This is a genomic window from Serratia sp. BNK-4 (assembly GCF_048685115.1).
Lineage (GTDB): Bacteria > Pseudomonadota > Gammaproteobacteria > Enterobacterales > Enterobacteriaceae > Serratia > Serratia bockelmannii.
In genome coordinates this window covers 1023646-1079606 of sequence record NZ_JBLQTM010000001.1, presented here as the reverse complement: position 1 = coordinate 1079606, position 55961 = coordinate 1023646, and the positions used below count along the sequence as shown (strand labels likewise).

Sequence of the window (55961 nt, the reverse complement as noted above, 5' to 3'; positions counted from 1 at the left end):
GCCACTCGGCGGCACTGAGCGGCGTTTGCCCCGCCTCGGCCACCACCGGTTGCGGCCGCGCCCGGAACAGGCCGCAGATGCACAACGTCAACAATGCGCCTTTGGCCACCCCGAGCACCGGGGCATGCAACAGCAGATAAGAGAGATAGGCGAAGTGGCTGCCGTAGGCGCTTTCCGCCGCGCCGCTCATCACCAGGTTGGGCACGTTGGCCGGCAAAATGCTGGCGGAGAGCTGGAAGGTGCCGAACCCCACCGCCAGCGCCAAACCGATGCGGCCGCGCGAGCCTTCCGCCAGACCTGCGCGATCGGCCAACGCCATGACGATCGGCATCAGCAGCGTAATCCGCCCCATGTTCGAGGGCATGACAAACGCCAACGCGTAGCTTATCGCCACCACGCCGCCCACCAGGCGCGGCCAGGAACCGGCCAGATGCGGCAAGAGGCGGTTGGCCAGGCGATCCGCCAAGCCGGTGCTGCGGATGGCGCTGCCCAACACGAAACCGCTGAGCACCAGCCAGAATGCGGAGGACGCGAAACCGGAAAAGGTCACCGCGGCGGGCGCCAGCTGCAATACCATCACCGCCGCAAAGAACAGCAGCGCGACCAAATACTCCGGCAAGCGGGCGCTGGCCCATAGCGCGATGACCACCAGCGTGACCAGCGCGGACAGCGCCATCGGATCCCCCAACATAGTTTCCTCCCTGATAAAACGTTGTGATTGTTATCAAACGGTTAACAGGGTGACACAAGGCGCAGGCGTTAACCTTGAAACCGCTCACATATCGTCGTTCTGCAGATTTTTCAGCATGCACACATTACAGCCGTGGTGGCCGGTATGGCCGCGCCGTTCCGTCAACAGCGTGAAACCCAGCGCGTAATACAGCCCAATCGCCTCTTTCAACTGTTCGGTGGTTTCCAGATAGCAATAGCGATACCCTGCCGCCCGCGCCGCCTTCAGCGCCTGCACCACCATATAGCGCGCCATGCCCAACCCACGCACACCGGGTTTGAAGAACAGTTTTTGCAGTTCGCAATAGCCGGGCTCTTCGCCGGCCAGCGGCGCCATGCCGACGCCCCCCACCACCTGCCCGTCCCGCTCCAGCACCCAGTAGCGGCCGCCGTTGTCGTGATACAGGCCGGTCAGTCGATCGAGATCCGGATCGTGCAGGCTGACCCCTTCCATCTTGTCCATGCCGTACTCGCGAAACACGTCGCGAATGATCGCCGCCATCGCCGCATCGTCGCGCGCGGCGATCGGCCGCACCCGCAGGTTGGCGTTGCGCTGTTTGCGCGCGCTGCGCAGCGCCGCGGTCATCTTTTTCATCGCCGCAGTGGTGCTCGCCAGCTCATCGTCATCCAACTGCGCCAGCGCCGCCTGCATAAAACCGTCGGCGTCGCTCTCGATGCCGGCCAGCGCCTTGCCGCCCTGTTTACTCAGCCGATGCAGGTTGTGCCGCTTGTCATCCGGATGATCCACCGTTTCTATCACGCCGGCGGCGACCAGGCTGCGCAGCGCCCGGCTGGCGCTGGCCTTGTCGATGCAAAGTCGGGCCGCCAGCTCGGTGACGCCCAGCGGCTGCTCGCTGACTTCGATCATCAGATGGATCTGCAGCGGCGAAAAGCGCGAGCCGTTGCTCTGCTTGTTCAACATGCCGAATTCTCTGACCAAACTGCGCGCCAATGCTCTGAAATCCCTGATGTTCACGGCGTTATGCTCCCTTGTACTTCCACCTTCACGCTGCGTTGGATGGATTATTGGTTGATAGTGTTACCTAATTTAGAACATAACGATAACGCATAAACAATTGCGAATGAATAACCAACGGGGCATCTGAATATGTCAAAACATTTCATTAACCAGAATTTAAAACCATTTAATTGATTATTTTAAAAACTTAAATACAAATTAATATTTAAAATTAAAATAAAAAACCAATAAAAATGAGAGTAAAAACATCAAAATTTGACATAACAAAAAACAAAGCAAATATCTATTTGAAAAATAGTTAATAAAAACTAAAACGTGAAAACTTGATAGCAGCAACTTAATCGCTATCCCGTCAATATCGGTTACATATTTACGCCTGCCTTCGCGCGCCCCCCTACGCCATTGTCCCTTTTGCCAAAAGTAGCCCATGCTTTAACTGCTCCTTTCCTTCTGGCTAACCGGGACGCTGGCTCATGACGAAAAAAACCACCCTGCTGCAATTCTTCCACTGGTACTACCCCGACGGCGGCAAACTGTGGCAGGAGGCCGCCGAGCGCGCCCCGCACCTTGCCGAACTGGGCATCACCGATCTGTGGCTACCCCCCGCCTGCAAGGGCGCTTCCGGCGGCTACTCCGTCGGCTACGACACCTACGATCTGTTCGATCTGGGCGAATTTGACCAGAAAGGCAGCGTGGCCACCAAATACGGCGACAAGGCGGCGCTGGAACATGCCGCCACTACGCTGCGCGAACACGGCGTGGGGGTGATCTACGACGTGGTGTTCAACCACAAGCTCGGCGCGGACGAAAAAGAACGGGTACACGTGTTCAAGGTGGACGCCAACAACCGCAACGACATCAACGACCAGGGCTTCGACGCGCTGGCCTACACCCGCTTCACCTTTCCCGGCCGCCAGGGCGTGCATTCCGAGTTTATCTGGGATTACACATGCTTCAGCGGCGTCGATTACGTTGAGCAGCCGGACGACAAAGGGGTGTTTAAAATCGCCAACGACTACGGCGACGACGGCTGGAACGATCAGGTCGACGACGAGAAAGGCAACTATGACTATCTGATGGGCGCCGACGTGGAGTTCCGCAATACCGCCGTGACGGAGGAGCTCAAATACTGGGCGCGCTGGCTGCTGGACACGCTGCCGTGCGACGGCTTCCGCCTCGACGCCGCCAAACACATCCCCGCCTGGTTTTTCAAAGAGTGGGCGGATCACGTGCGCGACAGCGCGCAGCGCGATCTGTTTATCGTTGCCGAATACTGGTCGCACGACCTCGGCGCGCTGCAACAATACATCGAGTTGGTGGACGGCAAGGTGATGCTGTTCGACGTGGCGCTGCACCTGAAGTTTCATCAGGCGTCAAAACAGGGCGACGGCTTCGACATGGCGCAGATCTTCACCGATACCCTGACCGCCGCCGATCCGGCCCACGCGGTGACGCTGGTCGCCAACCACGATACCCAGCCGCTGCAATCGCTGGAAGCGCCGGTGGAACCCTGGTTCAAACCGCTGGCCTACGCGCTGATCCTGCTGCGCGAACAGGGCGTGCCCTGCGTGTTTTACCCCGACCTGTATGGCGCCAGCTACCGCGACAAGGGGCGCGACGGCGGCGAGTACCAGATTGACATGCCGGCGATCCCGGAGTTGGAGAAGCTGATCGCCGCCCGCCAGCGCTTCGCCAACGGCCCGCAAACCGACTACTTCGACGACAGCCACTGCGTGGCCTTCAGCCGCGCCGGCACCGCCGAGGCCCCCGGCTGCGTGGTGGTACTGACCAACGGCAGCGAGAGCGGCAAGACGGTCGCGCTGGGCGCCGATTTGGCGCACATCGCCTGGCGCGATTTCCTCGGTAACCGCCAGGAGGAAATCACCACCGACGACCAGGGCAGCGCCCATTTCCCGGTCAACGCCGGCAGCGTCAGCGTCTGGGTGCCGACAGGCAGCCTGTGAACGCCCGCCGCCGTGCAATGATGCCGCGGCGGCAAAACTAATGTTTGCCTTTCGGGTCTAACTTACGCTATCAACTGCGCAAGCCATTCACACCGGAGCCTAAATAGGGTACAAGGCTGCATGAAAATTCCAAAACGACTCCAGCCGCTGGTAGATGACGGGTTAATCGACGATGTCATCCGCCGGTTGAAAAGCGGCAAAGAAGCCGACGTGTTTATCGTGCGCTGCGGCGATGAGATCCGCTGCGCCAAAGTGTACAAAGAGGCCGAGAAGCGCAACTTCAAGCAGGCCGTTCACTATCAGGAAGGGCGCAAGGTGCGCAACAGCCGCGACGCGCGCGCCATGAGCAAAGGCTCCAAATTCGGCCGCCAGCAGCAGGAAGAAGCCTGGCAAAACACCGAAGTGGACGCGCTGTATCTGCTGGCCAAGGCCGGGGTGCGGGTGCCGCAGCCGGATATCTGCCTGGACGGCGTGCTGCTGATGGAGCTAATTACCGACGAAGAAGGTCTGGTGGCGCCGCGCCTGAGCGATGTCATCCTGACGCCGGAACAGGCGCGGGCCGATCACGCCCTGATGATGAACTACGCGGTGCGCATGCTGTGCGCCGGGCTGGTGCACGGCGATCTGTCGGAATTCAATGTGCTGATGGATAAAGACGGGCCGGTGATCATCGATCTGCCGCAGGTGGTGGACGCCGCCGCCAACAACCACGCCAAAAGCATGTTCGAGCGCGATATCAACAATTTGGCGGAATATTATGGCCAATTCGCGCCGGAACTGCGCGACAGCCAATACGCCAAAGAGATTTGGGCGCTGTATCAGGAAGGCAATCTGACGCCGGACAGCGCCCTCAGCGGCCGGTTCAGCGAAATCCAGAAGCGCGCCGATGTCGGCTCGGTGCTGGAAGAGATCCAGGCCGCCAGCGAGGAACACCAGCGCCGCATCATGGCGCGCAACGCGGAAGAGTAACGCGCCGCGCTATTCGACGCGAAACACGTCCGGCCGCTGCGGCGTCGCGGCCTCGTGATAAATATCCCCCAGATAGCCGGCGATCTCCTCTTCGCGCAGATCGGCCGGCAGCACGATATCGTGGCTGGGGGCATACTTGCGCTCCGGCAGCGTCACGCGGAACAGCCGCCACTCATCCCCGATGCGCTTCACGCCCAGCAGACGGCCGAACACGTTAAAAATCATCATCCGCCATTCCCCCTCTCGTCGCTTTCAGGCTATAACACTGTGATGCCGCCGCAGTGAAAAGGAAAGCGTATGAGTGAAAAAACGCCGCAGTTCTGGCGCGATCCGCAGTTGCCGTTCGTCGAAGCCCGCGCCATCGCGGATGGCCGCCAGGCGTGTTACAGCCTGCACAGCCACGAATTCTTTTCCATCGGTGCCATCACCGGCGGCGTCAGCACCTATGTCAACGGCGAGCGGCGCATGCAGGTTAGCGCCGGCGATCTGGTTGTCATCAACCCGCAGCAGGCGCATGCCTGTAATCCGATCGCCGACCGCCGTTGGTCATACATCATGTTCTATCTCGATCTCGCCTGGATCGGCGCGCTGCAGCAGGAGCTGCTCGGGGGCGAAGGCGAGCGTTTTGTCCCCTTCAGCCGGCCGCTCAGCCGCGATCCGGTGCTGTTCCACGGCCTGAATCGGCTTTATGCGCTGCTGACGGATCCGCTGTGCAGCGCGCTGGAAAAACAGATCGCCATGGTGGAGTATTTCAGCGCCCTGCAGATCGGGCTGGGCAGCGGCCGCCAGCCGGAGACACCGCCGCATGCCCGACTGGAAGCGGCGGCGGCGTTTATCGACGCGCACTGCACCCGGCCGCTGACGCTGGACGATATTTGCCGCGCCGCCGCGCTCTCGCCCTCTTACCTGATCCGCGCCTTCCGCCAGCGTTACGGCATGACGCCGCACGCTTATCTGGTCAATCGCCGCGTGCAGCACGGCCATCGGCTATTGAAAAGCGGCCTGCCGATCGCCGCGGCCGCCAGCGAAAGCGGCTTTGCCGATCAGGCGCACTTTCAGCGCACCTTCAAACAGCTGCTGGCCGCCACGCCCGGCCAGTATCAAAAACCCTCCGCCAACAGATAGCAGGCGCTGGCCGCCAGCAACGCCGCCATCACGCGGTTGAAACGCTGTACGTTGCGTGCCTGCCTGAGCAGGCCGCGCAGCATCGCACCGACATAGGCCCAGCAGGCCACTGAGGCATAGCAAATCACGAAGTAGAGCCCGGCGAATTGCCACAGCAGCCGGATGTCGCCGTCGCCGACAAAAGCGCCGAGGCTGGCCACCGACGCCAACCATGCCTTGGGATTCAGCCATTGCATCAGCGCGCCGTACCAACAGGAAGGCGCCTGCGCCGCGCCGTTGCCCAGCCTGCCGTCGTCAAACGCCAGCCGGTAGGCCATAAACAGCAGGAAGGCCACGCCGGCCCACTGAATCAAGCGGGTCAGCGCCGGCCACAGGATCAGCAGTTGGTGCATGCCCAATCCCAGCAGTAACAGCAACAGGGTAAACCCCAGCGTGGCGCCGAATACGTGACGCTGGGTCGCGCCAAAGCCGAATTGCGCCCCGGCGCTCAATGCGACGATGTTGACCGGGCCGGGGGTGATGGAGGCCGCCAGCGCGAACGCGGCCATGGAAAGGTAGATATTCATGATGGGCACCTGAGAAAATATTCACAGGTGCCAGAGTGCCGGGCCGCGCCGACAACGTATTGAACAGAATTGCCCTGTTCAATTTAGCGCACGGCGACGGCCCGGCGGCGCGGCAGCCCAAAGGTGTTGACCGCCATGCCGGCCAGCACCAGCAATGCGCCGCCGAACTGCGCCGGCGACAGCGCTTCGTCCAGCAGCAGCCAGGCGGCAAACAGCCCGACCAACGGTACCAGCAGCGTCAACGGCGCGACGCGCCAGGTTTCGTAGCGCCCCAGCAGGCTGCCCCACACAGAATAACCGAACAGCGTGGCGGCGAACGCCAGATAGGCAATCGCCAGCCAGGTGCCGACCTGCACATGGCTCAGGCTGGCGAGCACCACCTGCGGGCCGTCGAACAGCCAGCTGCAGACCAGGAACGGCACGACCGGGATCGGCGCGCTCCACACCACCAGCGACAAAATGTTGCGCTGCGGGAAACCGGCCAGGATCTTCTTGTTGGTCAGGTTGCCCAGCGCCCAGGAAAACGCCGCCGCCAGGGTCAGCAGCAGGCCCGCCAGGGGGACCGCGCCGCTGCCCGGCTTATGCAGGCTGGCCTGCGCCAGCACCAGCATGCCGCCGCTGGCGATAGCAATGCCGACGAAATGGTTGACGCGCAGCTTTTCGCCCATCAGCACGACACCCAACAGCAGGGTGAAAAACACCTGCGCCTGCAGCACCAGTGAGGCCAGCCCCGCCGGCATGCCCACCTTGATGGCGACGAACAAAAACGCGAACTGCGCGAAGCTCATGGTCATGCCGTACAGCAACAGCCATTTCCACGGGATCGTCGGGCGCGGAATAAAGAAGATCGCCGGCAACGCCACCAGCAAAAAGCGCATCCCAGCCAGCAGAAACGGGGGCATGCCCTGTAAACCGAACTTGATGACGACGAAATTCACACCCCAGATCACCACCACCAACAGCGCCAACAGCCGATCGCGCAATGTCATCCTCGCCCCGCTTATCCCATTGAAAATTCGCTTTACCTTGCAGATTACAACCAAACCGGGGACATGGACACCGGCAAACGCCGGCGCTTATTCCGGCATCAGGCCGATAAAGGTGGTTTTCTTGCGCGGGCCGGTCATCAGCGCTTCCAGCTTCTCCACGCACTGCAGGTAATGCGGGGTCTGCTTATGCGCCGCCACCGCCTGCTCGTCGCGATAGGCTTCGTAGATGTAAAACCGCGTCGGAATATGCTCATCCTGCAGCACGTCGAAGCGCAGGTTGCCCGGCTCTTCGATCGCCCCCAGATGATTGGCGCGGAAAACGTCGATAAATTCGTCGATTTTGTCCTGTTTAACGTTGATCTCTACCAATGTGACGTGCATGACAGCTCCTTGTTTGAACGGCGCGCCGTAGCATGGCGCTTTCCAACCATAGGTTTATTCCCACCGATTGCCCTGCCGCAACGGCAATTTTGCCGCCTGGCTCACAAATCGCACCGGCGATGCCCACCCCACCCCCGGCGAGGGAAGACGGCGGCATCTATAGTTAACACTCCTCCCCCTGAGAGCATAGGCTATGGATAACTACTTGATGGCGCTGGATGCAGGAACAGGCAGCATTCGCGCCGTGATCTTCGATTTGGCGGGTAACCAGATCGCGCACGGCCAGGCGGAGTGGCAACACCTGGCGGTGCCGGGCGTACCCGGCTCAATGGAGTTTGACCTCAACCGCAACTGGCAGCTGGCCTGCCAGTGCATCCGCCAGGCAATGCAACGCGCTGGATTGAGCGCTCAGGCGATCCGCGCGGTGGCCTGCTGCTCGATGCGCGAAGGCATCGTTCTGTACGATCGCAACGGCGTGCCGATCTGGGCCTGTGCCAACGTCGATGCGCGCGCCAGCCATGAGGTCAGTGAACTGAAAGAGCTGCACAACCACGGCTTCGAACGCGAGGTGTATCAATACTCCGGCCAGACGCTGGCGCTGAGCGCCATGCCGCGCCTGCTATGGCTGGCGCACCACCGCCCGGACATCTATCGCCAGGCGGCGACGCTGACCATGATCAGCGACTGGCTGGCCAACATGCTGAGCGGCGAGCTGGCGGTCGATCCTTCCAACGCCGGCACCACCGGCATGCTGGATCTGAGCAGCCGTGACTGGCGGCCGGCGCTGCTCGATATGGCCGGGCTGCGCGCCGATATTCTGTCGCCGGTGAAAGAGACCGGCAGCGTGCTGGGGTGCGTCACCGAACAGGCGGCGCAGGAAAGCGGGCTGCTGCGCGGCACCCCGGTGGTGATGGGCGGTGGCGACGTGCAGCTCGGCAGCCTGGGGCTTGGCATCGTGCGCGCCGGGCAGACGGCAGTGCTCGGCGGCACCTTCTGGCAGCAAATCGTCAACCTGCCGGAGCCGGCCATCGATCCGGAGATGAACATCCGCATCAACCCCCACGTCATTCCCGGTATGGCGCAGGCAGAATCCATCAGCTTCTTTACCGGCCTGACCATGCGCTGGTTCCGCGACGCGTTCTGCGCCGAAGAGAAACTGCTGGCGGAGCGGCTGGGCGTCGATGCCTATAGCCTGCTGGAAGAGATGGCGGCCAGAGTGCCGCCGGGCGCCTACGGCGTGATGCCCATCTTTTCCGACGCCATGCATTTCAAAACCTGGTATCACGCGGCGCCGTCGTTCATCAACATGTCTATCGATCCGGAGCGCTGCAACAAACAGACGCTGTTCCGCGCGCTGGAGGAGAATGCCGCCATCGTCTCCGCCTGCAATCTGGAGCAGATCGCCGCCTTCTCCGGCGTGCAGGCGCGCTCGCTGGTGTTCGCCGGCGGCGGTGCCAAGGGCAAACTGTGGAGCCAGATCCTCAGCGACGTCACCGGGCTGACGGTGCGGGTGCCGGTGGTGAAAGAGGCCACCGCGCTGGGCTGCGCGATCGCCGCCGGCGTCGGCGCCGGGCTGTACGAGTCGCTGGCCGAGACCGGCGAGCGATTGGTGCGCTGGGAGCGCGAGCATCAGCCGGACATGACCCACCACGCGCTGTATCAGGAACAGAAAGAAACCTGGCGGCGGGTCTACGCCGATCAGTTGACGCTGGTGGACAACGGCCTGACCACCTCGCTGTGGAAAGCGCCGGGGCTATAAGCGCCACGCGGCATTCGGTCATAACCTTATGCCGTTTTATTCCTTTCTCTTAGGCGCGGCGCGAGCCGCGTTTTCACTCGCCGCCGCGATTGTTTCCCTTCAGAAACAGTGTAACCACCGCAGATGGATTTATCTGCGCCTTCGGCCTGCCGTAGATTGTGACTTTGATCACGCCGCGCCCCGAGCGCGGCCTGCGCATTCACCTGAGACGAGCGGCATTATGCTGAATAATAAAGATAACTCTGCATCATCCCCGTGGCCGGCGATCTTCTCGCTGACGGTCGCCTGTTTTGTCATGGTCACCACCGAGTTCTTGCCGATCGGCCTGCTGACCAACATCGCCCCTTCGCTCGGCGTCAGCACCGGCACCGCCGGGCTGATGGTGACCATGCCCGGCATCGTGGCAGCGGTGGCCGCTCCCGCATTGAGCCTGATTTCCGGCCGTCTGGATCGGCGTTTACTGATGCTGGGGTTGTCGCTGCTGCTGATGGTGTCCAACCTGGTGGCGGCTCTGGCCGTCAACTTCCCGATGATGCTGCTGGGCCGCGTGCTGCTGGGCATCTGCGTCGGCGGTTTCTGGTCGTTCGCCGCCAACTACGGCCGCCATCTGGTGCCGGAAGCCAGCCAGGGCCGCGCCACCGCGCTGATCCTCAGCGGCATCTCGGTCGGCGCGGTGTGCGGCGTGCCGGCCGGGGCGCTGATCGGCGATCTGTTCGGCTGGCGCGCCGCCTTCTTCGGCGGTGCGGCATTGGCGGTCGGCGTGCTGTTGGCGCAGCTGCGTTTGCTGACCTCGGTACCACCGTCCCGGCCGGTCACACCGCGCGATCTGGTACTGCCGCTGCGCCTGCCGATGGCGCGCATCGGCCTGATCGCCATCGTGCTGTTGTTCATCGGCCACTTCGCCGCCTACACCTACCTGCGGCCCCTGCTGCAGCAGGTGTTCGTCCTCAGCCCATCGGCTATCTCACTGCAGCTGTTGGCCTATGGCGCCATCGGCCTGCTGGGCACCTTCCTCGGCGAGCGTCTGGGGGAATACAGCCTGCGCGCCACCTTCATACTGATCGCCGCCATGCTGGCGGGCATTTTGATCGTTTCGCCGCTGCTCAGCGGCCTCGCCGGCGCCACGCTGATGGTGCTGGTATGGGGGCTGGCCTTTGGCGCCGTGCCGGTCTGCGCCACCAACTGGATGTTCGCCGCCGTGCCGCAGGCGCCGGAAGCCGGTCAGGCGCTATTGGTGTGCGTCATCCAGATCGCGCTGGCTTCCGGCGCCCTGCTGGGCGGCGAGGTGGTGGACTGGCAGGGCGTCAGCAGCGCCATGCTGTTCGGCGGCGCGCTGATCCTTTCCGCCACGCTGGTATTCGGCCTCAGCTTGCGCTCCGGCGCGATTGGCGCTAAACAGTGTTAATCATTATCTATCTGCAGAAACATGCCCCGGCCGTCGCCGGGGCATGGCGTTGAGAACCTATGGACCATCATTTGCTCGCTATCCGGGTATTTAACCGCGTGGTGGAAACCGGCGGCTTTACCCGCGCCGCCGAGTCGCTGGGCATGCCGAAAGCGACGGTCACCAAGCTGATCCAGAATCTGGAGGATCACCTGCAGACCAAGCTGTTCCAGCGCACCACCCGCAGCGTGTCGGTCACCCGCGAAGGTGAATGCTATTACCAGAATACGGTGAAATGGCTGGCGGATTTGGAGCAGATGGAAGGCTGCCTGACCGAATCGCAAAGCTCTCCGCAGGGCGTGCTGCGTATCGACACCGGCGGTGGCACCGCACGTCGCTTACTGCTGCCGGCACTGCCCGACTTTCTGGCACGCTATCCGCAGATACAGATCGATCTGAGCGTCGGCGACCGCGTGATCGATCTGATCAGCGACAGCACCGACTGCGTGATCCGCAGCGGTCCGTTGGCCGACTCCAGCCTGATCGCCCGGCGCCTGTTCGATTTGGACTGGGTCAGCTGCGCCACCCCAGCCTACCTGGCGCTTCACGGTACGCCGCGCCACCCGTGCGATCTGGAACAGGGTTTTCCGATGGTGCACTATCGCCACCCGCTTAACGACCGCATCCACCCGCAGCGCTATGCCGAACACGGCAAAGAGATCGCCATTCAACAGCGCTCCCCGGTCAGCATCAATGAGGGCAACGCGCTGCTGGCGGCGAGCCTGGCCGGATTGGGCATCATCCAGATCTATCGGTTTATGGCGCAGCCGCACCTCGACAGCGGCGAGCTGGTCAGTCTGCTGCACGATTGGCAGCCGCCGCCGGAGCAAATGTACGTGGTCTACCCGTCCAATCGCCACCTCAGCGGCAAGCTGCGGGCGTTTATCGACTGGGCGGTGGAGACGTTTGACAGCGGCAAGATGAGCCGCACGTTGTAGCCGCACGCAGTGTGGTATTATTTGCCGCATAGTGATTCACGACGGACAACCACCATGGCCTATATCCCCAAAAACTATGCGAAGCTGGAAACCGGCTACCGCGAAAAAGCGCTGAAACTGTTCCCCTGGGTGTGCGGGCGCTGCTCACGCGAATTCGTCTATTCCAACCTGCGCGAACTGACGGTGCACCATATCGATCACGATCACAGCAACAACCCCGAAGACGGCAGCAACTGGGAAATGCTGTGCCTGTATTGTCACGACCACGAGCACTCGAAATACACCGAGGCCGATCAATACGGTTCAACGGTGGTGGCCGGTGAAGACGCTCAGAAAGATATCGGCGTCGCCACCCACAACCCGTTCGCCAACCTGAAGGCGATGATGAAGAAGTAACGCCATCGACAGCTTAATGAGCCACTAACTTATTAAGCTGTTAAATTAACAAAAACTCTCTTCCGTTCCGCCACTTCCCAGAGAATTCCTACTTACCCACCCGGCCGATTCACCGCAAAATAAGCTGCGCAGTTAACAACATACTGGCTTGGCAAGCCGCCGCAGTTGGTGCATATTGTTCGCGAGTTGTTCTTGTTAACCTGTTTGATTATCAACCTAATAAGCATATTAACTTAATAAGTTATCAGCTTAATAACTTGAGAGATGGCAGCATGATTGTCCTGATTGGCTCGCAAAAAGGCGGCGTCGGCAAGTCGACGAAAGCGGTGAACATCGCCGGGTATCTGATTCTTAAGCAAGGCAAGACGGCGATCATCGTCGATGCCGACGACCAGAAATCGATCATGACCTGGTACAACGACCGTCAGAACGTCGAGGGGCTGCCGCACATTCCGGTGGTGGCCGCGTCGGGTAAAATCAAGGAAACGCTGCTGGAGCTCGATCGCCATTACGACTACGTGATCGTCGACACCGCCGGCCGCGACAGCGCCGAACTGCGCTCCGGCCTGCTGGCCGCCGATCTGTTCCTCTCGCCGCTGCGCCCTTCGCAGATGGATCTCGACACCATTGGCTATCTGTCGGAGATGTTCTCCACCGCGCAGGAATACAACGAGAAGGTCAAAGGCTACATCGTATTGAACATGTGCCCGACCAATATCTTCATTAATGAAGCCAACGAAGCGGCGCAGGTGCTGAGCGAATACCCGGAGTTCACCCTGGTGAGCAACCGCCTGTGCGACCGCAAGATTTACCGTGACGCCTGGGGTGAAGCCATCACCGTGCACGAGGCGAACAACGAAAAGGCGCAGAGCGAAATTGAATGCCTGGTGAAAGAGGTGATCCTGTGAAAAAACGCACCCCCACCCACCGCATGTCGGAAGACGAATTCATCAACAGCGCCACCTCGCACACGCTGCCGGTCGCGGCGCCCGCGCCAGAAGCCAAACCGGCCGGCCGCAAGCGAACCTATAAGGCGATCTCCGTCAGCCTGACGGACAACCACATTGAGGCTATCGATGAAGTGATCGTGCAGGCGGCGCGCAACGGCATCGTGCGCATCACCCGTTCCGACATCATCAAACTGGCGATCGACGGATTGGCGGAGAAAAGCGAAGCGCAACTGCTGGAACTGCTGAAAAAGCTCTGACCGCACGGCCCGCCGGCTGGCCAAACCGGCGGCTGCCGTTACACCGACGAGAACTCGCGTGGGAACGGCATAGTACGATAGGTTTTGCCGGTGGCCTTATGCAGCGCGCTGGCTATCGCCGGGGCGACCACCGCAGTCGATACTTCCCCGCATCCCTGCGGTGCACGCGCGCTATCGAGCACCACGACCTCCACCTTGGGCATTTCGGCGATCGCGAGCAGCGGATAGCGATCGAAATTCCCTTCCACCACGCCGCCCCGTTCAAAATGCAGCTCGCTGTGCAGACAGGTGGTCAGCGCAAAGCCGATGCCGCCCTCTACGTTGGCACGCACCAGGTTCGGGTTTATCACCTTGCCACAGTCAATCGCACATACCGCGCGCAGCACCCGTAGTCGCCCCCCCTGGATGGCGATTTCAACCACCAAACCGACGTAGGTGGTGAAAGCGTTATTGCGGCCGACCCAAATATTGCACGCCATACCGCGATAAACGCCCAGCGGCGGCTCATGCTGCCAACCGGCCGCCGCCGCGGTGGCGTCCAGGACGCGCAACGCTTCCGGGCTGTCCTGCAACAGATGCCGCCGATACGAATATTCGTCCCGGTTGGCCTTATGGCTGAGTTCGCTGATAAAGCTTTCCAAAAAGAACAGGCTGGCGACGCTGCCGACACCGCGCAGATAGCTCAGGGAGATCGGCTGATCGACGATGCCGGCCTCCACCTTCAGGTGTGGGATGCGATACGGCGTGCTGTAAACGCACTCCACCATACTTTCATCCCATCCCCCGGCCTCGTTGACCGTTTCGCGCCGCATTTGCCAGAAGAGAGACTGCCCGGCATAGCGCGCCCACAGCGCCTGCGGATAGTCGTTTTCATCCAACAGCGCCCGATAATGGCTGATACAGGCCGGACGATAGTATTCATGCCGCATGTCGATCTCGCGCGGATAGATCACTTTGACCGGTTTCCCCACCGCCCGGGAGGCGGCGGTAGCATGCATCACGGCATCCGGCAGATATTTGCGCCCAAAGCTGCCCCCCAGATAGGTCGTATTCACCACCACATCCGTCGGCTTCAGCCCGAACATTTTCGCCAGAACGTTGCGTACCATGTCCTGGCCCTGGAAAGGGCCCCAGGTTTCGATACGGCCCTCTCCGTAATGGCTGGTGGCATTGCAAGGCTCCAGGGTGGCGTGCGCCACATAAGGTGCGCTGTAACGCGCCTCATGCAAGCGTGAACCTTGTTCAGCGCCACGAATCAACGCCGACGCCTCGCCGCGATCGACCGCCGGCACCAGTGTATCGCCATCCAACATCGCCAGATTCTCCGCCGCAATCGCGCTATCGGTCAGCGCTTTTCCTACGCCCGGCAGCCAGTCGACCTCCAGCAAATCCGCCGCCTTTTTGGCCTGCCAGTAGCTCGCCGCCACCACGATCACCGTATTGAGCGACATATCGTGATCCAATCCGACCATGTTGTTCATCGACCACTGCCGGGTCAGCACCAGATCCACCACGCCCGGCATGGCCCGAATCTGCCGTTCATTGCGCACGGCGACCAGCTTTCCGCTGAGATCGGGCACCATCCAGGGAACGCCGATCAGCATCTCCGGCAAGTCGATATCGATACCGTAAATCGCACTGCCGTCCACTTTCTCCGGCGTATCAACCCGCAACAGCGGCTTGCCAATGACACTCTCTCGCTCTTGCGCCTCACTCTTTAAACCAGGCTGCGGATCCAACGGCAGCTCGGCGGCATAGCGCACCAGATCGCCGTAGGCGACCTTGCGCTGCCCGCCTTTCTCAAGCACCCAGCCTTTCTCCGTGCGGCACTGCGCCGGTGAAAGCGCGAAATGTTTTGCGCCGGCCCGCAGAAAAAAATCTCTCGCCTGTGCACCGGCCAGCCGGGCACGCTGATAGAATTTGGTCATGGAGGTTGAGGCGGCGACAAACTGTGCGAAAGCCTCGCCCCCGGCAACCTGACGGTAAGCGTCACGGCCGGTGACGAATTTCACCGTCACCTGCGCCCAATCGGCATCCATCTCCGCCGCCACCACTTCGGCTAGGCCGGTGTAAATCCCCTGCCCGACCTCACATTGCGACACGCCGATAACGATGCGCCCATCGCGATCGATCCAGATCCAATCGTTCAATTCATGCTGACCGTCCGGTGGCGCCACGTCCTGTGAAACCACGGCCGCCAGGCTGCGCGTCGATATCGGCAGCAGCATGGCGGCCACTGCCAACGCGCTGCCTTTTATCAAGGCTCTGCGGGTGATCGCCATACTCAAGATCCTCCCTTGTCCGCGGCGCGGTGCACCGCCGCACGGATCCGGTGGTAGGTGGCGCAGCGGCACAGATTGGTCAGGCCCGCATCTATCTGCCGATCGTCCGGCCTCGGGTGTTCCGCCAGCAGCGCGCTGACCGCCATGATCATGCCTGATTGGCAGTAGCCGCACTGCGGCACATCCTCCGCAATCCAGGCCTGCTGCACCGGATGACGGCGATCGAGGGACAGCCCTTCGATGGTGGTCACCTGCCGATCGCGCACCAATTGCAGCGGATAGCAACATGAACGCACTGCCTTACCGTCGACATGTACCGTACAGGCGCCACAGGCGCCAATACCGCAGCCGAACTTGGTGCCGGTTAACTTAAAATGTTCTCGGATCACCCACAGCAGCGGCGTATCCGGCTCGCCGTTAAATTCGACCGCCTGGCCGTTCAAATTGAACTTCATGCCATCCTCTCTTGGATCAATGCTTCACCCGACGTTTCACCCACGCCCCAATGACGATCAATACCAGCAATACGCCGCCCCAGAACACATAAGGCAATGACGTAATCAACAACGGTTTTTCACCGCCCGCCCGCTGCCGAGCCACTTGCTCCGGCGTTATCCTGACCGCCGGATTGCCGAATTGCTGCAATACGTAATTGCCCAACTCGGCCAGTTGCCGGTCATCCAGGCTATCGGCGAACCCCGGCATCCAGGTCTGCAGCGTCTCCCCCTGGCGCTGCACGCCATGCAGCATCACCATGATCAGGTTATTGGCCTGCTCGCTGCCTACGGTGGAGTTGTGCGTCAAAGAAGGGAAATGGCCGTCGTAAGCCCCCTCGCCGCCCAGGCGATGGCAGCTGGCGCAGGCAGCGGCATACAGCGCCTGCCCAGCAGGGTCGCCTTGGCCACCTCCCTGATAGTGATAGGCCGCTTTCGTTCCTTGTACGGTGACAAGCGGCGGCGTCTGTTTGAGCCAGTCGGCGATGGCGTCGAGATCGTCGTCACTCAGGAAACGCAGGCTATGCTCCACCGCCTCCGCCATGCCGCCGGCCGCCTGAGCTTTGTCATTGCGCCCGGTACGCAGATACTGCACCAATTCTTCCCGGCTCCAGCCGCCGATGCCGCTAACGGGATCCGAGGTGATATTCGGCGCGATCCAACCGCCTGCCTCTCCGCCCGCCAGGTAGCGATCGCCGCGTTCAGCCATCATCCCATTACGTGGGCTGTGACACGCCGAGCAATGCCCCAACACATCCACCAGATAGCGACCACGCGCCTTCTTCCCGTCTTCATCGATGGGCGTTTTTTTCAGAAACAGCCAGTTCCAGCCGTGGATCGCATAACGCCAGGAAAAAGGGAACGTCAGTTGGGTTTCAGGCACCGCGCGATCGACCGGTGCGACCCCGGCCATAAAATAGCGATACAACGCGTGCAGATCGTCATCGCTCAACCCCTGATAAGCGGTATAGGGCATGGCGGGATACAAGGGTTGACCGTCCCGCCGAATGCCCTGCGTTAAGGCGCGGCGAAACTGCGGTTCACTGTAGTCGCCAATGCCGGTTCCTTTGGCGGGCGTGATATTACTGGCGATGATGTCGCCCATCGGCGAAGCGATGGCATAACCGCCGACATAGGGGGCGTCCTGTTGGGCGCTGCCGCGGTGACAAGCCGCGCAATCTGCGGCGGTAGCCAGGTATTTTCCCCGTGCGATGACCTGTTGGTCATTCTGGCTGGCGAAGACCGAGCAGGAGAAGATCCCCAACGCGATAACGCACCGCTGTTGTGCTCTCCGCCAGCGGCCGTTCACGCTTCACCTTCCGGCTTCATCGCCCCCGCTCGCTCCTCCGCCAACAGCGCAAACTCGTCCGGCAACAGATTGTCCTGTTCGAGCATCGCTATCGCGTTATGTTTGATGCCAAACAATACGCGGTAAAAAGCCTCCAGATCGTCGGCCGAAATACCGCTAAGCAGCTTTTGCCGCGCCTGTTGGCTGGAATGATCCAACTGCGCCAGCATCTCCTGCCCGGCCTCGGTCATTCTCACGCCTTTGGCGCGCTTATCTTCGGACAGAGCATCGCGAGCGATAAGCCGATTTTTTTCCAGAAACAGCAGCGCGCGCGACATCGTCGAGACTTCGGCGTTCAAATGCTGCGAAACGTCTTTCAACGTGCAGCCCTCCCCCAAGTCGGCAATCGCACTCAGCGCCAGCCAATGCGGGCGCGTCAGATTGGTCATTTTCACCGACTGGTCCATCGCCGTGCGCCACAGGCGATTGGTCACATCCAGATGGATGCCCAGCGCAGCAGGGAGTTTACGTGGTTGTGGCATATCGGATTGCTCTCGATTATTTATTTGCTTGTGCAAACAAATAGTAGATCGAACATGAGAACAGGATCAAGCAGATGAGGGAAAATAAAGTAAAAACGAGTTAATACATTTGGTTAGTTCGTATCGCACGGCATACGCTCCCCCACGACGGGGAGCGATAAGAAAAATTCAGTTCCCCGCCACCTCGCACCGGTAGTCCTGAATTTCACCGGCCGAGCCCAGGTTGAGATCGGTCAACTTCAAACGGTTTGCCAACAGCAGCATTTCGCCCTGCGGGCTGACCGCCAGCGCCAGGCCGTAATTGCCGATGCTGTCGCCCTGCTCGACCACGTAGTTTTGCAACAAGCGGAAAGGATCTTCCTGGGTTAAATCGGTGCCCGCCAATTTTCTGGCCAGATAGTGATGGCCGACTAATTTCACCGCCAGCGGCCGCCACTGTTGATCTAATTGCTCCGCCTGTTCCCCCAGCGCGTTATAGACATCCTGGCGCAAGCAGGCAACGTGAATATGCAGCTGATTTTGAGAGCGGCCATATTTCGAATTGACCGCCAGAGAAACCCATGCGTCTTTTAACGGTTTACCCAGCTCGCCGGATATATGTTCCCTATTATTCCAGGCCTGGGAGAAATAAGGCGGCGTCCGATCCGCTTGCAATATCGGGCTCTCGATGCCGCTGACCTTTTCGGTCGGCATCACCAGATCGTGATAGGGGCCTTTGCTGTCCTTAAACAGCACATAATCCTCGGTTAAATCAACCTTTAAGCAGGGCGCCGGATCGTGGTTCTGCTGCTGATTGGGCACGCACTGTTGGCTGACGATTTGCCACAGCGCATTCGGATTGCCGCGCCCGAAGAACCACCACAGCACCGCCGCCAGCAGCAAAATGACAAGCAAAATAATTAATAGTCTGAAAAGTCTTTTCATCGCGACGCCCTGTTTATCTATTCCATACCGAAAGGAGCGCCAGCATAAACCAAGGCTCTGGCATCGACCAGAATATTATCCTTAATGTCACCTTTCATTGACGTCTTGTTAGCAATGGATAATTAAAAATAAGCCTCCACCTGAGTAATTTAAGGTAAATTAATACCGCAGGTTGAATATGAGTGTGATATAAGCAGCCGGGACTCTCTTTATATAAGGAACCGATAAGATGCCAACGATGGGCAAATCCCTCCATTACCTCGACGTAGGGTCGGGCTTTCCGTTGCTGCTGGGCCACAGCTATCTGTTCGATCTGAATATGTGGGCGCCGCAGTTTGAAGCGCTGGCTAAACGCTACCGCCTGATCGTGCCGGATCTCTGGGGCCACGGCGATTCACCGGCGCTGCCGCCCGGGCGAAATAGCCTGTCGGATATCGCCGCCGACCATTTGGCGCTGATGGATCGTTTGGATATCGAAGAATTCGGCATCGTCGGCCTGTCCGTCGGCGGCATGTGGGGCGCCGAACTGGCGGCGCTGGCGCCGGAGCGGGTGAAAGTGCTGGCGCTGCTGGACAGCTACCTGGGTGACGAAACCCCAGAAGCGCGGCAGCGCTATATGGGCATGCTGGCCGCCGTGGAGCAGGCCGGCGCCATCGCGTCGCCCCTGCTGGAACATGTCGCGTCGCTGTTTTATTCCGATGATGTCCCCGATGCCTTATTGCAATCGCTGTTGTGTCAGCTCCAGAACCTGCCTGCCGATCGCCTGCGCGAGAGCATCGTACCGCTGGGCCGGATGATCTTTGGCCGCCCCGACAAGCTGGCGCTGCTGGAACACATCTCCGCCGCCAGCATCGTCATTACCGGCGCACAGGATAAGCCGCGCCCACCGGCAGAGGGCCAGCGCATGGCGGATCTTCTCGGCTGCCAACATGTGCTGATCCCCAACGCCGGGCATATCAGCAACAAGGAAAACCCGGCGGCGGTCAACGAAACGCTGCTGGCATTTCTGGCTGAAAACACCACGCCGCTGTTCTGGTAAGATTCTCCGGGCCGCCAGGCCCGGCGAGTCATTCCGTACGCCGCATAAATCCGTGTCGGCTCAGTATGCCCTGCCCTTGTTCGCTCAAGATAAATGCGGCCAACCGCTGCGCACCGTCATCCAACAGGCATAAACCATAATCCGCCTCGATATCCAACGGTGGCGCCAGCGGCCGCACCGCCAACGCCGGGTAGGCCGCCAACGCCGGCGCATAGCTGCCGTAGCCGAGAAAAATATCTGCCTGCCCGCCGGCTATCAGATATTCCGCCGCCAGTCGGCCTGCCGGCACCGGGGCAGAATCTATCCCGCCGACTAACGGTAACGCCCGCCGTCGTAGCGCTTCCCCCTGCCCCGGCCAGTATTGCTCGCAGCGTTCAAAAAGCTGCAGCGCATAATCGCCGGAAGGATCCGCTCCCGGTGTCGAAGTGGCCAGCCGCCAGCGCGGATCGCACAATACCTCAGGAAGCGGACGCTCAATTAATGCCGGCACGTTGCGAACCGTCACGCAGAGCCGATTGCGCGCAAAAACCTGCACCGCCCCCGCCATCCCGAGATCCGCCAACCTTTGCGGGTGCGCCACGTTGGCCGAGGCGAACAGCTGTGGCCGCTCGCCGTTCTCTATCCGTTGGCGCAACAACCCCGCCGGGCCGAATTCCGCCGAAACCTTTTGCCCGGTGTCGCGCTGAAATGCCGACAGCAGCGGCGTAAACGCCAGCCGCAGGCTGCCGGCGGCAAACAGCAGGATATCACTCATCATGTCGCTCCAATTGGCTGCGATACAGCGGCACCAGCGTCGCGTAGCGGCGGCCCGCCACCGTCAGCGGCACCCGTTCGATCGCCAGGCCGAACAAGGGTGACAGGGAATGTGCCGTTAACACCTCGCGGCAGGCCCCTAGCCGGCTGCGCCCTTCCTTGCCCAGCAGCAAAGCCCGATCCGCCACCGCATGTGCATGGTTGGGCTGATGCGTGGAGAACACCACCGCCAACTGCTGTTCCCGCGCCAGGCGCGCCATCAGGCTCAATACCCGATCCTGGTAGTGCAGATCCAGCGCCGAAGTCGGTTCATCCAGAATCAACACCTCGCAGCGCATCGCCAATGCGCGGGCGATCATCACCAACTGGCGTTGGCCGCCGGATAGGCTGCCAAACTCACGCTGTGCCAGGTGCTGTAAATCCAACGACTGCAGCGCTTCTCTGGCCAGCCGATGATCCTTGGCTGACGGTGAACGGAACAGGCCAACATGGCGCGCCCGTCCCATCAACACGATATCCAGCACCCGATAGGCAAACGGCGGCGAAAAGTGCTGCGGGACAAAGCCCATCTCACCACTGCGCTCAATCTCGCCGGATTGCGGCGTCAGGCTGCCTAACAGCAGCTGCAGCAGCGTGCTTTTACCGCGCCCATTCGGGCCCAATACCGCCAGCACTTCACCGCGCCGCAGCTGAATATCCAGGTGTTGGAACAGCGGGGGCCCGCCAGGCCAGGCAAAACTCACGCCCTTGGCGGCCAATAACGTGTCAGTCATGCCAGCCTCTCACTTGCGCGCGGCGCAGCAGCAGTGCGAACAATGGCGCGCCAATCAGCGCAGTCAAAATGCCCAGCGGGATTTCGCTGCTGCTCAACGTGCGCGCCAAATCGTCGATCAACAGCATGTACAGGGCGCCCAGGCAAAGCGAAGCCGGCAACAGGCGCCGGTGATCCGGCCCCACCAGCCGTCTTGCGACGTGCGGGATCACCAAGCCGACCCACCCGATGCTGCCGCTGACCGCCACCTGAGCGGCCACGATGGCGGCACACAGCGTCAGTATCAGCCAGCGGGTACGCTCAACGTTGATGCCGAGCGCACCGGCATCTTCATCGCCTAACGACAGCAGATTGATGCGCCAGCGCAGCGCCAGCAGCAGACCGCCGGCCAACAGTAAAGGTAAAAACAGCATCAGCAGCTTTTGCCGATCGGCGGTGGCAAAGCTGCCGAGCAGCCAAAACACGATGCTCGGCAGCTTCTCTTCGGTATCCGCCAGATATTGCATCAGGCTAACGCAGGCGGAGAAAAAACCGCTGAGGATCACCCCCGCCAGTACCAACGAGAGAATATTGCGCCGTGCAATGGCGCTGGTGAGGGTGAAAATCAACAGCAGTGCCGCCATGCCGAAAACAAAAGCCGACAGCAGCAGCGCCGCCAACGGCAGGCTGAGCAGGATAGCCAGCGTACCGCCAAAGGCCGCGCCGGAAGACACGCCGATAATATGCGGATCGACCAGCGGATTGCGAAAGACGCCTTGCAAAGCCGCGCCACACAGGGCCAGCGCCGCGCCGGCGCCCATCGCCAACAGCACCCGCGGCAAGCGCACCCCCAGGATCACCTGGCGTTGGACAGCATCGATGCCGGCATAATGCTGCCCGGTGAATGGCTCCAGCAAAATCATCAGGCTGTGCGTAATCGGCACCTGAAAGCGGCCAACACCGAGCGAAAACAGCGCGCAGCACAGCGTCAGCAGCGCCAACCAACCCAGCTTCATTGCCCGCTCTGGCAACAGGTGGCGCGGTAATAGCGTTGATAGTAAGTATCGACCCGCTGCTGCAGATGGATATCGGCAAAACGCTGCGGGTAAAGTTTTTTCGCCATCCACAACTCACCCAACGCCATCGCCTCCGGCATCGGATATCCCCAGGCCTTGGCGTACTCCGGCATCAGGTAGACCCGCTTATTCTTCACCGCGTCAATCGGCTGCCACTGCGGTGACGTCAGGATCTGTTTCACCACGTCCGGGTAGCGTTCTTGCACGAAAATCACCGCCGGATCCCACTTCAGGACATCCTCGATAGAGACCTGTTTAAACCCCTGGATCTCTTTCGCCGCCACGTTGAGCGCACCCGCGTGCCGCATCATCAACCCGGTATATTTGCCGACACCGTAGGTGGTGAGATCGGGGTTGGCCATATACACCCGCACCCGCCGATCGTCCGGCAGCGTGCCCAGCCGTTCGGCGACCAGGGTACGCTGCTGAGTGACGTCCTTAATCAGCGCTTCGGCCTGAGGCTGACGCTCCATCACCTCGCCAATCAGCCGAATACCGTCCTGCAGCCCCAGCGTATAGGCCCGATCTTCATCGCTCAGTTGAGGGTTCATTTTGCCCGCCTGATCGGCCGCCTCGCGGCGCAGCGAGATAGCCACCACCGGAATGCCCACCCGTTCGATCTGTGCAATCATTTCCGGCGGCGCATAGTTGGCCACAAACACCACCTGTGGATGCAGGCCGAGCAGGCTTTCAATATTCACCGAAGTCAGATCGCCCGGCATCGGCAGGGTTGCCAGCGTCGGTGCCAGCCGCAGGTAGTTTGGCCCCAGCTGCTTTTTCCAACTGCTAAGCACGCCGACCACCTGCGGCATCGCATCAAGCTGCACCAATAGGTTCAGCGTCTGGTGTTGCAACACCACGGCACGGGTAATGTGATCGGGCAGCGTGACCTGACGGTTGAGCTGATCGGTGACCTGGCGATCCGCCAGGGCGGCGGTAGAGAACAACGCGAGCGCCAGCATCAGGCGCGGGAGAAAGTTAAACATGGCAGTGACCGGTTGATTATCGTTATATATCTAATAATATAGCGATGGGCATGGCGAAACAATCAGCGAGATCAAACCCTATGCCATGTATGCAGGAAGAAAAACGAGGAGATAACGATGGGAAAGAAGCGGATCCGCCGGAACGCCGGCAGATCCTGAGCACCAGAACGAGCGCGTGAAAAGCGCTTATTGGCCGATAGACGTCAGGCCCTGGCGGATCCCTTCGTCAGCCTGCTGGCACCACGCCTGCAGCCCCTGCGGCGCTTCCTTCTCCAACGCGACCACTTTGCCGTCGTCGTTCAGCACATTGCCTTCACGGCCCATCGCTTCACGCTTGTCGCCATCGCGGGTATCAACGCCGCCCGGAATAGCCGCCACGTAGGCCACCATTTTCTTGGCGTTGTCGATGCTCTCCGCTTTCAGGAAACCTTTATCGACGCAGTAGGACATCAGCCCGGCGGTATTACGCGTGATGTCATAGACGTTCTTCAACGCGGCAGGATCCATCCCTTCGGCATTGGCGGTGTTAAACAGGCCCAGAGTCGCGGCAATCATGCCGGTCAGAATGCTCTTTTTCATTGTTATCTCGTTTTAATAATGAAGTAGTTAATTTTTAATTATTCACAAAAAAATGTGAATACCGCTACGATATAACGGCGGCCTAGATTAACACAACACTAACGCGTTAATAACTGTGGTTAAGTTAGCGCCTAATAAAATAAAAACGCATGGTGGGGTTATTACTTCCTCCCGGCGTCAGTTTTTTACGTTCGACATTGACCGCGCTCAATTCAAATTTAAAATAGTCTCATCATGGAATTATTCGTAACGAAATCGTTGGCCCGCGGTCAATCACGTTCCGCACTTTGCCAACCCGCCCCGGCGTGGCATAGCCTGTTAAGACGCGCCATGCCATAGTGGAAGGGGATTCGCTTGAACCCTTCCGTCCGGCCGCCGCAATGCGACGATAAAACCCTTCTCGATATCACGATGAATTTATATCTTTATCCGGCGGTGCTTATTGCGTACCGCTTGGGCATCTTTGAGTTTATTGCTCAGCCCCCCGCAGCCTGGCCAATATATGCACTCAGGCCAATCTGGAAAGACGCCCAGCGGAAACGTTGGCCATGGCGCTATTGGCATTGAAATTGATCGCCAGAGACGGCGATACATACTCTCTCTAGCCGGAAGCGGAAACCTTTTTGTTAAAAAACAACCCGCATTACTTCGGTTATTTTTGGGATTTGATGATTGAAAACAGCGAGATTTTCTCGCTGAAAAACCTGGAAAACGCCATCAGAAAAAATACCTCGCCGATCTACGACGAGCAGGAGCTGTTCGAAGCGCATACGCTCGACGCCGACAGAATGCGGCGTTTTACCCACGCCATACCCAGCCTGAGCGTGGGATCGGCCAGCGTTTGGCCGCGCTGCCCCCCCTCGCTCGGCGCTGGATATCGCCGACCAACTGCTCGACGTCGGCGTCGGGCCTGCTCAATTACTGCCGTCGCTCGGCTACTACAGCATCGTGACGGCGCAAAAAACCCAGGCTTAGCGGTTCACCGAACGCGCCATGCGGCTGTAGGTGTGGCGCACGCCGCGAATCGCCACGCTGTAGGCGAAGATGTTTTCCGGCAGCGCCAGCCCCAGATAGCCGGTATCGCCGATATGGTGCAGGTCCGCGCCGGCCATTTTGCTCATCAGCGCAATCTGCCGCACGGTCTGCACGTCGGCCCCCTCTTGCGAGGTGCCGATCGCCGTCATCGCCAGCGCTCCCTGCCGCTGGGCATAGGCGATCAGCGCCGCCACTTTTTCCTGCGACATGCCGGGAATGGTGCCCGGCGCCGGCAACAGCACGATGTCGGCACCGTTTTCCACAAACAGCGCGATGTCCTGCTCGCCGATCAGCTGGCTGCCGCTTTCGCGCACAATGCCGGCGCCGTGCATCTTGCCGGTCACCAGCACCATCTCGTCGCCCACTTCATCACGAATCGCTTTCAGCGCGGCGGCGATCGCCTGATTGCTGACGCCGTTGTTCGGGTTGCCGGTCAGCACCAGCATGCGCGCACCGAGCTGATACAGCTTGCGGGCATTCTCGGCGGTGGCGGCGCGGCCCGCCGTCATCTGCCAGAAGTCGTTATGTTCGGTGGCGAAAGCCGGATCGACGGCCTCCAGGTTCACCCCGATCACCCGCCCGGTCAGGCGCTGCAGCGTGCGCAGCGCCTCCTGCGGCGACACGTCGACGGGCAGGCCCGCGATATGCGGACGATCGACGTCGAACAGGTTCAACAGCAGCAGGTCGGCGCCCTGGCTGGCCGCCAGTTCGGCGTTGGTGACGTTATTGAGCAGCGGCTGAGTGACCGCGATGGTTTCGCTGACCAAGATGCGCCCTTCGCTGGCGCGGATGGCATAGAGCAGATCGGCTTTGCCGATATCGGCCAGATCGCTGGCGCTGCAGTCCAGATAGCGTTTCATGAGGCAAGCTCCGGTGACGTTAGCGGAAAGGGATGGATGCCCCCTCTCCCACCGCAGTGAAAGAGGGGGAAAAGGTTACTTCAGCGTAAAGCTTTGCGCCTGCACGTTGTCGGAATCCAGGCCGACGAACACGTTGAATTTGCCCGGCTCCGCCCCCCATTTCAGGCTGGCGTTGTAGAACTTCAGATCGTCTTCGCTAATCGGCAGCTCAACCTGCTGCGACTGACCGGCCTTCAGCGTCACTTTCTTGAAGTTGCGCAGCTCTTTCACCGGGCGGCTGACCGAGGCGGTCACGTCCTGCAGATACAGCTGCACCACCGTGGCGCCGTCGTACTTGCCGGTATTCTTCAGCGTGACGCTGGCGGTTAACTTGCCGTTACGCGCCATCGTCGGGCTGGACAATTTCAGGTCCGACAGGCTGAAGGTGGTGTAGCTCAGGCCGTAGCCGAACGGATACAGCGGGCCGTTCGGCGAATCGAAGTAGCGTGAGGTGTACTTGCCCGGATTCTCCTTGCCGAACGGCCGGCCGGTGTTCAGGTGGTTGTAGTACATTGGGATCTGGCCGACCGAGCGCGGGAAGGTCATCGGCAGCTTGCCCGACGGGTTGTAATCGCCGAACAGCACGTCCGCCACCGCGTTGCCGCCCTCGGTGCCGCTGTACCAGGTTTCCAGCATCGCGTCCGCCTGCTCGCTCTCCCAGCTCAGCGCCAGCGGCCGGCCGTTCATCAGCACCAGCACCAGCGGCTTGCCGGTGGCTTTCAGCGCGGCGATCAGATCGCGTTGGCTCTGCGGGATCGTGATGTCGGCGCGGCTGGAGGCCTCGTGCGCCATGCCCTGCGATTCCCCCACCACCGCCACCACCACGTCGGCCTTGTTCGCCGCCTGTACCGCTTCGTCGATCATTTGCTGCGGCGAACGGGTATCGAACGCCACCGCCGGCTCATACTCGTTCAAATAGTCGATGATGCCTTTATCCTGCGTGACGTTGGCGCCCTTGGCGTACAGAATGCGCGCCTTGTCGCCCACCGCCCGCTCCAGCCCCTCACGCAGGGTGACCGACTGTTTGACCACCCCGGCGGCCGACCAACTGCCCATCACGTCACGCTGGCTGTCGGCCATCGGCCCGACCAGCGCGATGGTCGCCTGCTTGCTCAGCGGCAGCGTCTGCTTATCGTTCTTCAGCAGCACCATCGTCTTGCGCGCCACCACCCGCGCTTCGGCGCGGTGCAGGCGGCTTTCGGCGTTGGTGTCCTGCGGATCGGAACCCGCCGGGCCCAGATGCACGTAAGGATTGGTGAACAGCCCCATGTCGTATTTGGTGTTCAGCACGTCGCGGCAGGCGCGGTCGATATCGCTTTCAGGCACCAGCCCGTCTTTCACCAGGCCCGGCAGGTATTTGTCGTAAAACTCGTCGCTCATGCTCATGTCGACGCCGGAGGTGATCGCCAGCCGCACCGCGTCGCGCGCATCGGCGGCCACGCCGTGTTTAATCAGCTCTTTGATCGCGCCGTGGTCGCTGATGGTGATGCCTTTAAAGCCCCACTGCTCGCGCAGCAGATCTTTCAGCAGCCACGGGTTGGCGGTGGCCGGCACGCCGTTGATCGCGTTGAGCGACACCATCACCCCGCCGCTGCCGGCGTCCACCGCCGCTTTGTAAGGCGGCAGATAGTCCTGATGCATGCGCAGCGGGCTCATGTCGACGGTGTTGTAATCGAGGCCGCCTTCGACGGCGCCGTACAATGCAAAGTGCTTGACGCTGGCCATCACCGAACCGGGTTTGGCCGGATCGCCGTTCTGGAAACCGTCGACCATCACCTTGGCGATTTTCGAGACCAGCCAGGTGTCTTCGCCGAAGCCTTCGGAGACCCGGCCCCAGCGCGGATCGCGGGTGATATCGACCATCGGCGCGAAGGTCATGTTCAGGCCGTCGTCGCTGGCCTCTTGTGCCGCGACCCTGGCGCTGAGCGCGATGGCTTCCAGATCGAAGCTGGCCGCCAGCCCCAGGCTGATCGGGAACACGGTGCGCTGGCCGTGCACCACGTCATAGGCAAAGAACAACGGGATTTTCAGGCGGCTGAGCTGCATCGCCTGATCTTGCATCACCCGGATATCCGGCCGGGTGACGGTATTGAAGATGGCGCCGATCTGCCCTTTGCGAATTCCCTCGCGGATCGCTTCTTTCGGGTTATCCGGCCCGACGCTGATCAGCCGCAGCTGGCCGATCTTCTCTTCCAGCGTCATCTGCTTCATCAAATTGGACACGAAGGCGTCGCGCTGCTGGGCGTGAATGCCCTGCGTTATCGGCGTTTCCTGCGCAAAAGCCGGACTGAGGGCCAGACCGGACAACATACTCACCACACAAAGCCATTTCATCTTGTTTTATCTCAGGCGTGTTTCCGCCGCTAAAGCCGCGGGGTTTAATCGGAGTGAAGAAACAGTTTGCCACACTCTGTTTCATCGCCAAGGGAATTCGCATCGCTAATGTTTACAAAGCATTACAGGTCATCGGCAGGTAATTCTGTAGCCGGGCGCGGCTGTCGGCGGCCTCCGCCGCCAGAAAATCGACCAGCGCGGTTAACGTCGGCGGCGCCACCGTGCGTTCAGGATAGACCAAATAATAGGCCGCGCCGCTGCTGACGCAGAGCGGGAACGGCGTCACGATACGCTGCGCCTGAATATCCTCCTCCAGCAGGCACAGATCGCCGATGGCGATGCCAAACCCCTGCAGCGCGGCGCTCATCGCCAGATCGAGGGTATCAAAATGCTGGGCCTTGCCGGACGGCAACGCATCGGCGCCCGCTGCCTTCAGCCAGCGCAGCCAGTCGCGCCGATCGCGCGTCGGGTGCAGCAGGGTTTTGTCCGTCAAGTCCGTCAGCCGAGGCGTCGGCGGCAGAAATGTCGGCGTGCAGACCGGCGTGAGGATTTCATCGAACAGCAGGTGCGCGGTCAGCTTTTTACCCGGCGGCCGGCCGAATACCACCGCGGCGTCAAACTGCTCGGTACTGAAATCCAGGCCGTGCGACACCGAAGCGGTCAGCTCGATATGCATGTCCGGCCGTTCATTTTGCAGGCGAATAATGCGCGGCAGCACCCAACGCATGGCGCAGGTCGGGCATTTGATGCGCAGCGCCCCTGGCGGGGCGGCGGCCCGCGTCAGGGCTTCATCCAACTGCCCCAGCGCTTGCTGCACCGGCGCCAGCAGCTGCGCGCCCTGCGGCGTCAGCGCCAAACCGCGCGCCTGACGGCTGAACAGCGGATAGCCCAGACGCTGTTCCAGCCCGAGAATTTGCCGGCTGACCGCCCCCTGCGTCAGGTGCAGCTGCCGGGCGGCATGGGTAAAGTTGAGGCGTTGCGCCACCACCACAAAGGTTTTCAATACGTCGAGCGACGGCAGGGATATCGGCATAGCGTGCCTCGATTAGGTATGATCGTAGTGCATGGCAAGTATGACAAACTTTCCCTTGTCCGCCTACGCCGGCTGATGCTTAATCGCTCAACACTTCCCTGTTTGCCTGGAGCCCATCATGCAGAGCGCCTGCTCACCCCGCTCGAAGCTGCCGGACGTCGGCACCACCATCTTCACCGTCATTGGCCAACTCAGCGCCGAACATCAGGCCCTCAACCTGTCGCAGGGCGCGCCCAATTTCGCCGGAGACCCGCAGCTGATCGAGGCAACGGCACAAGCCATGCGCGCAGGTCATAACCAATACGCGCCGATGAGCGGCGTGGCGGCATTACGTGCTGCTCTGGCGGAAAAAGCTGAACGATTGTATGGCGCGCGCTATGACGCCGACGAAGAAATCACGGTGATCGCCAGCGCCAGCGAAGGGCTGTACTCGGCGATCAGCGCGCTGGTGCATCCCGACGACGAGGTGATCTATTTCGAACCGGCGTTCGACAGCTATGCGCCGATCGTGCGCCTGCAGGGCGCCACGCCGGTGGCGATCAAACTGTCGCTGCAGGACTTTCGCGTCGACTGGGACGAAGTGGCCGCCGCCATCAACGGCAAAACGCGCATGATCATCGTCAACACGCCGCACAACCCGACCGGCGCGGTGTTCGACGCGCAGGATATCGACCGCCTGACCGCCCTGACCCGCGACACCGATATCGTGATCTTGTCCGACGAGGTCTACGAGCACGTGGTGTTCGACGGCGATATTCACCACAGCATGGCGCGCTATCCGCAGCTGGCGGAACGCAGCGTGATCGTCTCGTCGTTCGGTAAAACCTACCACGTCACCGGCTGGCGCGTTGGCTATTGCCTGGCGCCGGCGGCGTTGATGGACGAGATCCGCAAGGTGCACCAGTTCATGGTGTTCTCCGCCGATACGCCGATGCAGCACGCCTTCGCCGCCGCGCTCGCCAATCCGCAGAGCTACCTGGGGCTGGCGGCGTTTTACCAACAAAAGCGCGATCTGCTGGCCAGCGCCCTGCAGGATTCGCGCTTTGAGCTGCTGCCCAGCCGCGGCAGCTTCTTCATGCTGGCCCGCTTTAGCGGCTTCAGCCACGAAAGCGACAATGATTTCGCCGTGCGCTTGATCCGCGAAGCGAAGGTAGCGACGATCCCGCTGTCGGCGTTCTACAGCGACGGCACCGATACCGGCCTTATTCGGCTGAGTTTTTCCAAAGATAACGAGACCCTGCTGGAAGGCGCGCGCCGTCTGAGCCAGGTGTAATTTTTTGTCCGACCATGGGAAAGGGGCACTGCCTATGAAAGCTTTGAAAACGCTGTTCGCCGCCGGATGCCTGCTGGCCGCCGGCTCTTCTCTGGCGGCGGAAAACAGCCTGCGTTTCGGCCTGGAAGCGCTGTATCCGCCGTTCGAATCCAAATCCGCCAGCGGCAAACTGGAAGGGTTCGACATCGAGCTGGGCGACGCGGTGTGCGCCGCCGCACAGTTGAAATGCAGCTGGGTGGAAACCTCGTTCGACAGCCTGATCCCGGCGCTGCAGGCGCGCAAGTTCGACGCCATCAACTCGGCGATGAACGTGACCGAACAGCGGCGCCAGGCGATCGCCTTTACCGACGCCATCTATCAGGTGCCGAACCGCCTGATCGCCAAGGCCGACAGCGGCCTGCTGCCGGACGCCAAAGCGCTGGCGGGCAAACACGTGGGCGTGCTGCAAGGCTCGATTCAGGAGATTTACGCCAAAACCCATTGGGCGCCGGCGGGCGTGGACGTGGTGTCTTATCAGGATCAGAATCAGGTTTACCTTGACCTGGCGGCCGGTCGGCTCGACGCCACGCTGGTGATGGCACCGTCGGGGCAAAGCGGCTTCCTGTCGCAGCCGGACGGCAAGGGCTTCGCCTTCGTCGGCGAGGCGGTGCGCGACGACAAGATCCTCGGTGAAGGCATTGCCTTCGGCCTGCGTAAAGGGGATGAGGCGCTGAAGAAGAAACTGGATGCCGCCATCGCCAAAGTGAAACAGCAAGGCACAGTGGCGGCGCTGTCGAAGAAGTATTTCGGCGATATCGACGTGACGGTGAAGTGATGGACGGGGGCGGCACCGCCGCCCCCTGCCGCGTTTAGCGATCGAACACCGAACTGTTCAGCGCGCGATCCTGCTGGTGGCGCTCCAGCGCCAATTCGATCAGGCGCGTGATCAGCGCCTGGTAGCTGACGCCGCTGGCGGCCCACAGCTTGGGATACATGCTGATGTTGGTGAAGCCCGGCAGCGTGTTGATCTCGTTGATCACCACCTGGTTATCCGGCGTCAGGAACACATCCACCCGCGCCAGCCCGAAGCACTCCAGCGCGCGGAACGCCTTCAGCGCCACCTCACGGATGTGGTCGCTCACTTCCGGCGCGATCGCCGCCGGCACCACCACCTGAGCACCCTGCTCATTGATGTATTTGGTGTCGTAGGAGTAGAAAGCGTCGCTCAGCACGATCTCGCCGCACACGCTGGCCTGCGGATCGTCGTTCCCCAGCACCGCGCACTCGATCTCGCGGCCGACGATCGCCGACTCCACCAGCACTTTGTGATCGAAGCTGAAGGCCAGTGCCACCGCCGCGTCAAACTCGGCGCGGTTTTCCACCTTGCTGACCCCGACCGACGAGCCCTGGTTGGCCGGCTTGACGAACAGCGGCAGGCCTAGGCGCTCGCTCAGTTGCTCAAACGTGAACCCGGCGCGGTTGGCGCGGGTCAGGGTGACGAAAGGCGCCACCGCCAGCCCGGCGTCGCGCAGCAGGCGCTTGGTCACGTCTTTATCCATGCTGACCGCCGAGCCGAGCACGCCGGCGCCGACGAACGGCATATTGGCCATGCGCAGCAGCCCCTGCAGCGAGCCGTCTTCCCCCAGCGTGCCGTGTACGATCGGGAAAATGACGTCGAGCTGGCCCAGCGCACCGGCGCTGCCCGCTTCGATCAGCTGCTGTTTTTCCTGGCCCGGGATCAGCGCCACGTTCTTGTTCGAGCGGTTCAGCGCGATCAGCGCCGGGTTCTCGGCGTTGAGCAGGTAGTTGGAGGCGTCGTTGATGTGCCACTGCCCCTGTTTGTCGATCCCCAGCAGCGTGACGTCAAACTTCTCTTTGTCGATTGCATCCACAATGTTTTTGGCCGACTGCAGCGACACCTCATGCTCCGCCGATTTACCGCCAAAAATCACCCCAACACGTAGTTTAGTCACGCCTTAAATCCTTCTGAAAAAATCATGGCAAAAAAGTCGTTCATCACAATAAACGCATTGCCTGGCGGCGGCAATCGTTGTTGCCAGAATCTTCTTACGCCACGGAATGCCACATCGCGACCATCCTAAACGTATACACTTCATATATTGTTTACTTATGGAGACGCCGATGGGCATCGTAAAAATTTCGGACGCGCTGCATGACGATCTGCGCCTCGCCAGCCTGACCATGACGCGTTCGATCAACGCGCAGGCCGAGTACTGGATCAAGATTGGCATGCTGGCGGAGTTCCATCCGGAACTGACTTACCCGCAACTGGTAAAAAAAATGATGAAAGATAACGCGCTGACGCTGAAGGAGATTGTCGGGTGAAAGAGATTGTGATTAAAACGCCGGAAGAGATTGCCAAAATGCGCCATTCCGGCGCCCTGCTGGCCAAAGTGTTTGCTATGCTCGATGAGGTCATCGTCGAAGGCATCTCCACCATGGAGATCAACGACCGCGCCGAGGCGTTTATCGTCGAAGAACTGAAATCGCGCCCGGCCAGCAAGGGGCAGTATGATTTCCCCTATGTGCTCAACACCTCAATCGACGATGTGGTGTGCCACGGGGTGCCGTCGGCCAGCAAAATCCTGCGTTCCGGTATGATTGTCAACGTAGATATCACGCTGGAAAACGGCGGCTACATCGCCGACTCCAGCAAGATGTACTGCATCGGCCAGGTGACGCCGCTGGCCAAACGGCTGGTGAACAACGTCTATGAATCGATGTGGCAGGGCATTCGCGCGGTGAAACCGGGCGCCACCCTGGGTGATATCGGCCACGCCATCCAGCGGCATGCCGAGCAGGCCGGCTACAGCATCGTGCGGGAGTATTGCGGCCACGGCATCGGCCGCGACATGCACGAAGAGCCGGCGGTATTGCACTACGGTCAACCCGGCAGCGGTCTGGTGCTGCAAGAGGGCATGGTGTTCACCATCGAGCCGATGATCAACCAGGGCGACCGCCGCATCAAGCAGAAGAAGGACGGCTGGACCGTGGTGACGCGCGACAAAAAACTGTCGGCGCAGTGGGAACATACCGTGGCGGTCACCGCCGACGGCGTGGAGATTCTGACGCTGCGCGACGAAGAGCGCCGCGCCAGCTACGCCGAACGCTACTAAATACGCAAGCCATTAGCTTAACAAGCTGATAGCTTAATAAGTTATTCACTTGATAACCTCTTAGCTTATGTGCGGCACTCCGGCGCCGCGGTTAAAGCGACGGAGATGACAGGGAGACAGGCAGTATGCAGTCAGGCAATCAGACGTTTATCAATCAGCTCAAAGACATCGTCGGCGGCCCGCAACTGTTGACCGGCGATCGCAACACCGAGCGGTATCGCAAGGGGTTCCGCTCCGGCGAAGGCCAGGCGCTGGCGGTGGTGTTTCCCACTAGCCTGCTGCAGCTGTGGCGCATTTTGCAGGCCTGCGTGGCTGCTGACAAAATCGTCATTATGCAGGCCGCCAATACCGGCCTGACCGAAGGGTCAACCCCCAGCGGCAACGACTATGACCGCGACATCGTCATCGTCAGCACTCTGCGCCTCGATCATATTCAGGTGCTGGACAACGGCAAGCAGGTGGTCGGCTTCCCCGGCAGCACCCTGCACCACCTCGAGAAATTGCTCAAACCCTACGGCCGCGAACCGCATTCGGTGATCGGCTCCTCCTGCATCGGCGCCTCGGTGATCGGCGGCGTATGCAACAACTCCGGCGGCTCGCTGGTGAAACGCGGCCCGGCCTATACCGAAATGGCGCTGTACGCCCAGTTAGGGGAAGACGGCCAGCTGCGCCTGGTGAACCATCTGGGCATCCGGCTTGGCGACACGCCGGAAGAGATCCTCACCCGGTTAGAAAAAGGCGACTATCGCCCGACAGACGTCGAGTACGGCGAGTTGCGCGCCTCGGATAACGAATACGCCAGCCGGGTGCGCGACGTCGATGCCGACACCCCTTCCCGCTTCAACGCCGACAAACGCCGCCTGTACGAAGCTTCCGGCTGCGCCGGCAAGCTGGCGGTGTTCGCGGTGCGGCTCGACACCTTCGAGAAAGAAGGCAAAGAGCAGGTGTTCTATATCGGCACCAACCACACCGCGGTGCTGACCGAACTGCGCCGCCACATGCTGAGCAAATTCGAAAACCTGCCGGTGGCCGGTGAATACATGCACCGCGATATCTTCGACATCGCCGAGGTGTACGGCAAAGACACCTTCATGATGATCGACAAGCTCGGCACCGATCAGATGCCGCGCTTCTTCACCCTGAAAGGCCGCATGGATGCCAGCCTCAACAAGCTGCCGCTGCTGCCGCACAACCTGACCGATCGGCTGATGCAGGGCCTGAGCCATCTGGCACCGAGCCACCTGCCGAAGCGCATGAAGGAATACCGCGAACGTTTCGAACACCACCTGCTGCTGAAGATGGCCGGCCCCGGCGTAGACGAAGCACAGCGCTATCTGACCGACTATTTCGCCCAGGCCGAAGGCGCCTTCTTCGCCTGCACGCCTGACGAAGGCAAAAAGGCCTTCCTGCACCGCTTCGCCGCCGCCGGTGCCGCCGTGCGCTACCACGCGGTGCACGCCGACAAGGTGGAGGATATTCTGGCGCTGGATATCGCCCTGCGCCGCAACGACACCGACTGGTTTGAAACGCTGCCGCCGGAAATCGACAGCCAGCTGGTGCATAAGCTGTATTACGGCCACTTTATGTGCCACGTCTTCCATCAGGACTACGTGGTGAAAAAAGGCGTGGACAGCCATGCGCTGAAAGAAAAGATGCTCGAGATCCTCAACCGGCGCGGCGCCGAGTACCCGGCGGAGCATAACGTTGGCCACCTGTACCACGCCAAACCGGATCTGCAAACGTTCTACCGCACCGCCGATCCAACCAACAGCTTCAACCCTGGCATCGGCAAAACCAGCAAACGCAAAGGCTGGGCCGAAGACCCCCGCTAAACGCCTCACGATCGGCCCGCCGCCGCACCCGGCGCGGGCCTCCTCTGCCCTACCTGCCTCATCGCGATCTTTCTGCGCCTTTAAAGATGCATTTTTATTGCAACTTATAAAATTCCCGATTACCATTCACCCCATCATCGCAAATGAGAATTAATTACAAAGCTGTCATGACGGATACATGACATCCGCCGTGGCATTCACCGCGAAGTTAATGAGAAGGAACCTACCATGAGTCAAACCCTCGATTCCGCCCAGCTGCTGGCCGCGCTCGATAAAGTGATGGTGATCTCCACCACCGATCTGCAGGGCACCATCACCTACGTCAATGACCTGTTCTGTCAACTGACCGGTTTTTCCCGGGAAGAGCTGGTGGGCCAGCCCCACAGCATCGTGCGCCACCCTTCCGTGCCGAAAGCCGTTTACAAAGCGATGTGGGACACCATCAAGGCGGGCGGTATCTGGACCGGCATCATTCCGAACGTCGGCAAGGGCGGCGTGCTGTACGTGGTCGACACCACGGTGCAGCCGCTGTATGACGCCCAGGGCAATATCGAGGCCTATATCAGCATCCGCCGCGTGATCAACGATCTGATGACCGACTTCGAATCGGTGGAATTCGCCAAAGAACAGTTCGACAACCACTACGACAAGTAACCGCTATGGCCGACATCATCGAACGCATCCTGATTGGTTACGGTTCGGAGTCGGGCAACGCCCGGGCGCTGGCGATGCGCCTGGGCGAGCAAAGCAGCCTGCAACCCTACCGCCCCATGGTTAAAGAACTCAACGCCATCCAGCCCGCCGATGTGGGCGAGCGTGACATCCTGTTGATCGTCTCGAGCTCATTTGGCGACGGCGAACCGCCCGCCAACGCCGAGCGTTTTTCCGACGCGCTGGCGCAATGGCCGGATCCCCCCCGGTTGCGCTACGCCATCTTTGGTCTCGGCGACACCGCGTACCCGCATTTCTGCGGCTTCACGCAGGCGCTGGATGCGCGCCTGACGCAATACGGCGCCCGCGCCATCGTCAATCGCGTCGACGCCGACGTTAACTTCGAACCGTTCTTCACCACCTGGCTGACGACGCTGGGTAAGGTGCTGGCCGGCGATGCCCAGGCGGGTCGCGACTTGCATCTGCGCGTGACCGCCTACGGTGAAGACCATGCGTTCAGCGCCGCCCTCCTCGAACGACGGCCGCTCAGCGCTCGCACGCCGCAAGCCTGGCATCTGCGGCTGAATATCGCCGGCAGCGGCATCGTTTACCGGGCGGGAGATACCGTCTATCTGTTGCCGGAGAACGACGAAGGATTATTGTCCCGGCTGGCAGACTGGCTCGGCAGGCCGGAGGCCGTCGACGCGCTGCGGCGCCGGGAGCTGCGCCAGCTCAGCAAAACGACGCTGCGCGAACTGGCGCAGTTGGCCGACAGCGAAGAGCTCAAAGGCCTGCTGAAGATCCGTCAGCGCAAAGCCCTGGAGAGTTATCTGTACGGCGCCGATCTGCTGGACGTGCTGCACGATTTTTGCCCGCCGAACGCGATCACGCTGGAGAACCTGTTGGCGCTGCTGCCCGTTTGCCTACCGCGCGCCTACTCCATCGCTTCGGCAACGCGGGAAGAGAGCCTCGATCTGTGCGTTCGCGACGTGCGTTATGAACGCGGCGGCCGCACGCGGCGCGGCACGGCAACCGGCTGGCTGCTCAAGCATCCCGGTCCTTTCCGCCTTTTCTGCCGCGCCAACCCCGGCTTTTACCTGCCGCGCGACACCGCCTTGCCTGTGCTGCTTATCGGTACCGGTACCGGCATCGCACCGTTGATTGGCTTGCTGCGCGAAATGGCCGCCCAGGGCGAACGGCGTGAAACCGTCCTGATCTTCGGTGAGAAAAGGCGCGATGAAGACTTCCTGTATGGCGAGGAGTTGGTCACGCTGAACGCGACGGGCGTACTCACACGGCTCATCACGGCATTCTCGCGCGACGCCGCCGACAAGTATTACGTGCAACACGCCATCGACGATCGCGCCGATGTCGTCAGCGGCCTGCTGCAGCGGGGCGCGCATGTCTACCTGTGCGGCAATCGTCAGTATCTGGAACATGCCGTAGCGACGGCGCTGGAGCAAGCCTGCGGGGCGGAAAACCTGTGGCAGACGCTGATTGAGCAGCAGCGCCTGCACCTGGAACTCTATTGAGACAGGGCGGCGTTCACCGCTCCGCGCGCAGCAGCAAGGAGACGATGAACGCGCCCCCCAGCCCCGCCGTAATGATGCCGATGGGCAGCTCCTGATGGGGGATCAGGCTGCGGCTGAGCATGTCGCCGCCGGTCAGCAGCATCGCCCCCAGCAGGCCGCACATCGGCACGGACAAGCGATGGCGCACGCCCACCAGGCGCCGGGCCAGATAAGGCACCATCAGCCCGACAAACCCAATCACGCCCGTCAGCGAAACGAGAAACGCCGTAGACAATGCGCAGCACAGAAAGATCTCGGTGCGCAGGCGCGCCACATTGACCCCCATCGAATGGGCGGTTTGCTCGCCCGCCAGCAGCGCATCCAGCGCCCGCCAACGCAGCGCCGTAAACCCGGCCAGCAGCACAAAACTCGCCAGCGGAATGAACAGATTATCCCAACGCGCCAACCCCAGCCCGCCCAGCGACCAGAACAACACCGAACCGGCCGCCCGCTGATCGCCGGAAAACACCAGGTAGCTGGTGAGCGCGCTGAACAAAAACGAGACCGCCAGACCGCAGACGATCAGCTGCTCGGCGCGCCTGACCCGGCTGACGCGAAACAGGATCATCACCGCCATCGCCGACAAAATACCGCCGGCGAAAGCGGACAGCGGCAACGTCAGCGCGCCCAGCGCATCGCCAAAGCGCGTGATGACCAGCACCGCGCCGGCGGAGGCGCCGGAGGAGAGCCCAAACAAAAAAGGATCGGCCAGCTCATTGCGGGTGGTGGTCTGCAGCAGCGCGCCGGTCATCGCCAGCCCGGCGCCGGTTAACGCCGCTAACAAGGCCCTGGGCACCCGCAGTTGCACGACGATGGTGTCCAGCATGCCGGAAAGCGGCGCCGAACCGAGCCCTAACGCCGCAAACGCCTGTCGCCATGACAACGCGACGCTGCCCAACTGCAGGCTCCAGATCATTAGCCCGCACAACACTGACAGCGCCAGCGGTGCGAGCAGCATAAACCGCCGGGTCGGCAAATTCATTCAGCCTCCGGCGCGTACAGCGCCCGCGCCAGCTTTTCCACCGCGCCGATGTTGGCCGGCCCCGGCGTCAGCTCCGCATACTGCAGTTTCAGATAACGGTGGTGCCGTACGGCGGGGGTCAATTTCATCAACGGGTGAGACTCGAGGAAGCGCCGCAGCGCATCGGCGCCTGACCCGGTCTGGTAATCCAGCAGAATAATGAAGTCGGGCTCGGCCGCCGCCACCGCTTCCCAGGACGCCGTCGTCCAGCTCGCCGGCAAATCGTCCATCACGTTGCGGCCGCCCGCCGCTTCGACGATCGCCGTCGGCATAGCGTATCTGCCGCTGGTGAAAGGCTTCTCCTCCCCCGAGTCATAGACGAACACTTTAAGCGGCGGCTGGCCCGCCGGCCTGGCGGGAAGCGCAGCCAACCGGCGCTGCCAGCCCGCAACCAGCGCGGTGGCCTCTTGCTGCTTGCCGAAAATCTTGCCGAGCTTCAGCTCATCGTCATACAGCAGGTTCATATCGGCCTTTTGCGGCCGCCCGCCGGCCTGTACGCAGCTCTCGCTCAGCACCAGCGTTTTGATGCCGAACGGGGCGAGCGTCTCCGGTGTGACGTCACCGCCGATCTTCATGCCGTAATTCCAGCCGGCGAAGAAGAAATCCGGCTGCGCTGCCAGCAGCGTTTCCAGAGCAGGATATTTCGGCGCCAGTTCGGGAATGGCGCCCATCGCGGCCTTGAAGTCGGGCGTCAGTTTGTACCAGCCGGTGATGCCGGTCAGCCCGACAATGCGATCCTGCAAATGGAGCGCAAAGGCCATCTCGGCCATATTGATGTCGTTGATGACGGCGCGTTGCGGCGCCTGGTTGAAGGTGACCGGCGTACCGCAGCTTTCTACGGTGACGGGAAATTTTTCGGCCGCCGCCGCCCCGCCGGCCAGCAGCAGGAGCAGGGGGAATACGCGTGTGTTCATGTTTCTCTCTGGTTTATCAAGCGCAATGGGGAACGTCAAAAATACGCAGCGTTTTCCCGCTGACGGGGTGCGCCACCTTGAAACTGTTCATGCCGAACACCGGCAGAATCACCGGGGTCTGCAACACCGCCTCGGGCGTACCACAGGCTACCTGGCGGCTTTCGTTGAGCACCAGGATCCGATCGGCAAACGCCTCTGCCACGGGCAAATCGTGCAGCACTGCAATCACGGCAATGTCTTTATTTTTCACTAACGACAGCAGCGCCGAGCGCCCGGGCGGATCGAGGTGATTGGTCGGTTCATCCAGCAACAACAGATCGGGAGACTGCGCCAACGCCCGGGCCAGTGCAGCACGCTGACGCTGACCGCCCGAGAGCCGCCCCAACGGGCGGTGCCTGAGCGGCGCCAGCCCGGTTTCCCCGATGGCCTCGTCAACAATGCGCTTTCCCGTCGCAGAGCGTTCGCCATGCGGTAAACGGCCCAACGCCACGTAGTCCTCAACCGACAGCCGCAAATCCGGCAGATCGTTTTGTGCCAGAAAGGCGATGCTTCTGGCACGTTCCGCCGCCGACCACTCGGACAAGGCGCGCCCTCGCCAGTAAATGCCGCCGCTGTCCGGCCGCGTTTCGCCGATCAGGGCGCGCAACAGGCTGGACTTGCCGCTGCCGTTAGGGCCGATCACCGCCAGCTTTTCACTGGAACGGAGCGCGAAATGGATGTTGTCGAGTATCAATGCCCCGCCGTGGCCGGTCAGGCTAACTCCATCAACGCGGAGGGTGTCGTGAATTGAATTCATTATGCGTCAATTGTTATATTATAACATATCAATATTTTTACCACGATTCCGCGCCTTCTGCAAAAGCGAATCGCAACCTCTTTTGCCGCACGCGCTGCGTGCCGCGAGACTGGGAGCAAGCCGCGCCCCTGCGTCAACACTGCGCGGCAAAAGCAACATAGCACACCTTTTAATTAATGATAATGATTTTCATTATCATTTGAATCATTGTGATTTCCGATTGCACGCACCGCTGAACTTGGTTATGTTTGAAGCGATTAGTTTTATTTCCGGTTTGCAGGAACCCCTATGACTCCGTTGGCGCACAGCACAGATCCGACTCTTACGACCGCTCCGGCCGTCGTTTTGCTGTGTGCTTCCTCTGCCCCACCCGCCGTTTCCTCTGTCGTTTCAGCGGTTGCCGCTTACCCGCCACGCATTGTGGTTGTGCGCTAAGCCACACCGACTTTTACCTCCGGCTTATTGATCTGTTGCGTTCAGGCGTAGACCGCCGCGCGCGCCGGAGCCTGTAATTTTCACGACAGATGAAATTGATATGCGATTACCTTCTCTCTGGGCCAATGCCGGCCTGGCTACGCTGTTCGTCCTGCTTTGGAGCAGCGGCGCGATCTTCTCCCGCTGGGGGCTGGAGCACGCGTCTGCCTTCGCTTTCCTGTTCTTCCGCTGCGCCATCGCGCTGGCGGTGCTGTTGGTCATCGGCCTGTGGCAGCGCCAGTGTCTCCCCGCCCCCGGCACCCGTTGGCGCGTCGTGCTGATCGGCGTGCTGATGATCGGCAGCTATCAAATCTGCTATCTGCTAGCGCTGGAACAAGGTATTACGCCCGGCGTGCTGGCGACGCTGCTCGGCGTACAGCCGATCCTCACCCAGTTCATCACCGAGCGGCGTTGCACCGGGCTGCGGGCACTCGGCCTGGCGCTGGCGATGGTCGGGCTGACGCTGGTGGTGTACCAAAGCCTGATGGTGGCCCACTTCTCGCTGAGCGGCATGCTGTTCGCCTTTATCGCGCTGGGCTGCATGACCGCCGGCACCCTGCTGCAAAAAGGCATGACGCAGCCGCCGCTGGCGGTCTTGCCGCTGCAGTATGCCGTCGGATTATTGATGTGTACGCTGGCACTGCCGTTTGAGCCGCTGCGGGTCGAATGGAGGCCTGAGTTCGTGCTGCCGCTGCTGTGGATGGCGGTGGTGATCTCGGTGCTGGCGACGTTCTTGCTGTATCGCCTTATCCAGCGCGGCAATCTGGTGCAGGTGACCAGCCTGTTCTACCTGATCCCGGCAGTGACCGCCCTGCTGGATTACCTGCTGCTCGGCCACGCGCTAGCCGCGCTGAGCCTGCTGGGCATGGCGGGCATCGTGCTCGGCGTGATGCTGGTTTTCCGCCGCGCATAAAAGCAAAAGCCCCCGCGCCGTTCCACCGGCGCGGGGGCAACAACAGCCGTTAACTCAGAACAACCAGGAACCGTACCCCCACAGCAGCACCGTCACCCCAAGCAGCAGCTCGAGCAACAGAATGCCGATGGCGAAGGTCGAGCTGGAGAAGATGAACCCTTCCTTACTGTCGATATTCAGGAAGTGCGGGATCCCCAGATTCAGCAGATAGCCCGAATAGCACAGGCCGATAATGCCGACAAACAGACACAGCCAGACGACCGGATAGAGCGCCACAATCCCGCTGAGGAACATCGGGGTCGCCACGTAGCCGGCGAACACCATGCAGCGGTGCAGGCTTGGGCGCGATTCATAACGCCGCGCCATCCAGTGAATGACTTTCCCCATGGCCGCTACGCCTGCCAGCATCAGCAGGTAGAACGCCACGGCGGTATAAAACGCGGTAAACATGTCGAGCCTGATGGCATGTCCCTCGCCGGAGAGCCAGCCCAACTGGGTGGTGCCGATAAAGGCGCAGACCACCGGGATGGCTGCCAAGAGCAACACGTGATGGGTGTATAGGTGCGAGACGCTTTCATTCTCGCTTTTGATCTGTTCGAACTCGGCGCTGGGATGCGCCAGAAGTCCCCAAACATGACTGACCATGAGACACCTCCTATCTCGCCGTAGGTCGCGATCGGCGAACGAATTTCACACCTCCGACGGACTGCTACCCGTGCGAGGATTGCGGCCACGGGGCTCTCTCCCCTGTACTAATTATAGTCTTTCGGCGAAAAAACGTGCGGAAAGCGCAACGCCGCAGCGCTTTGTCTTATACTCCCACCATAAAAACCAGGCTGCGAGGAAGGTCATGTCATCCGTAATCACCACCCGTCAGGCGGGGATCGTCGACGTCGACGCCGGGCGCAACGTTACCGTTGTCGAGCCCTGCAATCTTTACGGCTGCCGGCTCGGCGACGATGTCTTCGTCGGCCCGTTCGTCGAGATCCAGCGCCACGTCAGCATCGGCGCGCGCAGTAAAATTCAGTCGCACAGCTTTATCTGCGAATACGTCACCCTCGGCGAAGCGTGCTTTGTCGGCCACGGCGTCACCTTCGCCAACGATCTGTTCAAAGATGGCGCGCCCAACGCCGATCCGGCCAGTTGGGGGCGCACGCGCATCGGCGATCGGGTGTCCATCGGCTCCGGCGCCACGATCCTGGCGGTAGAGATCTGCAACGACGCGGTGATCGGCGCCGGGGCGGTGGTGACCCGCGACATCACCCGCAAGGGGATCTACGCCGGCAACCCGGCGCGTCTGCTGCGGGAGCTGCCGTAATGAACCCGGCCATCCGCATCGCGGCCATTGAGGCGCTGCCCGACGATTATCTGGCCCGCGGCGATTTCAGCTTCACCATCGCCTGTTACGCTCTGCCGCAGTTCGACAGCCCGGTCGACAGCTGGCCAACCCGCCCGGTGGCGCCATTTCGCAAACGGTATCCGCTGGCGCCGTTCGCCAACGAAGACAGTACTACCTTCCTGGCGTATCGTCAGAACGACGCCGTTGGCCATATCACGCTGAGCAAAAACTGGAACGGTTACACCCTGATCGACGAGATCGCCGTCAGCGCTCATGCGCGCCGTCAGGGCATCGCCGGGGCACTGCTGGACTGCGCCAAACGGTGGGCGCGGCAGCAGGAAACCTCAGGTATGATGCTCGAAACGCAGAACAACAATCTGGCGGCCTGCCGCTGTTACCAGCATTACGGGTTTATCCTCGGCGGCATCGACCGTTTGCTGTACCGCGCCGAACCGGAGATCGCCGATCACGAAATCGCGCTGTTCTGGTATTTGCCGTTCAATAGCGAAATCGGTTACTGATTTATCGATTGCCATTGAGGTGATGTTTACTTTTTAACCCCTACCATCGGATGAGAACTGTTATCACTTACTCTGATAAGCCAGCGACACCCAGGGAGGGCCGTATGAACAAGAACAAGGCTGTTTTACTGATGTTAGCTATCGCTATGAGCGGATGCGCCGAACGCCCCACCGCCGTCTCCCCCGCGACGCCGCCGACCGACGTCACCGTTTCGCCGCCGGGCGTGCAGCCGGAGATGGACGCCAGCACCCGCAGCAAGCTGCGTGAGATCCTCGCGCTGCGCGCCGGTTGGCCCGCCGCGCAGCCGCATGGTCGCACCGTCGATTTGATTTCGCGCGAGTTTCTCGGCACGCCGTATCTCGCCAACCGTCTGATCGGTTCGCAGAACACGCCCGAGCAGCTGGTGATCGACTTCCGCGGACTGGATTGCTTCACCTACATCGATTATGTGGAAGCGCTCAGCACCGCCCGCAGCGAAGCCGAGTTCGTTCAGCGCCTGGTAGACATTCGCTACGTCGACGGCAACATCGCCTTCCCGCAGCGCAAACACTTCTTCACCGACTGGGCGCAGCGGCCGAAAAAAGTGGCCGAAGACATCACCGCCCAGCTCAGCCCGCACGCCGTCAGCCTCGTGAAAAACCTCAATCAAAAGGCGGACGGCAGCAGCTACCTGCCCGGCTTGCCCAACGTGCAGCGCAGCGTCACCTACATTCCCAGCGACAACGTCGACGACAAGGTGCTGGCCCAGCTGCGCACCGGCGACTACATCGGTATTTACACCAACCTCGCCGGGCTGGACGTGACCCACACCGGCATCTTCGTGATGACCGACCATGGCCCGGTGCTGCGCAACGCCTCCTCGCGCAAGGCCAACATGCAGGTCGTCGACTCACCCTTTATGGATTACGTGATGGCTACGCCGGGCATCGTGGTGCTGCGTTCGCTCAGCCGATAATCACCGCCGCATAACGGCTATAAGCTATAGCCGTTTATGCTGAACGAGCGTTTGACTTCACCGGCGGTTCAGGCTTAGCTGTAAGGACAAAAACCAACTGATTTTATTGTTTTTTTCAGGGAGACTTCGATGACCTTACGCTGGCGTATCACCCCTCTGGCGGCGGCCTTCGCCGCCGTATTGGCGCTTCAGGGCTGCGATCAAAAAACCGACCAAAACCATATCAAAGTCGGCGTCATCAACGGCGCGGAACAGGACGTGGCGGAAGTCGCCAGGCAGGTGGCGAAAGAGAAATACGGGCTGGACGTCGAGCTGGTCGGCTTCAGCGGTTCGCTGCTGCCGAACGACGCCACCGACAAAGGCGAACTGGACGCCAACGTGTTTCAGCACCGCCCGTTCCTCGAACAGCAAAACAAAGATCACGGCTATAAGCTGGTGGCGGTCGGCAATACCTTCGTGTTCCCGATGGCCGGCTACTCCAAAAAGATAAAATCGCTGAAAGAGCTGCCGGACGGCGCGGTGATCGCCATCCCGCTCGATCCGACCAACCTGGGGCGCGCCCTGCTGCTGCTGGAAAAAACCGGGCTGATTAGCCTGAAGCCTGGCAAAGGGTTGCTGCCCACCGCGCTGGATATCAGCGCCAACCCGCATCATTACCAGATCATGGAGCTGGAAGGTGCGCAGCTGCCGCACGTGTTAGACGATCCGAAAGTCACCGTCGCCGTCATCAGCACCACCTACATCAACCAGACCGGCCTGTCGCCGACCAAAAACGGCATCTTCATCGAGGATAAGGACTCGCCGTACACCAACATCATCGTCACCCGCGAAGACAACAAGGACGCGCCAAACGTACAGAACTTCATCAAGGCCTATGAGTCGGACGAAGTCGCCAAAGCCGCCGAGAAAATCTTCAACGGCGGCGCGGTGAAAGGCTGGTAAATTCGGCCACCATCAAGGCGGATTCTGCGCACGAATCCGCAATATTTCACTTTCATTCCCCGTTTCCTTACGCCACACCTTTCTCTAAAAGCAAAACGCCCGCATGCTCATTCCTCCATAACACGGATTGTTCACAACAAAGGAGTGTATCGATGCCGATCAAATTTGCCCCCAAGGTCGGGGAAATTCTCGAGTGCAACTATGGCAACTATCCCCTATCAGTCTGCCAACCGCATGAAGCCGGCTTTTATGATGGCCACATTCCACCAGAAATGGTGAAGAACCGTTTAGTTGTTGTGTTAAACGGCAAAATTAACGGCAACGCCTGCATTATCGTACCGCTGTCGACCACCAGAGATTCGAACAAGATCGAACGGGGATTGCACATCGAAATTACGCGTGAACTCATCGAAGATATGAGATTCTTTCATCCGCAAACGCGCTGGGCAAAGGGCGATCTGGTGCAGCAAGTCAGCCGCCAACGGCTGAACAGAGCCCGTAAAGAGAGAGGCTTTCTTACCCAGTGTCTGTCGCGCGAGCTTGTTGCTGACATACAACGCGCCGTCATTAAGTCGATCAATGCCAAAAATATGCTGTTCTGACCAGTACGCTGTTGTTGACAAAACAGACAAATCAGGTGAAATTGTCGCCGTAGCCGATAAAGGCCCTTATGCTATACCCTCCCTTTCAGGGACCTGCGAAGCCCAGCCATCCAGCTGGGCTTTTGCCTCTCTGGCGCCTACCGATTTTTAAAACGTCATCTTTTCTTCCCGCTCTTGACCCTTACGTGGCGTCAGGCTTTAGTATCCCGGCACGCACAAGGGAGGAGCTACATATGTTATTGAAAGTCGGCGAACTGGCGCGCCGTTCCGGCATTACCGTTCGCACACTGCATCACTATGACAGCATTGGTTTGCTGGTCCCTTCTGCGCGTTCCGACGCTGGTTATCGTTTATACAACCGGGCTGACATCACCCGCTTGCACCACATCCAGGCGCTGCGCCGGATGGGCGTTTCGCTGGCGGAAGTCGGGGCAATTCTCGCGCGTTCAGGGCCAGCGCTTCCGGCGGTGATTGAGCAGCAGATCGCCATGTTGGAGCAGCAGTTGGCACAGATCGCCGCATTGCGCGGCCGGCTGCAGCACATGCATGCCCAACTTTCCGCCGGGCACGAACCGGAACTGAACGACTGGCTGACTACGTTGGAGTTAATGACCATGTACGATAAATACTTTACCGCCGATGAGCTGATGCAACTACCATTCTACCAAGCTGATCCCACCCGCAATCAGGAATGGGCTGCATTGGTGAGCAGCGTGGGACAACTGATGGCGGAAGGCATCGAACCTCAGGCGCCACAGGCTCAGGCGATGGCACGCCGCTGGATGCTGATGCTGGAACGCGACACCGCCGGCAACCCGGCCTTTCTCACCCGGCTTAACGCCATGCACGCCGACGAACCGTCGATGCGCGAACAGACCGGCATTACACCGACGATGACGGACTACATCACCCGCGCCTTTGCCGAAACCAAGCTGGCTGTCTATCAAAAATACCTGTCGGTGGAAGAGTACGCCTACGTGCGTCAACACTATTTCACCCGCCTGCAGGAGTGGCCGGCTCTGATCGCTCAATTCCATCAAGCAATGAACGACGGCATACCTGCCGATTCGCCGGAGGCGGTGCGATTGGCGGCCGATTGGCTGGCGCTGTTCCAATCCTATGCCGGCACCAACCCGGCGACGCAGATGAAGATCCGTGAAGCGATGGAACGGGAACCCTCGCTGACCGAGGGCACCTGGCTGACTCCGCCGTTGCTGGCCTATCTGCGCCAGGCCGTGGCCCGGCTGATGCGCGGCTGAATAGCTCATAGGATTTTCTTATCTCACCATAAGAAAACCCGATTTATCCCGGCGGCGAGCGGCGCGCATAATGGCGTTTATCTGCTGATTTCCAAGGTAAACAGGCATTACCATGACGCTCTCCGCTCCCGTACTCAGCCTCCTCGATGCCACGCCGGACGATATGGCCGCCGTGCTGCAAATTTACACTCACCACGTGCTGTACGGTGCCGCCTCGTTTGAAGAACAGCCGCCGACCTTGGCGGAAATGCAGCTGCGGCTAGGCAAGGTGCGGGAAGCCGGGTTGCCCTGGCTGGTGGCGAAAAGCGAAGGCCGTGTTATGGGCTACTGCTATGCCACGCCATATCGCCCCCGGCCGGCCTATCGCTTTACCGTAGAAGACTCGGTGTATATCGCCGAAGGGCAACAGGGGAAAGGCGTCGGCAAGGCGCTGCTGAGCGCGCTGATCGCCCGCTGCGAGCAAGGCCCCTGGCGCCAGATGCTGGCGATCGTCGGCGATTCCGCCGCCAACCACGGCTCGCTGGCGCTACACCAGTCGCTCGGCTTTACCAGCGCCGGAACGTTAAAGGCCGTGGGGTTCAAACTGGGGGAATGGCGTGACACGCAGATTATGCAGCGCGCGCTGGGTGACGGCGACAATCGGCATCCTTGAATGCATGGCGACGCACGATAGGAAGTTAGCGTCTATAGTGAAGAGGGATTTCATTGAGTTAGCGCCAATCGCGCACGCCATCTAACCGGTAAGGGAGAAGTGAATGAAAATTATTCTGTGGATTGTCGCCATCATCTTCATCGTGGGTTTGTTGACGATTACCGGCGTTCTCAAACTGATCTTTTAATCCGTCTCATACGTCCCGCCCCTTCCGGGGCGAGACTTTTCATCATGCCTTGAAACGCGCGCGTACCGCGCCCAGCGCCGACACCACCGCCAGCACCACGCCGCCGGCCACCAGCCCGAACGCCACGTTCAGCAGTGCCGGAACCACACCCTGCAAAAGATGGCCAAACGTCGGCACCACGGTGGTGTACGAGGCCCAGTCTTCGAACAGGTGATGCACCGGCGGCAGGCCGTGGGTCAGGATGCCGCCGCCGACCATAAACATGGCAACAGTGCCGACGATCGACAGCGTTTTCATCAGATAAGGCGCGGCGCGCACGATGCCGCCGCCGAGGGAGCGCGCCACTGCGCTGCGTTTGCGGCTCAGATACAGCCCCAGATCGTCCAGCCGAACGATGCCGGCGACGATGCCGTACACGCCGAGCGTCATCACAACGGCGATGCCGCACAAGACGATCACCTGCTGGCTAAAGGTGGCGCCGGCGACGGTGCCCAAGGTAATGGCGATAATCTCGGCGGACAGCACGAAGTCGGTGCGTATTGCCCCCTTCACCTTGCGCTTCTCATAAGCCGCGGCGTCCTCATTGGCGCCGGGCCCGTCCGATTTTTCCTCCTGCGCCGCCTTGCCGTGGCTCAGGCTGTGAAACACCTTTTCGAACCCTTCGTAACACAGATAGGCGCCGCCCACCATCAGCAGCGGCGTAATCGCCCAGGGCGCGAAGGCGCTGATCAGCAGCGCCAGCGGCACCAGGATCGCCTTGTTGATCAGCGAGCCTTTGGCGACGCTCCACACCACCGGCAGCTCGCGGTCGGCTTTAACGCCGGTGACCTGCTGCGCGTTGAGCGCCAGATCGTCCCCCAGCACCCCGGCGGTTTTTTTCGCCGCCATCTTGCTCATTAACGATACATCGTCCAGCAACGAGGCAATGTCGTCGATGAGGGTAAGTAAGCTACTTCCTGCCAAAATGATTCATCCTTTTCATATTCACGGGCCATTCTATGTTTAGCATAGCGGTAAAGCATCATGAAAGGATATGGGAGGATCTCGGAAAATGCCGGGCGGGCGATTGCCGCCCGGCGCCGACGTTAAAGCGCTACGCTGCCCAGGATGAAGGTGACGGTAATCACCGACAGCAGCGTCGTCCAGGTGATGATGGAGGCCATCGCTTCATGATCGCCCCCCATTTGCCGCGCCAGAATATAGGCGTTGCCGGCACAAGGCACGGCGGAGTAGAGAATGGCGATGCTGGCCGGCACGCCGGTGGCGCCGAAATAGTGCACCAGCGCAATGGTAATCAGCGGCATGGCCACCAGTTTCAGCACGGTCGCATAAGAGATGGAAACCAGCTTGCGAATATGCATGCTGACGATCAACCCTGCGCCGACCGACATCAGGCTCAGCGGCGTGGCGGCGTTGGAGAGATAAACGAACAGCTGTTTAAGCGCGCCAGTGATGTGCAGGTTGCACAGGTTCATCAGCACCCCGAACAACGCGCCGATGATCAGCGGGTTTTTCGTCAGCGCCAGCAGCGCGCCGCTCAGGCTTTTCTTGCTGCCGGTGCCGTAATGGTTCATCACCAACACGCTCATGATGTTGGTCAGAATGATCATATAGGCCACGAAGAAACCGGACAGCGCCACCCCCTCGCTGCCGAACAGCGATTGCGACAGCGCGATGAATACATAAGAGTTGTATCTGACTCCGCCCTGAAAAATAGAGGTAAACAGATCGGCCGACGTATTGAAAAACAGTTTGCCAACGAAAATAATCAACGCGATGGCCAGCGTGGAAACTATGGTCGCCACAACGGGATAAAAGCTGTCCGCGCCGCTAAAATCCGCCTCGCTGATATCCAATATCAACAGCGCCGGAAAAAACAGGTAATAAACGAATTTGTCTGAAAAGCCCCAAAATACGGCAACGTCTTTAACATAGAGCTTTGACAAATAGCCCAGCACGATTAACAAAAAAATCGGTAATATAGAAAGAAAAACGTTCAGCATGAATAATAACCTTAAATCGAGAAAATGCGCTCTTCAACCTGATTGAGGTTGCGGTGATTCCACAAGCTTGCCGAAATGAAGACGCGTTGTACCCAGCGCAACGGCGTATCTCTTTCATCGAAAGATGGCGTGAATTTATCGCGTGAATGCAGCGCAAAACGGTTATCGATATACACCAAATCGCCCGGGCAAATATCGATGCCGATGGCATTTTCTTTCACCAGCCCGTAGAAACGCTCCAGTGCGGCTTCCGCTCGCGGCGTGCTGGCGGCAATCATGCCGGGATAGAAAACGGCGCTCACATCCGGCAGAACATGGTTTTGCGAAATCAGCGGCACCAGCGCGGTTTCTTCGCGCCCGGCCTGCGTGGACTGGCGCCAACGGTATGGCAGCTTGATGCTGTACAGCGGGCTGGCCAGCGTTTCGACGTCCTCGCGGCTCAGTTGAGCGATAGCCAAACGCGAATCGGAGATACGCGTCATCGGGCTGTGCGGATCGCGGCGCACGCCGGCTAACAGCAACCCCATCGGCGAGACGTTGAACTGCTCCAGGTGTTTCAGGGCCGCATTTTCAATATGGAAATCCAATTCAACATCGAACCCCAGACCGGTATATTCTTTTTTGGCTTCGCGTTTGGGGATCAGATTATTAATCAGTTCTTTCCCTTCGAAATACATCGAATAGGGTTCACCAATTAGCGAAGAGATGCCGACCAACAGGTTTTCACTGATATTCCCTGATTTGGCCGAAGGCGTATATTGGTTCGGACAAGGGGAAAAGAACACTTCTTTATCCACCGGCACATTTTTTAAAATAAGATAAGGCCGTGGTTTGATTGACGCCTTTTGCTGGCTTAATGCGGCACTTAATCTGTGGGGTAAGTGGGTGATCATGGCCGAACGTATAGCGTGAATATACGCATCACCGCCGGCGGGATCGTAAGCAATTTTATCTAATGCCGAAAATAACTCGTTTCTTTCCTGATCCGTCAATTGAAAGACGTTTTGGTAATCCATCCTGAGCATTCCTTGACAATAAGAATATCATTAGCAAGCCTAATGAAAGCGGCAGGATGTTAACATTATGCAATCAAATTCATAAAGATTTATTAACTAATTTCGTGATCTTAATCACCACTCCTCCGTCCAGTTAGCGGTGGAGAAGAAGTGATTAATAAACAAACAGCTACGCGCATACGTCTCAATCGGATGCGATAGCGAATACGCCCGAGAGATAGCGCAGGACATGACCGTGGGCCTCAAAAACGCACGATAAATGCGTACTGCCCTCAAGCAAGCCAAAGGCAACATGCGCACTGCCATGCTGTTCGACGAAACGCTGCAAGGATTGCGCGCTGAACAGCTCATCCTGCGCGGCCGCCAGCAGCAAAGTCGGTAATCGCAGCGCCGCCAGTTGCTTGGCCGGGGCGCGAGGCGTCAACGCGTTAGCCATATTGACGCTGTATTGACAGACAAAATCGGGGGCGGCGGCCAGCACGGCTGGGGGAAAATTCAGGCTGACCGCCCGAGATTGCCCGAACCATCGCCCACCGCTGAGCGCATTGGCCACAAAGGGCCATTGGCGCACCTGAGCAAAACGGGCCGCCGCCGTCAGATCGCGGGCTATGCCGGAAAATGGCCCCAGTTCGGGCGCCAGCATGATCAGGCTGTCCGCCTGCAGCTCGCAAGGATAACGGGTCAAGTAGTTGAGCAACATCCCGGCGCCGCTGGAATGGCCAAGCAGGTGCCTGCGCGCCAACGGAAAACGCAGGCGCATTTCCGCCAGGATGACATCGACATCGCGCCAAATACGCTCAGGCCGCTCAACCGTTCCCCGCTCTCCCGTGGAATCGCCATGTCCGCGAATATCGACCAGGCACACCGCGAGCGTTGGCTCGGCCGCCAACTGGCGCGCAAGGACGTCATACCCGGCGGCGCTGTTAACCCCGCCGCCGTGATAGACCAGGATCACGTCTTCACTCTCGGCAGTGTGCCGATACAGACGATAGCTCAACCCATCTATACGACCGGACGACATGTCCACATGCCCGCCCGGCCACTCACCGTAAGACTTCGCTTGCTCAACATAGCGGTCAAAATCAATCAAAGCGCACCTTTCCATGAATATTGTCGGTATTTCCTACGGCAAAGCTCCTCGCCAAAATGGTTATAACAATATGAAATAACAGCAGTAATTACCATTCTTTTGCACATTCTCCCTTAGCGTCAGGGCAGATCGCCCGCCGGCACATTGAGCTGCCAGGAAAGGCCGAAACGATCGTTGAGCCAGCCGAAACGGGCGCTGAAGCCGTAGTCATCGAGCGGCATCAGCACCTTGCCGCCCTCCGCCAGCCGGTGGAACGCCCGCTCCAACGCTTCTTCGTTAGGCAGGTTGATGAACAGCGACACCGCCGGGGTAAAGCTAAAGTCATGGCTGATCGGGCTGTCGATAAACACCAGGTTCTGCCGATCGAAATCGATGGCAGCATGCTTGATCAATCGCCGGCCGTCCGGCGTCGGGTCGTAATGCTGCACCTGCATGAGCCGAAAACGCTCGAACACCTGGCTGTAGAGATCGATCGCCCGCTGCGCCTCTCCCTGGAACATGACAAAGGTCGAAACCTGACTCATAACATCCCCTCCGGCAAACGTTGTGGTATTAATGGAGGATAGCGGATTACCGTTGAAGCGGCGGAAAGGAGCAACCATGAGCATCATTCATCGCCTGGCGCAGCCGGACGATCTCAACGGCCTGTTAGCCTTGTATCGCGAGCTGCGCCCGCAGGACGCGCCGCTGCGCACCGACGATGCGCGCCGCACCCTGCAACGTCTGCTGGACGATCCGGCGATCCGTCTGGTGGTGGCAGCGGACGAGGAACAACCGATCGCCACCTGCATGCTGGCGCTGATCCCGGGGCTGGCGCACCAGGCGCAGCCGTTCGGCGTCATCGAACACGTGGTGACGGCGGAGCCCTACCGCGGCCACGGCGTGGCGCTCGCCATGATCGAATACGCGCTGCAGCTAGCCTGGCGAAAAGGCTGTTACAAGGTGATGCTGTTGTCGGGGCAGCAACGCACCGGCGCGCACCAGCTCTACCTGAAAGCGGGCTTCGACGGCGATCGCGAGCGGGGATTTGTCATCAGACGGCCCGAGGGCCGATAGCGGCCCGCCGCAAACGGGCGGACCGCCAGGCGGGTCATTCGGTGGCGTTTTTCGCCAGGCTGGCGTCTTTTTGGCGACGATAGTCGCGGGCGGCGGCCGGGATCGGCGTCACCTTGCCGGTTTCGATCCAGCTGCGCAGCCGGTTGGCGTCGGCGAAGTGGGTATATTTGCCGAAGGCGTCCAGCACCACCAGCGACACCGAGCGGTTACCGATCATGGTGCGCATCGCCAGGCAGTGGCCCGCCTGGTTGGTGAAGCCGGTCTTGGTCAGCTGGATGTTCCATTTCGGGTTGTACACCAGGTGGTTGGTGTTGCGGAACGGCAGCGTGTAGTTCGGGTCTTTGAAGCTGGCCATGCGCTCGGTGGTGGTGCTGAGCTGGCCGATCAACGGGTATTGTTTGGTGGCGATCAGCAGCTTGGTCAGATCGCGCGCCGTCGACACGTTATGAATAGAGAGCCCGGTCGGTTCCACATAATGGGTATTGGTCATGCCGAGCGCCCTGGCCTTGGCGTTCATCGCTTTGATGAAGGCGTTGTAGCCCCCCGGATAGTGGTGCGCCAGGCTGGCGGCCGCGCGGTTTTCCGACGACATCAGCGCGAGCAGCAGCATGTCCTTGCGGCTGATTTCGCTGTTCAGCCGTACCCGCGAATACACCCCTTTCATCTCCGGCGTCTGGTGGATGTCCACTGACAGCATCTCGTCGAGCGGCAGGTGCGCGTCCAGCGTGACCATGGCGGTCATCAGCTTGGTGATCGAGGCGATCGGCACCACTTCATCCGGGTTGCGCGCGTACATCACCTTATGGGTTTGCATATCGACAACCATCGCGCTGCCGGAGGCCAGCTCCGGCTGGGTGGCGTGTACGGCGGCGGCGTTGTCGCTGGCCAGCGCGCGCGGCGCAAAGCCTGCGCCCGCCTGCAAAGCGAGCAGGGTCAGAACCAAAACACGTATTTTCACAGGCATTACTCTGAAATGGGGGCTTGAACTCAGCGAATTATATGTGAGGGTTCAGCGCTTGGCACTGGGATTGTATGGCGGATTTGTGACAAATTCTGTCGGCCGAAAAACGACGCAGCCCGCGGGCGCTCTGGGATGAACGCCCGCGTAGAAAAAGTTACAGCGCCGGCTGCCAGGCCGACTGAGGCAGCAGGTACAGCCCCGGCGTTTGCCGCGCCCCGGCGCCGACGATATGGCCGATGCCGGCCGCCATCACCGCCAGCGTCACGTCGAAGGCGTTGAGGCTGTCGCCATAGCCGGCGGTCAGGTTGAACATCGAGCCATTGGCCAGCAAATAGACCGTCTTTTCATTCAGTTGGTAAGCGTTCACATAAGGCATCGGCTCGTGGTGCGGCAAGCCCTTGAGGAAGCCGACGTCGATCTCTTCCGCCACGTGGCCGACGTTGAGGATAAACACGCCGTCCTGCGCCTGTTGCAGATGCTGCGCCGAGAGCACGTTTTTCGCGCCGGTCGCGGTGGCGATCACGTCCGCCTGCGCGATCGCGCTCGCCAGATCCACCACCTGCCAGCCGTCATAACGCGCCTGCAGCGCGCGCGCCGGATCGATTTCCGCCACCATCACCTGGCCGCCGTAGGCCCTGGCCGCCGCTGCCGTCCCCTGCCCGACCAGGCCGTAACCGATCACCAGCACGCGCTTCTCGTGCAGCGTCAAATGGGTGGTCTGGAAGAAGGTATGCCAGGCGGTCAGCCCAACCATATGCCGATTGTGCAGCCCTTCTTTCACCGGCAGATCGTCCCAGTTGAAGATCGGATAGCGCGGCGCCACGCCGTTCAACCGGCTGATGCCCGAGCCGGTGGCCTCCAGCCCGGCGACGATCTGCGGGCCACCCGGCGACTGGTGCAGACGGGTGGTCAGATCCGCCCCCATTTCGCACAGGTGGGTCGGCCGCCAGGCCAGCGCGCGGTCGAAAGATTCCGACCATTCGCCGGCGCTCATGTCACGCCAGGCATAGGCCTGCGCGCCCCGCCGTTCCAGCCAGGCCACCACATCGTCCTGCACCGTGGTGGGATTGCAGGTGGTCAGGAAGATCGCCGCGCCCTTGTCCAGCAGGCCGGCCACCAGCGGCGCCATTTTCAAATCCAGGTGCATGTTGCACGCCAGCCGCACCCCGTGCAGGTCCGGCAACGCCGCCATCGCCGCCCGGGTGCGCGGCATATGACGCGTCGCCCAGCTCAATTCGCTCTCAAAGTCCTGATACATCCGTTGCTCCTCTGATGTGCCCCGCCGCCAGGCGTGGCAAAAAATTATCCCGCGCGGCCGAGCCGGCGGATCGCCTGCGGCGACAGGCCAAAGACGC

The 55961-nt window shown here is 60.5% G+C and carries 59 protein-coding genes (2 of these 59 only partly in view); 27 read left to right on the top strand and 32 right to left on the bottom strand.

Going from position 1 to position 55961, the window contains the following annotated elements; all coding sequences use genetic code 11:
• Together ACMGGW_RS05225 and ACMGGW_RS05220 are read right to left on the bottom strand one after the other, a co-directional pair.
• Window positions 1-691: the 5' portion of an SLC13 family permease gene (locus ACMGGW_RS05225; RefSeq protein WP_025302003.1), read on the bottom strand. The gene continues 608 nt to the left of window position 1, outside the view; only the first 691 of its 1299 coding nucleotides appear in the window; its start codon is at window positions 689-691; its stop codon lies beyond the left edge, outside the window.
• 84 nt (window positions 692-775) lie between these two features.
• A complete protein-coding gene (locus tag ACMGGW_RS05220; RefSeq protein WP_197832372.1) occupies window positions 776-1681 on the bottom strand; it encodes a GNAT family N-acetyltransferase in 906 nt (301 codons plus the stop codon).
• A gap of 500 nt (window positions 1682-2181) precedes the next feature.
• On the opposite strand from ACMGGW_RS05220, the gene amyA reads away from it, so the two are divergent.
• Window positions 2182-3672, top strand: coding sequence for an alpha-amylase (amyA, locus tag ACMGGW_RS05215; protein ID WP_197832338.1), 1491 nt, complete (start codon window positions 2182-2184; stop codon window positions 3670-3672).
• A 120-nt stretch (window positions 3673-3792) separates the two neighbouring features.
• Complete coding sequence (locus ACMGGW_RS05210; RefSeq protein ID WP_025302000.1) at window positions 3793-4641, top strand: PA4780 family RIO1-like protein kinase; 849 nt, start codon at window positions 3793-3795, stop codon at window positions 4639-4641.
• Between the two features lie 9 nt (window positions 4642-4650).
• Here the strand turns inward: ACMGGW_RS05210 and ACMGGW_RS05205 are convergent, their stop codons facing one another.
• Entirely contained in the window at window positions 4651-4869 is a 219-nt protein-coding gene (locus tag ACMGGW_RS05205; protein WP_025301999.1) for a DUF7661 family protein, read from the bottom strand.
• Between the two features lie 69 nt (window positions 4870-4938).
• On the opposite strand from ACMGGW_RS05205, the gene ACMGGW_RS05200 reads away from it, so the two are divergent.
• On the top strand, window positions 4939-5766 hold the full coding sequence (locus ACMGGW_RS05200) for a helix-turn-helix domain-containing protein (protein ID WP_197758601.1): 828 nt from the start codon (window positions 4939-4941) through the stop codon (window positions 5764-5766).
• Here the strand turns inward: ACMGGW_RS05200 and ACMGGW_RS05195 are convergent.
• The 3 genes from ACMGGW_RS05195 to lsrG form a co-directional block, all read right to left on the bottom strand.
• Window positions 5742-6332, bottom strand: a complete 591-nt coding sequence (locus ACMGGW_RS05195) for a LysE family translocator (protein WP_043136876.1) — start codon at window positions 6330-6332, stop codon at window positions 5742-5744. The two genes, ACMGGW_RS05200 and ACMGGW_RS05195, sit on opposite strands and share 25 nt — an antisense overlap.
• Before the next feature lie 83 nt (window positions 6333-6415).
• Complete coding sequence (locus tag ACMGGW_RS05190) at window positions 6416-7321, bottom strand: EamA family transporter (RefSeq protein ID WP_025301996.1); 906 nt, start codon at window positions 7319-7321, stop codon at window positions 6416-6418.
• A gap of 87 nt (window positions 7322-7408) precedes the next feature.
• The gene (gene lsrG, locus ACMGGW_RS05185; protein ID WP_033642299.1) at window positions 7409-7702 is read right to left on the bottom strand and encodes a (4S)-4-hydroxy-5-phosphonooxypentane-2,3-dione isomerase; all 294 of its coding nucleotides are present in this window, start codon (window positions 7700-7702) and stop codon (window positions 7409-7411) included.
• Window positions 7703-7895: 193 nt separating this feature from the next.
• Here lsrG and lsrK point away from each other — a divergent pair, with 193 nt between their 5' ends.
• The 6 genes from lsrK to ACMGGW_RS05155 all read left to right on the top strand — a co-directional run bounded on the left by lsrK (window position 7896) and on the right by ACMGGW_RS05155 (window position 13446).
• The gene (lsrK, locus tag ACMGGW_RS05180; protein WP_025301994.1) at window positions 7896-9461 is read left to right on the top strand and encodes an autoinducer-2 kinase; all 1566 of its coding nucleotides are present in this window, start codon (window positions 7896-7898) and stop codon (window positions 9459-9461) included.
• A 220-nt stretch (window positions 9462-9681) separates the two neighbouring features.
• Entirely contained in the window at window positions 9682-10866 is a 1185-nt protein-coding gene (locus ACMGGW_RS05175; RefSeq protein WP_089180663.1) for an MFS transporter, read from the top strand.
• A 59-nt stretch (window positions 10867-10925) separates the two neighbouring features.
• The gene (locus ACMGGW_RS05170; protein WP_049203865.1) at window positions 10926-11843 is read left to right on the top strand and encodes a LysR family transcriptional regulator; all 918 of its coding nucleotides are present in this window, start codon (window positions 10926-10928) and stop codon (window positions 11841-11843) included.
• Between the two features lie 54 nt (window positions 11844-11897).
• A complete protein-coding gene (gene yajD, locus ACMGGW_RS05165) occupies window positions 11898-12239 on the top strand; it encodes an HNH nuclease YajD (protein ID WP_004939576.1) in 342 nt (113 codons plus the stop codon).
• A gap of 272 nt (window positions 12240-12511) precedes the next feature.
• Complete coding sequence (locus ACMGGW_RS05160) at window positions 12512-13147, top strand: AAA family ATPase (protein ID WP_025301991.1); 636 nt, start codon at window positions 12512-12514, stop codon at window positions 13145-13147.
• Complete coding sequence (locus ACMGGW_RS05155; protein ID WP_025301990.1) at window positions 13144-13446, top strand: hypothetical protein; 303 nt, start codon at window positions 13144-13146, stop codon at window positions 13444-13446. The genes ACMGGW_RS05160 and ACMGGW_RS05155 overlap by 4 nt, the downstream gene beginning before the upstream one ends.
• A gap of 38 nt (window positions 13447-13484) precedes the next feature.
• On the opposite strand, the gene ACMGGW_RS05150 is transcribed toward ACMGGW_RS05155, so the two are convergent.
• From ACMGGW_RS05150 to ACMGGW_RS05130, 5 genes are all read right to left on the bottom strand, one after another.
• Window positions 13485-15728, bottom strand: a complete 2244-nt coding sequence (locus ACMGGW_RS05150; protein WP_167324925.1) for a xanthine dehydrogenase family protein molybdopterin-binding subunit — start codon at window positions 15726-15728, stop codon at window positions 13485-13487.
• A gap of 2 nt (window positions 15729-15730) precedes the next feature.
• Window positions 15731-16183 (bottom strand): (2Fe-2S)-binding protein, encoded by a 453-nt coding sequence (locus ACMGGW_RS05145; protein ID WP_043136855.1) that lies wholly within the window; start codon window positions 16181-16183, stop codon window positions 15731-15733.
• A gap of 16 nt (window positions 16184-16199) precedes the next feature.
• Window positions 16200-17531: a cytochrome c gene (locus tag ACMGGW_RS05140; RefSeq protein ID WP_240275381.1), complete on the bottom strand. Its 1332-nt coding sequence runs from the start codon at window positions 17529-17531 to the stop codon at window positions 16200-16202.
• Complete coding sequence (locus tag ACMGGW_RS05135) at window positions 17528-18052, bottom strand: MarR family winged helix-turn-helix transcriptional regulator (protein WP_049208938.1); 525 nt, start codon at window positions 18050-18052, stop codon at window positions 17528-17530. Before ACMGGW_RS05135 ends, ACMGGW_RS05140 begins: the two co-directional genes overlap by 4 nt.
• A gap of 168 nt (window positions 18053-18220) precedes the next feature.
• Complete coding sequence (locus ACMGGW_RS05130) at window positions 18221-18976, bottom strand: CDP-diacylglycerol diphosphatase (protein ID WP_188016111.1); 756 nt, start codon at window positions 18974-18976, stop codon at window positions 18221-18223.
• A gap of 238 nt (window positions 18977-19214) precedes the next feature.
• On the opposite strand from ACMGGW_RS05130, the gene ACMGGW_RS05125 reads away from it, so the two are divergent.
• The gene (locus tag ACMGGW_RS05125) at window positions 19215-20015 is read left to right on the top strand and encodes an alpha/beta fold hydrolase (RefSeq protein ID WP_149570890.1); all 801 of its coding nucleotides are present in this window, start codon (window positions 19215-19217) and stop codon (window positions 20013-20015) included.
• A 28-nt stretch (window positions 20016-20043) separates the two neighbouring features.
• Here the strand turns inward: ACMGGW_RS05125 and ACMGGW_RS05120 are convergent, their stop codons facing one another.
• The 8 genes from ACMGGW_RS05120 to ACMGGW_RS05085 form a co-directional block, all read right to left on the bottom strand.
• Window positions 20044-20769: a substrate-binding domain-containing protein gene (locus ACMGGW_RS05120; RefSeq protein WP_197790770.1), complete on the bottom strand. Its 726-nt coding sequence runs from the start codon at window positions 20767-20769 to the stop codon at window positions 20044-20046.
• Entirely contained in the window at window positions 20762-21541 is a 780-nt protein-coding gene (locus ACMGGW_RS05115; RefSeq protein WP_197832337.1) for an ATP-binding cassette domain-containing protein, read from the bottom strand. The genes ACMGGW_RS05120 and ACMGGW_RS05115 overlap by 8 nt, the downstream gene beginning before the upstream one ends.
• Complete coding sequence (locus tag ACMGGW_RS05110) at window positions 21534-22535, bottom strand: FecCD family ABC transporter permease (RefSeq protein ID WP_049295215.1); 1002 nt, start codon at window positions 22533-22535, stop codon at window positions 21534-21536. Before ACMGGW_RS05110 ends, ACMGGW_RS05115 begins: the two co-directional genes overlap by 8 nt.
• Entirely contained in the window at window positions 22532-23581 is a 1050-nt protein-coding gene (locus ACMGGW_RS05105; RefSeq protein WP_197790615.1) for an ABC transporter substrate-binding protein, read from the bottom strand. The genes ACMGGW_RS05110 and ACMGGW_RS05105 overlap by 4 nt, the downstream gene beginning before the upstream one ends.
• A 186-nt stretch (window positions 23582-23767) precedes the next feature.
• Window positions 23768-24160: a hypothetical protein gene (locus ACMGGW_RS05100; RefSeq protein WP_025301979.1), complete on the bottom strand. Its 393-nt coding sequence runs from the start codon at window positions 24158-24160 to the stop codon at window positions 23768-23770.
• Window positions 24161-25131: 971 nt separating this feature from the next.
• Complete coding sequence (locus ACMGGW_RS05095) at window positions 25132-26055, bottom strand: haloacid dehalogenase-like hydrolase (protein ID WP_197832336.1); 924 nt, start codon at window positions 26053-26055, stop codon at window positions 25132-25134.
• A 75-nt stretch (window positions 26056-26130) separates the two neighbouring features.
• Entirely contained in the window at window positions 26131-28428 is a 2298-nt protein-coding gene (gene bglX, locus ACMGGW_RS05090) for a beta-glucosidase BglX (RefSeq protein ID WP_197832335.1), read from the bottom strand.
• A gap of 112 nt (window positions 28429-28540) precedes the next feature.
• Complete coding sequence (locus ACMGGW_RS05085; RefSeq protein ID WP_060432645.1) at window positions 28541-29461, bottom strand: LysR substrate-binding domain-containing protein; 921 nt, start codon at window positions 29459-29461, stop codon at window positions 28541-28543.
• Window positions 29462-29579: 118 nt separating this feature from the next.
• On the opposite strand from ACMGGW_RS05085, the gene ACMGGW_RS05080 reads away from it, so the two are divergent.
• Complete coding sequence (locus ACMGGW_RS05080) at window positions 29580-30734, top strand: methionine aminotransferase (protein ID WP_197832334.1); 1155 nt, start codon at window positions 29580-29582, stop codon at window positions 30732-30734.
• A 34-nt stretch (window positions 30735-30768) separates the two neighbouring features.
• Entirely contained in the window at window positions 30769-31548 is a 780-nt protein-coding gene (locus ACMGGW_RS05075) for an ABC transporter substrate-binding protein (protein ID WP_025301975.1), read from the top strand.
• Window positions 31549-31582: 34 nt separating this feature from the next.
• On the opposite strand, the gene ddlA is transcribed toward ACMGGW_RS05075, so the two are convergent.
• Window positions 31583-32686 (bottom strand): D-alanine--D-alanine ligase, encoded by a 1104-nt coding sequence (gene ddlA, locus ACMGGW_RS05070; RefSeq protein ID WP_015377061.1) that lies wholly within the window; start codon window positions 32684-32686, stop codon window positions 31583-31585.
• 169 nt (window positions 32687-32855) lie between these two features.
• On the opposite strand from ddlA, the gene ACMGGW_RS05065 reads away from it, so the two are divergent.
• The 5 genes from ACMGGW_RS05065 (at window position 32856) to ACMGGW_RS05045 (ending at window position 37865) form a co-directional block, all read left to right on the top strand.
• Entirely contained in the window at window positions 32856-33059 is a 204-nt protein-coding gene (locus tag ACMGGW_RS05065; RefSeq protein ID WP_006324220.1) for a ParD-like family protein, read from the top strand.
• Window positions 33056-33850 (top strand): type I methionyl aminopeptidase, encoded by a 795-nt coding sequence (gene map, locus ACMGGW_RS05060; protein ID WP_025301974.1) that lies wholly within the window; start codon window positions 33056-33058, stop codon window positions 33848-33850. The genes ACMGGW_RS05065 and map overlap by 4 nt, the downstream gene beginning before the upstream one ends.
• A 125-nt stretch (window positions 33851-33975) precedes the next feature.
• Window positions 33976-35682, top strand: a complete 1707-nt coding sequence (gene dld, locus ACMGGW_RS05055; protein WP_025301973.1) for a D-lactate dehydrogenase — start codon at window positions 33976-33978, stop codon at window positions 35680-35682.
• Between the two features lie 228 nt (window positions 35683-35910).
• Complete coding sequence (locus ACMGGW_RS05050; protein ID WP_023447580.1) at window positions 35911-36336, top strand: PAS domain-containing protein; 426 nt, start codon at window positions 35911-35913, stop codon at window positions 36334-36336.
• 5 nt (window positions 36337-36341) lie between these two features.
• Window positions 36342-37865, top strand: coding sequence for a flavodoxin domain-containing protein (locus ACMGGW_RS05045; protein ID WP_149570878.1), 1524 nt, complete (start codon window positions 36342-36344; stop codon window positions 37863-37865).
• 13 nt (window positions 37866-37878) lie between these two features.
• On the opposite strand, the gene ACMGGW_RS05040 is transcribed toward ACMGGW_RS05045, so the two are convergent.
• The 3 genes from ACMGGW_RS05040 to ACMGGW_RS05030 are packed head-to-tail and all read right to left on the bottom strand — an operon-like array spanning window position 37879 to window position 40572.
• Window positions 37879-38886, bottom strand: a complete 1008-nt coding sequence (locus ACMGGW_RS05040; protein WP_197819320.1) for a FecCD family ABC transporter permease — start codon at window positions 38884-38886, stop codon at window positions 37879-37881.
• Window positions 38883-39839, bottom strand: a complete 957-nt coding sequence (locus ACMGGW_RS05035; RefSeq protein WP_025301970.1) for an ABC transporter substrate-binding protein — start codon at window positions 39837-39839, stop codon at window positions 38883-38885. Before ACMGGW_RS05035 ends, ACMGGW_RS05040 begins: the two co-directional genes overlap by 4 nt.
• A gap of 16 nt (window positions 39840-39855) precedes the next feature.
• Window positions 39856-40572 carry an ABC transporter ATP-binding protein gene (locus ACMGGW_RS05030; RefSeq protein WP_127146460.1) on the bottom strand — a complete coding sequence of 239 codons (717 nt, stop codon included), beginning with the start codon at window positions 40570-40572 and terminating at the stop codon, window positions 39856-39858.
• Window positions 40573-40636: 64 nt separating this feature from the next.
• Between ACMGGW_RS05030 and ACMGGW_RS05025 the strand changes: the two genes are divergently transcribed.
• Complete coding sequence (locus ACMGGW_RS05025) at window positions 40637-40927, top strand: hypothetical protein (RefSeq protein WP_127146440.1); 291 nt, start codon at window positions 40637-40639, stop codon at window positions 40925-40927.
• 243 nt (window positions 40928-41170) lie between these two features.
• Complete coding sequence (locus ACMGGW_RS05020; RefSeq protein WP_197833502.1) at window positions 41171-42022, top strand: DMT family transporter; 852 nt, start codon at window positions 41171-41173, stop codon at window positions 42020-42022.
• A 54-nt stretch (window positions 42023-42076) separates the two neighbouring features.
• Here the strand turns inward: ACMGGW_RS05020 and ACMGGW_RS05015 are convergent, their stop codons facing one another.
• Window positions 42077-42667 carry a Yip1 family protein gene (locus ACMGGW_RS05015; RefSeq protein WP_025301967.1) on the bottom strand — a complete coding sequence of 197 codons (591 nt, stop codon included), beginning with the start codon at window positions 42665-42667 and terminating at the stop codon, window positions 42077-42079.
• 205 nt (window positions 42668-42872) lie between these two features.
• On the opposite strand from ACMGGW_RS05015, the gene ACMGGW_RS05010 reads away from it, so the two are divergent.
• The 7 genes from ACMGGW_RS05010 (at window position 42873) to ACMGGW_RS04980 (ending at window position 48293) form a co-directional block, all read left to right on the top strand.
• On the top strand, window positions 42873-43340 hold the full coding sequence (locus tag ACMGGW_RS05010) for an acyltransferase (protein ID WP_164062864.1): 468 nt from the start codon (window positions 42873-42875) through the stop codon (window positions 43338-43340).
• Window positions 43340-43882, top strand: coding sequence for a GNAT family N-acetyltransferase (locus ACMGGW_RS05005; protein ID WP_148123218.1), 543 nt, complete (start codon window positions 43340-43342; stop codon window positions 43880-43882). The genes ACMGGW_RS05010 and ACMGGW_RS05005 overlap by 1 nt, the downstream gene beginning before the upstream one ends.
• A gap of 104 nt (window positions 43883-43986) precedes the next feature.
• A complete protein-coding gene (locus ACMGGW_RS05000; protein WP_025301964.1) occupies window positions 43987-44838 on the top strand; it encodes a DUF1460 domain-containing protein in 852 nt (283 codons plus the stop codon).
• 129 nt (window positions 44839-44967) lie between these two features.
• On the top strand, window positions 44968-45780 hold the full coding sequence (locus tag ACMGGW_RS04995) for a MetQ/NlpA family lipoprotein (protein WP_025301963.1): 813 nt from the start codon (window positions 44968-44970) through the stop codon (window positions 45778-45780).
• A gap of 152 nt (window positions 45781-45932) precedes the next feature.
• Window positions 45933-46382 carry a type II toxin-antitoxin system PemK/MazF family toxin gene (locus tag ACMGGW_RS04990; protein ID WP_004939660.1) on the top strand — a complete coding sequence of 150 codons (450 nt, stop codon included), beginning with the start codon at window positions 45933-45935 and terminating at the stop codon, window positions 46380-46382.
• Between the two features lie 233 nt (window positions 46383-46615).
• On the top strand, window positions 46616-47641 hold the full coding sequence (locus tag ACMGGW_RS04985) for a MerR family transcriptional regulator (protein ID WP_025301962.1): 1026 nt from the start codon (window positions 46616-46618) through the stop codon (window positions 47639-47641).
• A gap of 112 nt (window positions 47642-47753) precedes the next feature.
• Complete coding sequence (locus tag ACMGGW_RS04980; protein ID WP_025301961.1) at window positions 47754-48293, top strand: GNAT family N-acetyltransferase; 540 nt, start codon at window positions 47754-47756, stop codon at window positions 48291-48293.
• A gap of 229 nt (window positions 48294-48522) precedes the next feature.
• Here ACMGGW_RS04980 and ACMGGW_RS04975 read toward each other — a convergent pair whose 3' ends face one another.
• The 5 genes from ACMGGW_RS04975 to ACMGGW_RS04955 all read right to left on the bottom strand — a co-directional run bounded on the left by ACMGGW_RS04975 (window position 48523) and on the right by ACMGGW_RS04955 (window position 53113).
• Window positions 48523-49443, bottom strand: coding sequence for a DUF808 domain-containing protein (locus ACMGGW_RS04975; RefSeq protein ID WP_025301960.1), 921 nt, complete (start codon window positions 49441-49443; stop codon window positions 48523-48525).
• Between the two features lie 122 nt (window positions 49444-49565).
• Window positions 49566-50483 carry an AEC family transporter gene (locus ACMGGW_RS04970; RefSeq protein WP_025301959.1) on the bottom strand — a complete coding sequence of 306 codons (918 nt, stop codon included), beginning with the start codon at window positions 50481-50483 and terminating at the stop codon, window positions 49566-49568.
• 11 nt (window positions 50484-50494) lie between these two features.
• Window positions 50495-51499: a TauD/TfdA family dioxygenase gene (locus ACMGGW_RS04965; RefSeq protein WP_025301958.1), complete on the bottom strand. Its 1005-nt coding sequence runs from the start codon at window positions 51497-51499 to the stop codon at window positions 50495-50497.
• A gap of 184 nt (window positions 51500-51683) precedes the next feature.
• On the bottom strand, window positions 51684-52589 hold the full coding sequence (locus ACMGGW_RS04960; protein ID WP_049203834.1) for an alpha/beta fold hydrolase: 906 nt from the start codon (window positions 52587-52589) through the stop codon (window positions 51684-51686).
• A gap of 119 nt (window positions 52590-52708) precedes the next feature.
• Window positions 52709-53113, bottom strand: a complete 405-nt coding sequence (locus ACMGGW_RS04955; RefSeq protein WP_049203833.1) for a VOC family protein — start codon at window positions 53111-53113, stop codon at window positions 52709-52711.
• Between the two features lie 76 nt (window positions 53114-53189).
• On the opposite strand from ACMGGW_RS04955, the gene ACMGGW_RS04950 reads away from it, so the two are divergent.
• The gene (locus ACMGGW_RS04950) at window positions 53190-53645 is read left to right on the top strand and encodes a GNAT family N-acetyltransferase (protein WP_033637538.1); all 456 of its coding nucleotides are present in this window, start codon (window positions 53190-53192) and stop codon (window positions 53643-53645) included.
• Window positions 53646-53679: 34 nt separating this feature from the next.
• Here the strand turns inward: ACMGGW_RS04950 and pbpG are convergent, their stop codons facing one another.
• From pbpG to ACMGGW_RS04935, 3 genes are all read right to left on the bottom strand, one after another.
• Window positions 53680-54609 (bottom strand): D-alanyl-D-alanine endopeptidase, encoded by a 930-nt coding sequence (pbpG, locus tag ACMGGW_RS04945; protein WP_025301951.1) that lies wholly within the window; start codon window positions 54607-54609, stop codon window positions 53680-53682.
• Window positions 54610-54760: 151 nt separating this feature from the next.
• Window positions 54761-55864, bottom strand: coding sequence for an adenosylhomocysteinase (locus ACMGGW_RS04940; RefSeq protein ID WP_025301950.1), 1104 nt, complete (start codon window positions 55862-55864; stop codon window positions 54761-54763).
• Window positions 55865-55908: 44 nt separating this feature from the next.
• Window positions 55909-55961, bottom strand: the 3' end of a protein-coding gene (locus ACMGGW_RS04935; protein WP_049203829.1) for a GlxA family transcriptional regulator. Its footprint extends 892 nt past the window's final position; the window shows 53 of its 945 coding nt (coding positions 893-945); its start codon lies off the right edge, out of view; the stop codon is at window positions 55909-55911.

Coding starts and splice junctions, on each gene's coding strand:
- ACMGGW_RS04950 (WP_033637538.1), top strand. CDS start 53,190: ATGAGCATCATTCATCGCCTGGCGCAGCCGGACGATCTCAACGGCCTG.
- ACMGGW_RS05205 (WP_025301999.1), bottom strand. CDS start 4,869: ATGATGATTTTTAACGTGTTCGGCCGTCTGCTGGGCGTGAAGCGCATC.
- ACMGGW_RS05010 (WP_164062864.1), top strand. CDS start 42,873: ATGTCATCCGTAATCACCACCCGTCAGGCGGGGATCGTCGACGTCGAC.
- ACMGGW_RS05170 (WP_049203865.1), top strand. CDS start 10,926: ATGGACCATCATTTGCTCGCTATCCGGGTATTTAACCGCGTGGTGGAA.
- ACMGGW_RS05195 (WP_043136876.1), bottom strand. CDS start 6,332: ATGAATATCTACCTTTCCATGGCCGCGTTCGCGCTGGCGGCCTCCATC.
- ACMGGW_RS05080 (WP_197832334.1), top strand. CDS start 29,580: ATGCAGAGCGCCTGCTCACCCCGCTCGAAGCTGCCGGACGTCGGCACC.
- ACMGGW_RS05175 (WP_089180663.1), top strand. CDS start 9,682: ATGCTGAATAATAAAGATAACTCTGCATCATCCCCGTGGCCGGCGATC.
- pbpG (WP_025301951.1), bottom strand. CDS start 54,609: ATGCCTGTGAAAATACGTGTTTTGGTTCTGACCCTGCTCGCTTTGCAG.
- ACMGGW_RS04940 (WP_025301950.1), bottom strand. CDS start 55,864: ATGTATCAGGACTTTGAGAGCGAATTGAGCTGGGCGACGCGTCATATG.
- ACMGGW_RS04995 (WP_025301963.1), top strand. CDS start 44,968: ATGACCTTACGCTGGCGTATCACCCCTCTGGCGGCGGCCTTCGCCGCC.
- ACMGGW_RS05065 (WP_006324220.1), top strand. CDS start 32,856: ATGGGCATCGTAAAAATTTCGGACGCGCTGCATGACGATCTGCGCCTC.
- yajD (WP_004939576.1), top strand. CDS start 11,898: ATGGCCTATATCCCCAAAAACTATGCGAAGCTGGAAACCGGCTACCGC.
- ACMGGW_RS05000 (WP_025301964.1), top strand. CDS start 43,987: ATGAACAAGAACAAGGCTGTTTTACTGATGTTAGCTATCGCTATGAGC.
- ACMGGW_RS05160 (WP_025301991.1), top strand. CDS start 12,512: ATGATTGTCCTGATTGGCTCGCAAAAAGGCGGCGTCGGCAAGTCGACG.
- bglX (WP_197832335.1), bottom strand. CDS start 28,428: ATGAAATGGCTTTGTGTGGTGAGTATGTTGTCCGGTCTGGCCCTCAGT.
- ACMGGW_RS05130 (WP_188016111.1), bottom strand. CDS start 18,976: ATGAAAAGACTTTTCAGACTATTAATTATTTTGCTTGTCATTTTGCTG.
- ACMGGW_RS05145 (WP_043136855.1), bottom strand. CDS start 16,183: ATGAAGTTCAATTTGAACGGCCAGGCGGTCGAATTTAACGGCGAGCCG.
- ACMGGW_RS04980 (WP_025301961.1), top strand. CDS start 47,754: ATGACGCTCTCCGCTCCCGTACTCAGCCTCCTCGATGCCACGCCGGAC.
- ACMGGW_RS05120 (WP_197790770.1), bottom strand. CDS start 20,769: ATGAGTGATATCCTGCTGTTTGCCGCCGGCAGCCTGCGGCTGGCGTTT.
- ACMGGW_RS05095 (WP_197832336.1), bottom strand. CDS start 26,055: ATGAAACGCTATCTGGACTGCAGCGCCAGCGATCTGGCCGATATCGGC.
- ACMGGW_RS04965 (WP_025301958.1), bottom strand. CDS start 51,499: ATGGATTACCAAAACGTCTTTCAATTGACGGATCAGGAAAGAAACGAG.
- amyA (WP_197832338.1), top strand. CDS start 2,182: ATGACGAAAAAAACCACCCTGCTGCAATTCTTCCACTGGTACTACCCC.
- ACMGGW_RS05015 (WP_025301967.1), bottom strand. CDS start 42,667: ATGGTCAGTCATGTTTGGGGACTTCTGGCGCATCCCAGCGCCGAGTTC.
- ACMGGW_RS05075 (WP_025301975.1), top strand. CDS start 30,769: ATGAAAGCTTTGAAAACGCTGTTCGCCGCCGGATGCCTGCTGGCCGCC.
- ACMGGW_RS05100 (WP_025301979.1), bottom strand. CDS start 24,160: ATGAAAAAGAGCATTCTGACCGGCATGATTGCCGCGACTCTGGGCCTG.
- lsrK (WP_025301994.1), top strand. CDS start 7,896: ATGGATAACTACTTGATGGCGCTGGATGCAGGAACAGGCAGCATTCGC.
- ACMGGW_RS05110 (WP_049295215.1), bottom strand. CDS start 22,535: ATGAAGCTGGGTTGGTTGGCGCTGCTGACGCTGTGCTGCGCGCTGTTT.
- ACMGGW_RS04970 (WP_025301959.1), bottom strand. CDS start 50,483: ATGCTGAACGTTTTTCTTTCTATATTACCGATTTTTTTGTTAATCGTG.
- ACMGGW_RS05210 (WP_025302000.1), top strand. CDS start 3,793: ATGAAAATTCCAAAACGACTCCAGCCGCTGGTAGATGACGGGTTAATC.
- ACMGGW_RS05125 (WP_149570890.1), top strand. CDS start 19,215: ATGGGCAAATCCCTCCATTACCTCGACGTAGGGTCGGGCTTTCCGTTG.
- ACMGGW_RS05085 (WP_060432645.1), bottom strand. CDS start 29,461: ATGCCGATATCCCTGCCGTCGCTCGACGTATTGAAAACCTTTGTGGTG.
- ACMGGW_RS05050 (WP_023447580.1), top strand. CDS start 35,911: ATGAGTCAAACCCTCGATTCCGCCCAGCTGCTGGCCGCGCTCGATAAA.
- ACMGGW_RS05025 (WP_127146440.1), top strand. CDS start 40,637: ATGCGTCAATTGTTATATTATAACATATCAATATTTTTACCACGATTC.
- ACMGGW_RS05115 (WP_197832337.1), bottom strand. CDS start 21,541: ATGACTGACACGTTATTGGCCGCCAAGGGCGTGAGTTTTGCCTGGCCT.
- ACMGGW_RS05190 (WP_025301996.1), bottom strand. CDS start 7,321: ATGACATTGCGCGATCGGCTGTTGGCGCTGTTGGTGGTGGTGATCTGG.
- ACMGGW_RS05045 (WP_149570878.1), top strand. CDS start 36,342: ATGGCCGACATCATCGAACGCATCCTGATTGGTTACGGTTCGGAGTCG.
- ACMGGW_RS05040 (WP_197819320.1), bottom strand. CDS start 38,886: ATGAATTTGCCGACCCGGCGGTTTATGCTGCTCGCACCGCTGGCGCTG.
- ACMGGW_RS04985 (WP_025301962.1), top strand. CDS start 46,616: ATGTTATTGAAAGTCGGCGAACTGGCGCGCCGTTCCGGCATTACCGTT.
- ACMGGW_RS05005 (WP_148123218.1), top strand. CDS start 43,340: ATGAACCCGGCCATCCGCATCGCGGCCATTGAGGCGCTGCCCGACGAT.
- dld (WP_025301973.1), top strand. CDS start 33,976: ATGCAGTCAGGCAATCAGACGTTTATCAATCAGCTCAAAGACATCGTC.
- ACMGGW_RS04990 (WP_004939660.1), top strand. CDS start 45,933: ATGCCGATCAAATTTGCCCCCAAGGTCGGGGAAATTCTCGAGTGCAAC.
- lsrG (WP_033642299.1), bottom strand. CDS start 7,702: ATGCACGTCACATTGGTAGAGATCAACGTTAAACAGGACAAAATCGAC.
- ACMGGW_RS05035 (WP_025301970.1), bottom strand. CDS start 39,839: ATGAACACACGCGTATTCCCCCTGCTCCTGCTGCTGGCCGGCGGGGCG.
- ACMGGW_RS05135 (WP_049208938.1), bottom strand. CDS start 18,052: ATGCCACAACCACGTAAACTCCCTGCTGCGCTGGGCATCCATCTGGAT.
- ACMGGW_RS05150 (WP_167324925.1), bottom strand. CDS start 15,728: ATGGCGATCACCCGCAGAGCCTTGATAAAAGGCAGCGCGTTGGCAGTG.
- ACMGGW_RS04955 (WP_049203833.1), bottom strand. CDS start 53,113: ATGAGTCAGGTTTCGACCTTTGTCATGTTCCAGGGAGAGGCGCAGCGG.
- ACMGGW_RS05105 (WP_197790615.1), bottom strand. CDS start 23,581: ATGTTTAACTTTCTCCCGCGCCTGATGCTGGCGCTCGCGTTGTTCTCT.
- ACMGGW_RS05200 (WP_197758601.1), top strand. CDS start 4,939: ATGAGTGAAAAAACGCCGCAGTTCTGGCGCGATCCGCAGTTGCCGTTC.
- ACMGGW_RS05020 (WP_197833502.1), top strand. CDS start 41,171: ATGCGATTACCTTCTCTCTGGGCCAATGCCGGCCTGGCTACGCTGTTC.